Origin of the sequence: Vibrio sp. ArtGut-C1, assembly GCF_002105475.1 — a bacterium.
Classification (GTDB): Bacteria; Pseudomonadota; Gammaproteobacteria; order Enterobacterales; family Vibrionaceae; genus Vibrio; species Vibrio diabolicus.
On record NZ_NCTH01000026.1, the window covers coordinates 1 to 57,671 of the forward strand.

General features: G+C 44.7%; 52 protein-coding genes. 36 read left to right on the top strand and 16 right to left on the bottom strand.

What is annotated here, in order from left to right; translation table 11 throughout:
- From B7360_RS18845 to B7360_RS18860, 4 genes are all read left to right on the top strand, one after another.
- The coding region (locus B7360_RS18845) for an EF-Tu/IF-2/RF-3 family GTPase (protein ID WP_254048137.1) at positions 1–534 on the top strand (534 nt) is incomplete at its 5' end.
- A 331-nt stretch (positions 535–865) separates the two neighbouring features.
- Positions 866–1,054 (top strand): (2Fe-2S)-binding protein, encoded by a 189-nt coding sequence (locus B7360_RS18850; RefSeq protein ID WP_031780493.1) that lies wholly within the window; start codon positions 866–868, stop codon positions 1,052–1,054.
- 101 nt (positions 1,055–1,155) lie between these two features.
- The gene (gene bfr / locus B7360_RS18855; RefSeq protein ID WP_005395745.1) at positions 1,156–1,632 is read left to right on the top strand and encodes a bacterioferritin; all 477 of its coding nucleotides are present in this window, start codon (positions 1,156–1,158) and stop codon (positions 1,630–1,632) included.
- 203 nt (positions 1,633–1,835) lie between these two features.
- Positions 1,836–3,113 carry a malic enzyme-like NAD(P)-binding protein gene (locus tag B7360_RS18860; protein ID WP_006742766.1) on the top strand — a complete coding sequence of 426 codons (1,278 nt, stop codon included), beginning with the start codon at positions 1,836–1,838 and terminating at the stop codon, positions 3,111–3,113.
- 113 nt (positions 3,114–3,226) lie between these two features.
- On the opposite strand, the gene metJ is transcribed toward B7360_RS18860, so the two are convergent.
- Complete coding sequence (gene metJ, locus B7360_RS18865) at positions 3,227–3,547, bottom strand: met regulon transcriptional regulator MetJ (protein ID WP_005381353.1); 321 nt, start codon at positions 3,545–3,547, stop codon at positions 3,227–3,229.
- A gap of 225 nt (positions 3,548–3,772) precedes the next feature.
- Here metJ and B7360_RS18870 point away from each other — a divergent pair, with 225 nt between their 5' ends.
- The 3 genes from B7360_RS18870 (at position 3,773) to metF (ending at position 8,521) form a co-directional block, all read left to right on the top strand.
- Positions 3,773–4,936: an O-succinylhomoserine (thiol)-lyase gene (locus B7360_RS18870; protein WP_005395740.1), complete on the top strand. Its 1,164-nt coding sequence runs from the start codon at positions 3,773–3,775 to the stop codon at positions 4,934–4,936.
- A 12-nt stretch (positions 4,937–4,948) separates the two neighbouring features.
- Positions 4,949–7,357 (top strand): bifunctional aspartate kinase/homoserine dehydrogenase II, encoded by a 2,409-nt coding sequence (locus tag B7360_RS18875; protein WP_085344351.1) that lies wholly within the window; start codon positions 4,949–4,951, stop codon positions 7,355–7,357.
- 261 nt (positions 7,358–7,618) lie between these two features.
- Positions 7,619–8,521 (top strand): methylenetetrahydrofolate reductase, encoded by a 903-nt coding sequence (gene metF, locus B7360_RS18880; RefSeq protein ID WP_005395737.1) that lies wholly within the window; start codon positions 7,619–7,621, stop codon positions 8,519–8,521.
- 70 nt (positions 8,522–8,591) lie between these two features.
- Here the strand turns inward: metF and B7360_RS18885 are convergent, their stop codons facing one another.
- From B7360_RS18885 to argE, 3 genes are all read right to left on the bottom strand, one after another.
- Positions 8,592–9,131, bottom strand: a complete 540-nt coding sequence (locus tag B7360_RS18885; RefSeq protein ID WP_005395734.1) for a PadR family transcriptional regulator — start codon at positions 9,129–9,131, stop codon at positions 8,592–8,594.
- A 424-nt stretch (positions 9,132–9,555) separates the two neighbouring features.
- Positions 9,556–12,189: a phosphoenolpyruvate carboxylase gene (gene ppc, locus B7360_RS18890; protein WP_074191330.1), complete on the bottom strand. Its 2,634-nt coding sequence runs from the start codon at positions 12,187–12,189 to the stop codon at positions 9,556–9,558.
- A 272-nt stretch (positions 12,190–12,461) separates the two neighbouring features.
- Entirely contained in the window at positions 12,462–13,598 is a 1,137-nt protein-coding gene (gene argE, locus B7360_RS18895) for an acetylornithine deacetylase (RefSeq protein WP_012841347.1), read from the bottom strand.
- 144 nt (positions 13,599–13,742) lie between these two features.
- Here argE and argC point away from each other — a divergent pair, with 144 nt between their 5' ends.
- From argC to argH, 4 genes are all read left to right on the top strand, one after another.
- Entirely contained in the window at positions 13,743–14,747 is a 1,005-nt protein-coding gene (argC, locus tag B7360_RS18900) for an N-acetyl-gamma-glutamyl-phosphate reductase (protein WP_006742772.1), read from the top strand.
- Positions 14,748–14,768: 21 nt separating this feature from the next.
- Entirely contained in the window at positions 14,769–15,560 is a 792-nt protein-coding gene (gene argB, locus B7360_RS18905; protein WP_046874627.1) for an acetylglutamate kinase, read from the top strand.
- Positions 15,561–15,644: 84 nt separating this feature from the next.
- Complete coding sequence (locus tag B7360_RS18910; protein WP_017821738.1) at positions 15,645–16,859, top strand: argininosuccinate synthase; 1,215 nt, start codon at positions 15,645–15,647, stop codon at positions 16,857–16,859.
- Between the two features lie 253 nt (positions 16,860–17,112).
- Positions 17,113–18,987 carry an argininosuccinate lyase gene (argH, locus tag B7360_RS18915; protein WP_085344352.1) on the top strand — a complete coding sequence of 625 codons (1,875 nt, stop codon included), beginning with the start codon at positions 17,113–17,115 and terminating at the stop codon, positions 18,985–18,987.
- A 206-nt stretch (positions 18,988–19,193) separates the two neighbouring features.
- Here the strand turns inward: argH and B7360_RS18920 are convergent, their stop codons facing one another.
- From B7360_RS18920 to B7360_RS18930, 3 genes are all read right to left on the bottom strand, one after another.
- Positions 19,194–19,463, bottom strand: a complete 270-nt coding sequence (locus B7360_RS18920) for a DUF3624 domain-containing protein (protein WP_085344353.1) — start codon at positions 19,461–19,463, stop codon at positions 19,194–19,196.
- 390 nt (positions 19,464–19,853) lie between these two features.
- The gene (locus B7360_RS18925; protein ID WP_085344354.1) at positions 19,854–21,326 is read right to left on the bottom strand and encodes a dihydrolipoyl dehydrogenase; all 1,473 of its coding nucleotides are present in this window, start codon (positions 21,324–21,326) and stop codon (positions 19,854–19,856) included.
- Between the two features lie 192 nt (positions 21,327–21,518).
- Complete coding sequence (locus tag B7360_RS18930) at positions 21,519–22,247, bottom strand: redoxin family protein (RefSeq protein WP_005395721.1); 729 nt, start codon at positions 22,245–22,247, stop codon at positions 21,519–21,521.
- 170 nt (positions 22,248–22,417) lie between these two features.
- On the opposite strand from B7360_RS18930, the gene oxyR reads away from it, so the two are divergent.
- Positions 22,418–23,329, top strand: a complete 912-nt coding sequence (gene oxyR / locus B7360_RS18940) for a DNA-binding transcriptional regulator OxyR (RefSeq protein WP_005395720.1) — start codon at positions 22,418–22,420, stop codon at positions 23,327–23,329.
- A gap of 51 nt (positions 23,330–23,380) precedes the next feature.
- Here oxyR and B7360_RS18945 read toward each other — a convergent pair whose 3' ends face one another.
- A complete protein-coding gene (locus tag B7360_RS18945) occupies positions 23,381–25,942 on the bottom strand; it encodes a penicillin-binding protein 1A (RefSeq protein ID WP_074191325.1) in 2,562 nt (853 codons plus the stop codon).
- 143 nt (positions 25,943–26,085) lie between these two features.
- On the opposite strand from B7360_RS18945, the gene pilM reads away from it, so the two are divergent.
- The 14 genes from pilM (at position 26,086) to rplI (ending at position 37,278) form a co-directional block, all read left to right on the top strand.
- The gene (pilM, locus tag B7360_RS18950) at positions 26,086–27,102 is read left to right on the top strand and encodes a type IV pilus biogenesis protein PilM (protein WP_005395718.1); all 1,017 of its coding nucleotides are present in this window, start codon (positions 26,086–26,088) and stop codon (positions 27,100–27,102) included.
- On the top strand, positions 27,086–27,661 hold the full coding sequence (locus B7360_RS18955; RefSeq protein WP_005395717.1) for a PilN domain-containing protein: 576 nt from the start codon (positions 27,086–27,088) through the stop codon (positions 27,659–27,661). The genes pilM and B7360_RS18955 overlap by 17 nt, the downstream gene beginning before the upstream one ends.
- Positions 27,654–28,247, top strand: a complete 594-nt coding sequence (locus B7360_RS18960; protein WP_012841351.1) for a type 4a pilus biogenesis protein PilO — start codon at positions 27,654–27,656, stop codon at positions 28,245–28,247. The genes B7360_RS18955 and B7360_RS18960 overlap by 8 nt, the downstream gene beginning before the upstream one ends.
- The gene (locus B7360_RS18965; protein ID WP_005395715.1) at positions 28,237–28,752 is read left to right on the top strand and encodes a pilus assembly protein PilP; all 516 of its coding nucleotides are present in this window, start codon (positions 28,237–28,239) and stop codon (positions 28,750–28,752) included. Before B7360_RS18960 ends, B7360_RS18965 begins: the two co-directional genes overlap by 11 nt.
- A 31-nt stretch (positions 28,753–28,783) precedes the next feature.
- Complete coding sequence (locus B7360_RS18970) at positions 28,784–30,526, top strand: type IV pilus secretin PilQ (protein ID WP_080955983.1); 1,743 nt, start codon at positions 28,784–28,786, stop codon at positions 30,524–30,526.
- Positions 30,527–30,713: 187 nt separating this feature from the next.
- Positions 30,714–31,232, top strand: coding sequence for a shikimate kinase AroK (gene aroK, locus B7360_RS18975; protein WP_005381319.1), 519 nt, complete (start codon positions 30,714–30,716; stop codon positions 31,230–31,232).
- A gap of 32 nt (positions 31,233–31,264) precedes the next feature.
- Positions 31,265–32,365, top strand: a complete 1,101-nt coding sequence (aroB, locus tag B7360_RS18980) for a 3-dehydroquinate synthase (RefSeq protein WP_046874636.1) — start codon at positions 31,265–31,267, stop codon at positions 32,363–32,365.
- 52 nt (positions 32,366–32,417) lie between these two features.
- Positions 32,418–33,932, top strand: coding sequence for an SPOR domain-containing protein (locus B7360_RS18985; RefSeq protein ID WP_085344355.1), 1,515 nt, complete (start codon positions 32,418–32,420; stop codon positions 33,930–33,932).
- A gap of 69 nt (positions 33,933–34,001) precedes the next feature.
- Entirely contained in the window at positions 34,002–34,841 is an 840-nt protein-coding gene (locus B7360_RS18990; protein WP_047009939.1) for a Dam family site-specific DNA-(adenine-N6)-methyltransferase, read from the top strand.
- 92 nt (positions 34,842–34,933) lie between these two features.
- On the top strand, positions 34,934–35,605 hold the full coding sequence (gene rpe / locus B7360_RS18995; protein ID WP_005395709.1) for a ribulose-phosphate 3-epimerase: 672 nt from the start codon (positions 34,934–34,936) through the stop codon (positions 35,603–35,605).
- A gap of 242 nt (positions 35,606–35,847) precedes the next feature.
- Positions 35,848–36,237, top strand: a complete 390-nt coding sequence (gene rpsF / locus B7360_RS19000; protein WP_005381299.1) for a 30S ribosomal protein S6 — start codon at positions 35,848–35,850, stop codon at positions 36,235–36,237.
- A gap of 8 nt (positions 36,238–36,245) precedes the next feature.
- Complete coding sequence (gene priB / locus B7360_RS19005) at positions 36,246–36,548, top strand: primosomal replication protein N (RefSeq protein ID WP_085344356.1); 303 nt, start codon at positions 36,246–36,248, stop codon at positions 36,546–36,548.
- 16 nt (positions 36,549–36,564) lie between these two features.
- Positions 36,565–36,792 carry a 30S ribosomal protein S18 gene (rpsR, locus tag B7360_RS19010; protein WP_000090472.1) on the top strand — a complete coding sequence of 76 codons (228 nt, stop codon included), beginning with the start codon at positions 36,565–36,567 and terminating at the stop codon, positions 36,790–36,792.
- 33 nt (positions 36,793–36,825) lie between these two features.
- Positions 36,826–37,278, top strand: a complete 453-nt coding sequence (rplI, locus tag B7360_RS19015; RefSeq protein ID WP_005381278.1) for a 50S ribosomal protein L9 — start codon at positions 36,826–36,828, stop codon at positions 37,276–37,278.
- 79 nt (positions 37,279–37,357) lie between these two features.
- Here rplI and B7360_RS19020 read toward each other — a convergent pair whose 3' ends face one another.
- Positions 37,358–38,122, bottom strand: coding sequence for a DUF481 domain-containing protein (locus tag B7360_RS19020; protein ID WP_006743223.1), 765 nt, complete (start codon positions 38,120–38,122; stop codon positions 37,358–37,360).
- A 221-nt stretch (positions 38,123–38,343) separates the two neighbouring features.
- Between B7360_RS19020 and B7360_RS19025 the strand changes: the two genes are divergently transcribed.
- Positions 38,344–39,744, top strand: coding sequence for a replicative DNA helicase (locus B7360_RS19025; protein WP_005395704.1), 1,401 nt, complete (start codon positions 38,344–38,346; stop codon positions 39,742–39,744).
- 13 nt (positions 39,745–39,757) lie between these two features.
- The gene (gene alr, locus B7360_RS19030; RefSeq protein WP_101911929.1) at positions 39,758–40,834 is read left to right on the top strand and encodes an alanine racemase; all 1,077 of its coding nucleotides are present in this window, start codon (positions 39,758–39,760) and stop codon (positions 40,832–40,834) included.
- 38 nt (positions 40,835–40,872) lie between these two features.
- On the opposite strand, the gene B7360_RS19035 is transcribed toward alr, so the two are convergent.
- A complete protein-coding gene (locus B7360_RS19035) occupies positions 40,873–41,292 on the bottom strand; it encodes a secondary thiamine-phosphate synthase enzyme YjbQ (protein ID WP_085344358.1) in 420 nt (139 codons plus the stop codon).
- Between the two features lie 306 nt (positions 41,293–41,598).
- On the opposite strand from B7360_RS19035, the gene pgi reads away from it, so the two are divergent.
- Positions 41,599–43,251, top strand: a complete 1,653-nt coding sequence (gene pgi, locus B7360_RS19040; protein WP_053807699.1) for a glucose-6-phosphate isomerase — start codon at positions 41,599–41,601, stop codon at positions 43,249–43,251.
- A 105-nt stretch (positions 43,252–43,356) separates the two neighbouring features.
- Here pgi and B7360_RS19045 read toward each other — a convergent pair whose 3' ends face one another.
- Positions 43,357–43,818 carry a chemotaxis protein CheX gene (locus tag B7360_RS19045; protein WP_005381269.1) on the bottom strand — a complete coding sequence of 154 codons (462 nt, stop codon included), beginning with the start codon at positions 43,816–43,818 and terminating at the stop codon, positions 43,357–43,359.
- 9 nt (positions 43,819–43,827) lie between these two features.
- Entirely contained in the window at positions 43,828–44,292 is a 465-nt protein-coding gene (zur, locus tag B7360_RS19050) for a zinc uptake transcriptional repressor Zur (protein WP_005381268.1), read from the bottom strand.
- Positions 44,293–45,081: 789 nt separating this feature from the next.
- Here zur and B7360_RS19055 point away from each other — a divergent pair.
- The 4 genes from B7360_RS19055 (at position 45,082) to B7360_RS19070 (ending at position 48,181) form a co-directional block, all read left to right on the top strand.
- A complete protein-coding gene (locus tag B7360_RS19055) occupies positions 45,082–45,369 on the top strand; it encodes a pyocin activator PrtN family protein (RefSeq protein WP_085344359.1) in 288 nt (95 codons plus the stop codon).
- 87 nt (positions 45,370–45,456) lie between these two features.
- Positions 45,457–46,245, top strand: coding sequence for a hypothetical protein (locus tag B7360_RS19060; RefSeq protein WP_085344360.1), 789 nt, complete (start codon positions 45,457–45,459; stop codon positions 46,243–46,245).
- A gap of 224 nt (positions 46,246–46,469) precedes the next feature.
- Complete coding sequence (locus B7360_RS19065) at positions 46,470–46,814, top strand: MobC family plasmid mobilization relaxosome protein (RefSeq protein WP_085344361.1); 345 nt, start codon at positions 46,470–46,472, stop codon at positions 46,812–46,814.
- Entirely contained in the window at positions 46,811–48,181 is a 1,371-nt protein-coding gene (locus B7360_RS19070; RefSeq protein WP_085344362.1) for a relaxase/mobilization nuclease domain-containing protein, read from the top strand. Before B7360_RS19065 ends, B7360_RS19070 begins: the two co-directional genes overlap by 4 nt.
- Here B7360_RS19070 and B7360_RS19075 read toward each other — a convergent pair.
- From B7360_RS19075 to B7360_RS19085, 3 genes are all read right to left on the bottom strand, one after another.
- The gene (locus tag B7360_RS19075; RefSeq protein ID WP_085344363.1) at positions 48,170–48,460 is read right to left on the bottom strand and encodes a hypothetical protein; all 291 of its coding nucleotides are present in this window, start codon (positions 48,458–48,460) and stop codon (positions 48,170–48,172) included. The two genes, B7360_RS19070 and B7360_RS19075, sit on opposite strands and share 12 nt — an antisense overlap.
- 164 nt (positions 48,461–48,624) lie before the next feature.
- Positions 48,625–48,981, bottom strand: coding sequence for a hypothetical protein (locus tag B7360_RS19080; protein ID WP_085344364.1), 357 nt, complete (start codon positions 48,979–48,981; stop codon positions 48,625–48,627).
- 140 nt (positions 48,982–49,121) lie between these two features.
- Entirely contained in the window at positions 49,122–50,048 is a 927-nt protein-coding gene (locus B7360_RS19085; protein WP_085344365.1) for a replication initiation protein, read from the bottom strand.
- A gap of 769 nt (positions 50,049–50,817) precedes the next feature.
- Here B7360_RS19085 and B7360_RS19090 point away from each other — a divergent pair.
- From B7360_RS19090 to B7360_RS19100, 3 genes are read left to right on the top strand one after another with little or no spacing between them, the layout of a single operon-like run.
- Entirely contained in the window at positions 50,818–52,362 is a 1,545-nt protein-coding gene (locus tag B7360_RS19090) for a type I restriction-modification system subunit M (RefSeq protein ID WP_085344366.1), read from the top strand.
- Positions 52,363–52,373: 11 nt separating this feature from the next.
- The gene (locus tag B7360_RS19095) at positions 52,374–53,642 is read left to right on the top strand and encodes a restriction endonuclease subunit S (RefSeq protein WP_085344367.1); all 1,269 of its coding nucleotides are present in this window, start codon (positions 52,374–52,376) and stop codon (positions 53,640–53,642) included.
- 36 nt (positions 53,643–53,678) lie between these two features.
- Positions 53,679–56,612, top strand: a complete 2,934-nt coding sequence (locus B7360_RS19100; protein ID WP_085344368.1) for a type I restriction endonuclease subunit R — start codon at positions 53,679–53,681, stop codon at positions 56,610–56,612.
- A gap of 276 nt (positions 56,613–56,888) precedes the next feature.
- On the opposite strand, the gene B7360_RS19105 is transcribed toward B7360_RS19100, so the two are convergent.
- The gene (locus B7360_RS19105) at positions 56,889–57,596 is read right to left on the bottom strand and encodes a hypothetical protein (protein ID WP_085344369.1); all 708 of its coding nucleotides are present in this window, start codon (positions 57,594–57,596) and stop codon (positions 56,889–56,891) included.
- Positions 57,597–57,671: the final 75 nt, after the last annotated feature.

Here is a 57,671-nt window from a genome sequence, read left to right on the forward strand (position 1 = left end):
GTATTCTCAATCCAAGGTCGTGGTACAGTAGTAACTGGTCGTATCGAGCGTGGTATCCTAACTGTAGGTGACGAAGTTGCTATCGTAGGTATCAAAGACACTACTACTACTACATGTACTGGTGTTGAGATGTTCCGTAAGCTTCTAGACGAAGGCCGTGCAGGTGAGAACGTTGGTGCACTTCTACGTGGTACTAAGCGTGACGAAGTTGAACGTGGTCAAGTACTAGCGAAGCCTGGTTCAATCACTCCACACACTAAGTTCGAATCAGAAGTATACGTACTGTCTAAAGATGAAGGTGGTCGTCACACTCCATTCTTCAAAGGCTACCGTCCACAGTTCTACTTCCGTACAACTGACGTAACTGGTGACATCCAGCTACCAGAAGGCGTAGAAATGGTAATGCCAGGTGACAACGTACAGATGACTGTTGAGCTAATCGCACCAATCGCAATGGACGAAGGTCTACGTTTCGCGATCCGTGAAGGTGGCCGTACAGTAGGTGCTGGTGTTGTTGCTAAGATCTTCGACTAATTCATAACGAATTAAACGAAATCTTGCACTCTTCTTCTTTATGAAGAAAGCGCATCGAGAAAGGGAAGCTTAGGCTTCCCTTTTTTATATCTAAATTATATTTGGTTATAAGTGTTCGTAGGAAATACGTTAATTTTTTAATTTAAAAACAGAATATTACCGGCTCTATTTTTCAACACTTTTGGTCGTAACACCTAACTCTCTGATCTTGGCCTATTGTCACCAAATCTATATAACAAAATATTCTGAACAGGCCCATCAATACGACTGGTAACAAGAACTATTCTTGTTTACATTGGTTGCCACAGGTTAATTTAATAGGTTTTTGAGTATGTACGTTTGTCTTTGCCATGGGGTCTCCGACAAGAAAATTAGGAAGTTGGCGATAGATGAAGGCGTAACGGATATTAAAGGAATCAAAAAATGCACAGCATTGGGTAGCCAATGTGGTAAGTGCATCAGACAGGCCAAGGATATTTTAGCGGAAACCAGTTACACGGTATTCAAACAAGCTAGCTAATTACTGTGAGCATGCAGTAATCAAGTAATTATTTGCCTAGCGTTTTGACACCTTCTCATTTGCTTCTACATTTAAATGAAGCTAAAGAGGAGGTTTTTGTCATGAAAGGCGATCCAATCATCATCCAACATCTCAATAAAGTGCTCGGAAATGAGCTCATCGCTATTAATCAGTATTTTCTTCATGCTCGAATGTATAAGGACTGGGGGTTAAAGCACCTAGCAGATAAGGAATATCACGAATCTATCGATGAGATGAAACATGCCGATCATCTGATTGAGCGTATTTTGTTTCTTGAGGGCTTACCGAATCTACAAGATTTAGGCAAGTTGATGATAGGTGAAGACACCAAAGAAATGCTCGAGTGTGACTTAAAGCTTGAAATGGCCGCCATTCCAGATTTAAAAGATGCGATTGCCTATGCTGAAGACATTCGAGACTATGTGTCTCGCGATCTGTTTCAAGATATTCTTGAAGATGAAGAAGAGCATGTTGACTGGCTAGAGACGCAACTTGGCTTGATTGAAATGTCTGGCATTGAGAACTACCTCCAAGCGCAATACGTAGACGAAGAGTAATAGCGTCCAGGATTTTGCGCACTTCAATTGTAAGAAGAAAAGAGCACCTGACTCGAAAATCAGGTGCTTATCCCCGCTATCTGGTCTAATCTCTTTTATTATCGGCTTTTTAAGGATATTGCTCGCAATCTTGCCTATGAAGTTTGATTTCTATCCGATAGAATTTATGCCCCCTTACCTAAAAATAAAAAAGAGAAACGTCCATGTCTGAAGACAATCGCCAAGCAGCCACTCCAGAAGAAGAACATCGCCAAAAAGCATTGGATTACCATGCTTATCCAACTCCAGGGAAGATTGCTGTCGAATTGACAAAGCCTGCGGAAACGGCGGGTGATCTTGCCCTTGCTTACAGCCCAGGTGTTGCAGAACCAGTGCGTGAAATCGCACAAAACCCTGATAACGTGTACAAGTACACAGCGAAAGGCAACATGGTTGCTGTTATTTCTAACGGTACCGCTATCCTGGGTCTAGGTAACCTAGGTCCACTTGCATCTAAGCCAGTGATGGAAGGTAAAGCGTTACTGTTTAAACGTTTTGCTGGCCTTGACTCGATTGATATTGAAGTTAAGCACCGCACGATCGATGAATTTGTTGATACTGTTGCAAGCATTGCAGACACTTTTGGTGGTATCAACCTTGAAGATATTAAAGCACCAGATTGCTTTGAGATTGAAAAGCGTTTAATTGAGCGTTGTGATGTACCAGTATTCCACGATGATCAGCACGGTACTGCGATTGTAACAGCGGCAGGCATGCTGAACGCGATCGAACTTCAAGGTAAGAAGCTTGAAGACTCAACGATCGTTTGTCTTGGCGCTGGCGCTGCAGCCGTTGCGTGTATGGAGCTGCTGATTAAATGTGGTGCAATGCGCGAAAAAATTTACATGCTGGATCGTAAAGGTGTAATCCACACTCGTCGTGATGATCTTAATGAATACAAGCAGCTATTCGCAAACAACACGGACAAACGCACATTAGAAGACGTGATTGAAGGCGCGGATCTGTTCCTAGGTGTATCTGGTCCAAACCTATTGCCAGCGGAAGCGTTGAAGCTGATGGCAGATAAGCCAATCGTATTTGCATGTTCGAATCCAGATCCTGAAATTAAGCCTGAACTTGCCCACGCTGTTCGTGATGATTTGATCATGGGTACTGGCCGTAGTGATTACCCGAACCAAGTAAATAACGTATTGTGTTTCCCATTCATCTTCCGTGGTGCTCTTGATGTGCGCGCAAGTGAAATCAATGATGAAATGAAACTTGCAGCCGTTGAGGCGATTCGTGAGCTAGCAAAAGAGCCTGTACCTGAAACTGTATTGAAGGCCGCAGGCGTCGATAAGCTTGAGTTTGGTGCAGACTACATCATTCCAAAACCAATGGACTCACGTTTACTACCACGTGTTGCAAAAGCTGTGGCTCAGGCGGCAGTTGATTCAGGTGTTGCTCGTATCGAGATGCCTGAAAACTACATGGCAGAGTAATATATCTATTAGATGTGATGTACAAAAAATGGGACGCAATCGCGTCCCATTTTTTATGTCATTCTTTTGGCTCGAGATAAGAATTGCTATCTGAAGCCTCAAGCCTCGCTTTTTTACTCTTCGTCAAACGACTCAAATTCGATGCCCATTTCCGTCATCAGTGCTTTTACTTCTGTTGGAATATCATCTGGACGGTCTTTACGAAGGTCTTCATCTGTTGGAAGTGGCTGACCTGTGTACGCGTGCAAAAATGCTTCGCATAGTAATTCACTATTGGTTGCATGGCGTAAGTTATTGATCTGACGGCGAGTACGCTCATCAGTTAGCACTTTTAAAACTTTTAGCGGGATAGAGACGGTAATTTTTTTTACTTGTTCGCTTTTTTTGCCGTGCTCTGCATATGGGCTAATGTATTCGCCATTCCAGTCAGCCATTGCACACCTTCATTTATGTAATCGGTTAAAAATAATTTAGGTGCTGATTTTAGCTGCATTTACCGCCATAAGCAAAGACATATAGACGTCTAGAAGTGTTGACGTCTTATTTTTTGACGAGTAAAGTGAACAGAACAGCAAAGGAAGCGTGTTGATCACTTTATTTTACTCATTAGATATAGCGCATTCCTATTTAGAAGTCATTACCCGTGAAAGGATACACCCATGAGCTCTCGCAAACCTGCGACCATTGCAGTACGCACTGGTATTGAATCAGACAGCCAATATCACGCTGTCGTTCCACCTATTTATCTTTCCACTAACTATGGTTTTCCTGCTTTTGGTGAAGTACCTAAGTATGATTACACGCGATCTGGAAATCCAAACCGCGGACTGTTGGAAAGTGCGTTATCTGAACTCGAGTCTGGAAAAGGAGCGGTTGTCACGAACTGCGGTACGTCGGCATTAAATTTATGGGTGTCCGCTTTTCTTGGCCCTGATGATCTCATTATTGCTCCTCACGATTGTTATGGCGGCACCTATCGTCTTTTTAATACCCGAGCCAACAAAGGCGATTTTAAGGTTCAGTTTGTCGATCAATCAGACGAGCAAGCTTTGGATGCAGCATTAGCACAAAAACCAAAACTCATTTTGCTAGAAACTCCGTCAAACCCTCTGGTTCGCGTAGTGGATATTGCAGCTACCTGTGAAAAAGCGAAACAAGTCGGCGCGTTAGTTGCGGTGGACAATACCTTTTTGACACCCGTGTACCAAAAACCTTTAGAGCTAGGTGCGGATTTTGTTATCCACTCCACAACGAAGTACATCAACGGTCATTCAGACGTGATTGGTGGCGTGATCATCACCAAAACAGAAGCGCATGCAGAAGAGCTTGCATGGTGGGGCAATTGCATTGGTGCGACTGGCACACCTTTCGATAGTTATATGACGTTGCGAGGCATTCGTACACTTGGTGCTCGCATGCGAGTGCATGAAGAGAGTTCACAGCAGGTACTGGCTTATCTCCAGAAGCAAGCGTTAGTTAAAACCATTTATCATCCAAGCCTGCCGGAGCACCCGGGTCATGACATTGCTAAAAAGCAGCAAACGGGCTTTGGCTCTATGCTGAGCTTTGAGTTTGCCGGTTCGTTTGAGCAGTTAAAAGTGTTCGTTAAAGAGCTCCAACTGTTTTCATTGGCTGAGTCATTAGGTGGAGTAGAAAGCTTGATTTGTCATCCGGCATCCATGACGCATCGCGCTATGGGAGAGGAAGCACTGGCAGATGCGGGGGTGTCGCATCAACTATTGCGTTTGTCTGTCGGCTTGGAAGATGCACAAGATCTCATCACAGATTTAGAGCAAGCATTCGCTAAAGCTGCCCAACAATAGGAGACGATAATAATGACTTTACAACGTCAGCTGCATAAGTTTGGTGGCAGTAGCTTAGCAAACCCAGAATGCTATTTACGCGTTGTGGATATTCTTAAGGAGTATTCGACGGAAAATGATCTTGTGGTCGTCTCGGCGGCAGGAAAAACCACTAACCGCTTGATTGAGTTCCTGGAAGGGTTAGACAAAGATGGCCGAATCGCGCATGAAGCACTTCAAAGCCTAAGGCAGTTCCAAACGGAGCTAATAGAAAATTTGTTGGAAAATGAAGTACAAGAAGAGCTATTAGCGTTACTGCATGATGAGTTCAGTACCTTATCTGAGCTGACAGCACCACTCACTGGCGCGCAAAAAGCCGCGGTACTAGGACACGGAGAAGTTTGGTCTGCTCGCCTATTGGCCGCGTTATTATCTCAACGTTCTATCCCCGCTGTTGCACAAGATGCACGAGCGTTTTTACGTGCGGAAGCTGGGACTCAACCTGAAGTTGATCGCGCTCGTTCATATCCTTTGATAAAAGAAGTTCTCGCGCAACACAATCATAAACGTGTGGTAATTACTGGCTTTATGGCTCAGAACGAGGCGGGCGAAACCATTTTACTTGGTCGTAATGGCTCTGACTATTCTGCAACTGTCATTGGTGCTCTGGCTGAAGTGAGCACAGTCACCATTTGGAGTGACGTTGCCGGTGTCTATAGTGCCGATCCGCGTTTGGTGGCAGACGCGTGTCTGTTACCGTTACTTCGATTGGATGAAGCCAGCGAACTCGCCCGTTTAGCCGCCCCAGTCCTACACAGTCGTACACTTCAGCCTGTGGCGCAAAGTACTATGGATCTCAACCTCAAGTGTAGCTATCTGCCGGAATCGGGCTCTACTCGTATTGAGCGTGTCTTAGCGTCTGGCCGTGGCGCTAAAATTATTACCTCGCTGGATGATGTTTTATTGGTGCAGCTGTCTTTCATGCATGGGCACGACTTCGAAAAAACACAGAATGATGTATTACAAGCGTTGCAGCGAGCGCAATTGGAGCCATTGGCATTTGAGGCACAGCCCGATCAACACACGTTGCGCTTGGCGTATACCGCAGAAATTGCCGGTGGCGCACTGAAACACTTACAAGATCTTGCGGTTGAAGCGGAGATTAAGCTCAAAGAAGGCTACTCTCTCTTAGCGGCGGTAGGCGCTGGCGTTACGAAAAACGCCAACCATTGTTTTGGTTTTTATCAGAAGTTAAAACACTCTCCGGTTGAATTTATTTCTGAAACTGAGTCGGGGCTGAGTTTAGTCGCCGTTTTGCGTCGTACTGATACCGAAGTGTTGGTTCAAACGATTCATAGCCAGTTGTTCCAAGCGCAAAAGCGCGTGGCGGTGGCTTTATGTGGCAAGGGCAACATTGGCTCTAGTTGGTTAAATTTATTTGCAACTCAAAAAGGTGAGCTCGAAAAACGTCATGGCATGAGCTTCGACCTTGTCGCGGTCGTGGATAGTCAAACCTACTGGTTCGATGAGCAAGGTATTGATGCAGCAAGTGTTGCTGAACGATTTGATGATGAAAGCCTAGCAAACGATGGGTCTTGGTTGACTCAATTAGGAGCGCTAAAAAATTACGATGAAGCCGTAGTGCTTGATGTGACAGCGAGTAAAGACTTAGCTCAGCGCTATGTAGAAATTGCGCAGCAGGGCATTCATTTGATTTCTGCTAACAAAGTGGCGGGTTCGGCAGATAGCCAGTACTACCATCAGGTTCAAGATGCATTCGCTAAAATTGGTCGTTATTGGCTGTACAACGCGACGGTTGGTGCGGGGTTACCAATAAACCATACCGTGCGAGATCTACGTGAAAGTGGGGATGAGATCGTTGCTCTATCGGGTATTTTCTCAGGGACGTTATCATGGTTATTCCAACAATTTGACGGCTCAGTACCATTTAATGATTTAGTCGACCTCGCTTGGCAGCAAGGTTTAACAGAGCCTGATCCTCGTTCTGATTTAGATGGTTCAGATGTGATGCGTAAGCTGGTTATCTTGGCTCGAGAGTCTGGTCTCGATATTGAGCCGGGCAGCGTTAAGGTTGAATCTCTGGTACCAGAAGAATTAAGAGAACTTAGCATCGATGACTTCTTCGATAACGGAGGGCTGTTGAGTGAAATACTGCAAGAGCGCCTGACAAAAGCACAGAGAAACGACCAAGTGCTTCGCTACGTTGCTCGTTTAGAAAAAAATGGTAAAGCGACGGTGGGAGTAGAAGCGTTATCTCGTGAACATGCACTCGCCAACCTACTGCCGTGCGACAACATTTTTGCCATTGAAAGTAAGTGGTACAAAGATAACCCACTCGTTATTCGAGGGCCTGGCGCAGGAAGAGAAGTGACAGCCGGCGCGATTCAATCCGACCTCAACCGATTAGCCGGTTTATTCTAAAGTTGCGAGATACCTAAAACCCTGGAACCCGACCAGGGTTTTTTATTTTGCCTTCAGTGCCATACTGAAGTATCGGCTTGTGATAAGTGGTGAAATAACGTTCAAGTAATAACTTGAACTATCCTCATTATTAACTTGAGAAAAATTCATAATTACAAGGTTGACATTAAATCGTATTCAATACATTCTGTAGACATATAGACGTCTAAACGTCGATTTAAGGAATTTGTTTTCGTGGCGGAGTGCCACAGGGAGAGTAAGATGGGATACACGCACGCAGGCCATATTGACGCCTTGAACCAGAATATTGCTGAGTTGTCAGACAACATCAATGTATCATTTGAGTTTTTTCCACCAAGCAGCGCGAAGATGGAAGAGACACTCTGGAATTCAGTGCACCGTCTTAAAACGCTCCAACCTAAATTTGTTTCTGTGACTTACGGCGCTAACTCTGGCGAGCGTGACAGAACGCACTCCATCATTAAAGAAATCAAAGCAACAACCGGATTGGTTGCTGCTCCTCACCTCACTTGTATTGATGCTACTCGCGAAGAGTTAATTAATATTGCCGATGATTATTGGAATAATGGCATTGAAAATATCGTTGCTCTGCGTGGTGATATTCCTCCTGGTGGCGGTGCGCCTGACATGTATGCCTCGGATCTGGTTGAGCTGCTGAAATCACGTCACGATTTTGATATCTCAGTAGCCGCGTTTCCTGAGGTTCACCCTGAAGCTAAAAGTGCGCAGTCTGACTTATTGAACCTAAAACGTAAGGTTGATGCTGGCGCAAACCGTGCAATTACTCAGTTCTTTTTTGATGTTGAGTCTTATCTTCGATTCCGTGACCGTTGTGTAGCGGCAGGAATTGACGTGGAAATTGTGCCAGGAATTTTGCCTGTATCGAACTTTAAGCAAGCCTCTCGCTTTGCTGCGCAGAACAATGTGAAAGTACCAGGCTGGATGAGTAAACAGTTCGAAGGCTTGGATGATGATCCGGTGACTCGTCAGCTTGTGGGAGCAAGCCAAGCTATTGATATGGTGCGCGTACTGAGTCGTGAAGGCGTTAAGGATTTCCACTTCTACACCCTAAACCGTGCAGAGATGACTTACGCTTTATGTCATACGCTAGGCGTTCGTCCTCGCGCTGTAGTAGGTGCATAAATCGGGTTTCAAAAAGACAAAAGGCTTGCCGAGTGGCAAGCCTTTTTCGTTGTATCAAAGTAAAAGGAAATTAACCAATCACTTCAAGTTCTGTTAGGACTTCTTCAGCCCACGTGATCCACGTTTCACGTAACAGTAGGTTACGACGAAGCGTTAAACGCTCTAGGCGAGCTTGTTTGTCTAAAGTTGACGGCGTTGCGTAGTAAGCCGCTTCAATTTCTTTGTAGTGAGAAACCAGTTTGCGAGACTCTTCAACCAGTTCGGCGAGTTGATCACGGAAAGGTGTTGATGGTTGAACGGCACATGCCATCAATTTCGCTGAAAATTCATCACGAACAGTCGGGTGTGCAGTTGGTTGATCAAACCATTCTCCTAAAGCGCTGCGACCAGCATCTGTGATGGAGTAAACCTTACGGTCTGGTTTGCCTTCTTGGGGTTCTAATACGCAAGTAACCAGCTCTTTCTCGGCCATTTTATTGAGTTCACGGTACACTTGTTGGTGGCTTGCTTTCCAGAAGTAACCGATGCTAGCAGAGAATTCTTTAGTGATATCGTAACCGGTTGCGTCGCGAGTGCTAAGAACAGTTAAGATTACGTGTGGTAATGACATGTCTTCAATCCAAATGGTCAATAAACTTGTAAACAAGCTACTTATACTTTCAGCTGTGCTCTTTCTGGCACTTGAGTTTTTTAATGTATAAGTAGCACCAACAATGTTGGTCCTGTCACCTTAAAGCCGTTTATCACCTAGAGAGATGGGGAGTCCCATCATGGCTGGAGCAGGTATGATTGGATTTATGAGCTCTCAGCAGGCAAGTAGTATATAAATAATAAGCATGAAGTGGAATAGTAGGACAAAATTACCCTAAAAAACTAACATAATAATCAATAGTGTTAACTTGTGGTTTTTTATTCTTTTTGTGTGGTAGTTTTTGGGTTATTTATAGTTTATTAAACTGCCTTTTGGTTGCGCAATTATCCAGCGCCAAAAAAAGCTGAGCACTTGCTCAGCTTTTTTATTACAAATGAAGCGATTAGCCTGTGTTGCGCATGCCAGCTGCAATACCAGCAATTGTCACCATTAGTGCTTCTTCTAGGTTTGCAGATGCTTCTTCGGTTTGGCGTGTACGGTATAGCAACTCGGCTTGTAGCATGTTCAATGGCTCAACGTAGATGTTGCGCAAGCGAATTGATTCGAGTCCCCAAGGGTCATGCTGCATCAAGTTTTCGTTGTTCTCTACATTCAGTACTGCTTTGATATCTTCTTGAAGCTGAGCGCGAAGCTTTTCACCGAGTGGACGGAGTGATTCATCCACCAATCGCTCATCGTAATAGCGAGAAATATCGATATTACACTTCGAGTACACCATTTCTAACATGCCAAGGCGAGTCGAGAAGAACGGCCATTCACGACACATCTCTTCGAGCAGCGCTTGGTGACCTTTATCGATCGAGTATTGAATTGCTTCACCCGCACCTAACCATGCTGGAAGTACCAAACGATTTTGGCTCCATGAGAAGATCCACGGGATTGCACGTAAGCTTTCCACTCCGCCCTTCGGATTACGTTTTGCAGGACGAGAGCCAAGTGGCAACTTACCGAGCTCGAGCTCTGGTGTCGCTTGACGGAAGTAAGGCACAAAGTCAGGCTCGCCGCGAACTACGTTGCGATAAGACTCGCAGCTAACTTCTGATAGCACTTCCATTAAGTCGCGCCATTCTTGTTTTGGCTCTGGTGGTGGCAATAGGTTGGCTTCTAGAATCGCGCTCGCGTAAAGGTTAAAACTGTTTACAGCGACATCTGGAAGGCCCAGTTTAAAGCGGATCATCTCGCCTTGTTCTGTTACGCGCAAACCACCTTTCAAGCTTTTTGGTGGTTGAGACAGAAGTGCTGCGTGTGCTGGCGCGCCGCCGCGGCCTACTGTACCGCCACGACCGTGGAATAGAGTCAGTTCAACACCTTCTTCTTCCGCCACTTTTACTAACGACTCCATTGCATGGTACTGAGCCCAGCCTGCAGACATGACACCCGCATCTTTCGCTGAGTCAGAGTAACCAATCATGACCATTTGGTGGTTTTGGATAAAGCCACGGTATAGGTCGATACCCATCAGCTGTTTGATGACCGATTCTGCATTGTTCAAGTCGTCTAGCGTCTCGAATAATGGGCAAACATCCATACGATATGGGCAGCCTGCTTCTTGCAGAAGTAGGTGGACTGCTAACACATCCGATGCAGTGCGTGCCATAGAAATAACGTAGGCACCGAATGCTTCACGCGGTTGTGCTGCAATAATCTTACAGGTGTCCAAAACCTCTTTGACAGGTTCTGATGGTTCCCAATCACGAGGCAGAAGAGGACGCTTAGATGCGAGTTCGTTGGTTAGGAAAGCAATCTTATCTTGCTCGCTCCATTGTTCGTAATCACCAATGCCTAAGTAGCGGGTTAATTCAGACAATACGTCTGAATGACGCGTGCTCTCTTGGCGGATATCAAGGCGAACAAGATGAATACCAAATGCTTTTACGCGGCGCAATGTATCTAGTAGAGAGCCATTTGCGATCACACCCATGCCACATTCATTTAGCGACTGGTAACAGGCATACAGAGGTTCCCAAAGTTGCTCGACTTTTTGCAACGGAGCTTTAACGGCCAGTTTTTGACCATGGATTTTAGCATCGAGAATATCTTTGGTTTCGTTCAATAGTGAGCGAAGTTGTTTCAGGATCGCACGATATGGTTCGTGCTGATCTTCGCCAGCAAGTTCACGAACTTGATCGTTTGAAACCGTCATAGACAGTTCACTGATCAACTCGTTGATGTCATTGAGATAAAGATCTGCGGCTTTCCAACGAGACAGAAGCAATACTTCACGTGTCACGCTATGAGTGACAAACGGGTTACCGTCGCGGTCACCCCCCATCCAAGAAGAGAAGTGCACAGGGCGAGCATCAATTGGTAAACCTTCACCCAAGTAAGATTTCAAGCGATCGTGCATTTCACGTAAGAAGTCTGGCACTGCTTCCCACAGTGAGTTTTCTACTACGGCAAAACCCCATTTCGCTTCATCCAATGGAGTAGGGCGTTGTTGACGAATTACGTCAGAATGCCAGCTTTGTGCGATAAGTTGCTCTAAGCGACGCTCGGTTTTCTTGCGCTCTTTAGAAGAAAGATCACTCAGTTCCAACTTTGATAAGCACTCGTTGATCTTGACCAATTTGTTGATCATCGTGCGACGCGTGATTTCCGTTGGGTGAGCCGTCAATACCAATTCAATATTCAGATCACGAACCGCTTGCGCAGTGTCCAGTTTGCTCACATCGTTTTGTACCAGTTTAGAAAACAGCGAGTTAATCGCGTCTGGTTCACAAATGTGCTCTTCACAATGGCGTGAAATCGTGTGGTATTGCTCAGCAATATTGGTGAGATTTAGAAATTGGTTAAACGCACGGGTAACGGGCGTTAGCTGCTCATCGGGTAGGTGTTTGATTTCTTCTATCAAGCTTTCCCTGTCTGCTTGATTACCTGCTTGAGCCGATTTGGATAATTTACGAATGGTTTCCACTTTCTCGAAGATTTCTTCGCCATGGGCATCGCGAATGGTGTTACCCAATAAGTGGCCTAACATGCGCACATTACTTTTGAGTGCGGCGTATTTCTCGTTCATTGTCGTCCTGCCTCGTAAAAAAACTACATCCATTGTCCTTGTTAAGACTCCAATCTAGCGAAAAGCACCAGTTATAGTCAAATAAAGCAGACTAAGTTTGCAATTATTCCGCTGTCTCCTGATTTAGAGCAAATTTACGGCAGCTGTAGAATAAGAAGTGAAAATTAATTACAAAATAACAAGTTAAAGAAGTGTTAAGGCTAGCGCTAAATTGTGAAGATAAAAAGATGCAGCTCAATCGAGCTGCACTGACTTTTGAGTTTATTCGCGTATTAACAGCAATACTTGACCATTGCCTTTGAAAGCACATCAATTGTGGGATCGATAAAATCAAATGAGAGAAACTCATCCGGTTGGTGCGCTTGGTCAATTGAACCCGGGCCAAGAACTAAGGTTGGACAGAGCTGTTGTAAGAAGGGCGCCTCAGTACAGTAGTTCACGGTTTCTGAACTGGTTTGGCAGATCTCTTCAACACCACCGATAAATGGGTGGTCATGTTGGCATTCGTAACCCGGAATTGGTTCATGTAACGGAATTATCTCCAAGCGTCCGGGCCACTTTGCTTCGACTTCTTTTAATGCTCCGCGCAGCATATTTTCTAGGCCATCCAGGCTGATCCCTGGTAGTGGGCGAACATCATAGTGCAGCTCACAGCAACCACAAATACGGTTAGCGCTGTCACCGCCGTGAATGTGTCCAAGGTTTAGGGTAGGGCTTGGAATGGCAAACCCCGGATGGTGGTATTCTTTCACCAATTTATCGCGCAGTTGCATCATGGCAAACATCACTTCATGCATGATCTCAATCGCGTTAACGCCTAAGGCAGGATCGGATGAATGGCCTGACTTACCCGTGACCCGAATTGCATTCGCCACATGACCTTTGTGGCCGCGAATAGGAACGAGGCTGGTAGGCTCACCAATAATGCAGTAATCCGGCTTAAAAGGGGCGTTTACGGTGAAATGTCGTGCACCCAACATGGTGGTTTCTTCGTCACAAGTGGCTAATACGTATAGCGGCTTGGTCTGCTTGCTCCAGTCGACTTTTTTGACGGCTTCGTAAATAAAGGCAAAAAAGCCTTTCATGTCTGCCGTGCCTAAACCGTAAAAGCGGTTGTCTTTTTCAGTCAGTTTATGTGGATCAAAATTCCATCGTCCTTGATCGAATGGCACGGTATCACTATGGCCCGCAAGTAAAAGGCCGCCTTCACCCTCTCCCATACGTGCGATCATATTGTGCTTGCCTGGCTCGACTTCGATCACTTCAACGCTAAAACCCAGATCTTTAAACCAAGATGCGAGTTTTTCGATGACTTTTGCATTGCCCTGATCCCAGCTCGGATCCGTGGAGCTGATAGAAGAGGTGCTGATGAGTCCTTCATAGACCTCTAGAAAAGTTGGTAATTGCATGGATTCTTCAAATCTCCTGTTGACAGACAGACCACAAAAATGTAAAACACATATTAAATCATATTTAATGAATAAAAAATCAAAATAAAGCAAAAATTAAATATGAATAGTCATTTGAGCCTTTAAGTATATGGATGTCACACAATGCTAAAAACCACGATTATTGGAGCCAGCGGTTACACCGGCGCAGAGTTAGCGTTAATGGTTAATAAACACCCACAACTCACGCTATCAGGTTTATATGTTTCCGCCAACAGTGTTGATGCAGGAAAGAATATTGCGCAGCTGCACGGTAAGTTAGCAGGCATCATTGATATGCCGGTCTCGCCACTAACGGATCCACTGCAAATCGCTCAAGAATCGGATGTGGTGTTTTTAGCAACGGCTCATGAGGTGAGCCACGATCTAGCCCCAACTTTCTTGGAGGCAGGCTGTCAGGTATTCGATTTATCGGGGGCATTCCGCGTCCAAAGTGAAGGTTTTTACAACACTTTTTATGGCTTCGAGCATCAACATAATAACTGGCTAGATAAAGCTGCATACGGCTTAGCAGAGTGGAACCAGGAATCAATTAAAACTGCTCCCTTAGTTGCTGTAGCAGGTTGCTACCCGACTGCTTCGCAGTTAGCCATCAAACCTCTACTCGAAAATGCATTAGTGGATACCAATCAATGGCCTGTCATTAACGCGACCAGCGGTGTGTCCGGAGCTGGGCGTAAAGCTTCTATGGTGAACAGTTTCTGTGAAGTGAGCTTGCAACCTTATGGTGTATTTACTCATCGTCACCAACCAGAAATTGCTCAGCACTTAGGTTGCGATGTGATTTTTACTCCGCACCTAGGCAACTTTAAACGCGGCATTCTTGCCACGATCACCATGAAGCTAGCATCAGGCGTTACAGAGCAACAAGTCGCTCAAGCATTTGAACAAGCTTATCTAGGAAAGCCAGCCGTGCGTTTAAAAGGCGATGGCATTCCACGTATTCAGGATGTCGAAAATACCCCTTTCTGCGATATCGGCTGGAAGGTACAAGGCGAACACATCATTGTGATTTCAGCCATCGACAATCTACTCAAAGGTGCATCAAGTCAAGCGATGCAATGTCTCAATATTCATTATGGTTACCCAGAACTGACAGCGTTGCTGTAGTCGTTGAAAGAGGGAAATGCGATGACGCAAACCAATCAAGCTCCTTTAGTCATTAAGCTAGGCGGTGCAGCTCTATCTTGCACTCAAACCTTAAGCCAACTTTTTGGTGCCATTGCGGCTTACCAAAAATCGGCACAGCGACAAATCGCCATCGTTCATGGCGGTGGCTACCTAGTTGATGAGTTGATGGCAAAGCTTCAGCTTGAAACCGTAAAGAAAAACGGTTTACGCGTAACGCCTTACGATCAAATTCCGGTGATTGCAGGCGCGCTTGCAGGTACCGCAAACAAGCTGCTTCAAGGTCAAGCGATTGCGGACGGTCTTAACGCTGTGGGTCTTAGCCTTGCGGATGGTGGTTTGTGTCTTGTTGAAGAACTTGACCCAGAACTCGGCGCGGTAGGTAAAGCATCACCGGGTGATTCAACGCTATTACAAGCGGTACTAAACACAGGCGCACTGCCGATCATCAGTTCAATTGGCTTAACCACAGATGGCCAGATGATGAATGTGAATGCTGACCAAGCCGCAGTCGCGGTGGCAGGTGCTCTCGATGCTGAATTAGTCCTGTTGTCAGATGTGAGTGGCGTACTCGATGGCAAAGGGCATTTGATCAAAACGCTATCTGAGCAAGAAGCCGATGCATTGATCAAAGGGCAAGTGATCACAGACGGCATGATCGTCAAAGTTAAAGCTGCTTTGGAGGCGGCCAATGATCTTGGTCGCCCTATCGAAGTCGCGACCTGGCGTTACCCAGAAAAATTAGTACAGCTATTCGCTGGTGAAAGTATTGGAACGCAATTTTTGCCTCAATAAGCATCAGCAAAAGAATTCAATATTAGGAAGTAGTAGTTGGCACTGACCGCCGAGCGCAGCGCCAGTTAAGTTTGGAGAAGAAAGATGAGCAAAGTGAACGTAAATAAAGTGGTAGTCGCATACTCAGGCGGTCTAGATACCTCAGTAATTATCCCGTGGCTAAAAGAGAACTACGATTGTGAAGTCGTTGCTTTCGTTGCCGATGTTGGTCAAGGCGCAGAAGAGCTAGAAGGTATTGAAGCGAAAGCAAAAGCTTCAGGTGCTTCTGAGTGTTACATCGCTGACTTGAAAGAAGAAATGGTCGCAGACTACATTTACCCAACGCTAAAAACCGGCGCGTACTATGAAGGTAAGTACCTGCTGGGTACATCAATGGCGCGTCCAATTATTGCTAAAGCACAGGTTGAAGTCGCACGTAAAGTGGGCGCGGACGCATTGTGTCACGGCTGTACAGGTAAAGGTAATGACCAAGTTCGTTTCGAAGGCGCATTCGCAGCACTAGCACCAGATCTACAAGTGATTGCCCCTTGGCGTGAATGGGACCTAGTGAGCCGTGAAGAATGTTTGGATTACCTAGCTGAGCGTAACATTCCTTGTTCAGCGTCTCTTACTAAGATCTACTCACGTGATGCAAACGCATGGCACATTTCTACTGAAGGTGGCGTCCTAGAAGATACGTGGAACGCACCAAACGAAGATTGCTGGGTATGGACTGTAGACCCAGAGCAAGCACCAAACGAAGCGGAATACGTCACGCTGAAAGTAGAAAAAGGTGAGGTGGTCGAAGTTGATGGCGAAGCGATGACACCATACAACGCGTTGGTTTATCTAAACGAAAAAGGTGCGAAGCACGGTGTTGGTCGTATCGATATCGTGGAAAACCGTCTAGTAGGAATGAAATCTCGTGGCTGCTACGAAACACCGGGAGGTACCATCATGATGGAAGCGCTGCGTGCCGTTGAACAGCTAGTGTTAGACAAATCATCATTCGAATTCCGTGAAGAGCTGGGTCTAAAAGCGTCTCACCTTGTGTACGATGGCCGTTGGTTTACGCCACTATGTAAGTCGATCCTTGCCGCTTCAGAAGAGCTAGCGCAAGACGTGAATGGCGAAGTGGTTGTTAAGCTCTACAAAGGCCAAGCCACGGTAACGCAAAAACGTTCTGACAACAGCTTGTACTCAGAAGAGTTCGCGACTTTTGGTGAAGATGAGGTTTACGACCAAAGCCATGCGGGTGGTTTCATCCGTCTTTACTCGCTATCAAGCCGTATCCGTGCGTTGAACAGCCAGAAGAAATAATCTCTCCACATCTCGGATTGAGTAAAGACCTGCTATTGGATAGCAGGTCTTTTTTGTTGGCTTATGTCTATGAGCACAAAGATGCAAATGCACTTCATTTGAATATATATGTAAAAATATTGAATTTATACTTTATTTTTTGTCGAAATTGCCGTAACGTTGACCCATAAGAAAAAGTGAGCAAATGACCATCAAATTGGTTACTACTCATTCGAGAACGTTAGAGTAAGCAATAGTCATCAGGAGAAACGCAATGGCATTATGGGGCGGAAGATTTACCCAAGCGGCAGACACTAGATTTAAAGAGTTTAACGATTCGTTGCGTTTTGACTACCGATTGGCAGAGCAAGACATCGTAGGTTCAATCGCATGGTCTAAAGCTCTGCTTTCTGTAGATGTTCTATCGGCAGAAGAACAGCAAAAGCTGGAACTTGCTTTAAACGAGCTGAAGTTAGAAGTGATGGAAGATCCTCATCAAATTCTTCGCTCAGATGCAGAAGATATCCACTCGTGGGTTGAACAGCAGCTGATTAGTAAAGTGGGAGATTTAGGTAAAAAACTCCACACTGGGCGTTCTCGTAATGACCAAGTAGCGACAGACCTAAAACTTTGGTGTCGTCAGCAAGGCCAGCAACTGTTGATTGCTTTAGATCGTCTGCAAGCACAAATGGTTCATGTTGCTAAGCAGCACCAAGGCACTGTATTGCCTGGCTATACTCATCTTCAGCGCGCTCAACCTGTCACCTTTGCTCACTGGTGTTTGGCTTATGTTGAAATGTTCGAGCGTGACTACTCTCGTCTGAATGATGCCTTACAGCGCCTCGACACTTGTCCACTTGGCTCGGGTGCTTTAGCTGGCACGGCTTATCCGATTGATCGTGAACAATTAGCTCATAACCTTGGTTTCCACCGCGCTACGCGTAATTCACTCGATTCGGTTTCGGATCGTGATCATGTGATGGAACTGATGTCGGTGGCCTCGATTTCTATGTTGCACCTTTCTCGTCTTGCAGAAGATATGATCTTCTACAACTCAGGGGAGTCTAACTTTATTGAGTTAGCGGATACGGTGACGTCTGGTTCGTCATTGATGCCACAGAAGAAAAATCCGGATGCACTTGAGTTGATCCGTGGTAAGACAGGGCGTGTCTATGGCGCATTATCGAGCATGATGATGACAGTGAAAGCCCTACCATTGGCGTACAACAAAGACATGCAAGAAGATAAAGAAGGGTTGTTTGATGCGTTAGATACATGGAATGATTGCATGGAAATGGCAGCGCTGTGTTTTGATGGCATTAAAGTAAATGGTGAGCGTACGCTTGAAGCTGCGAAGCAAGGGTATGCGAACGCGACTGAGTTAGCTGATTACTTAGTGGCGAAAGGCATCCCATTCCGTGAGGCGCACCATATTGTGGGCGTAGCGGTGGTAGGGGCAATTGACAAAGGTTGTGCGCTGGAAGAATTGTCTCTGCAAGAGCTAAAAGCCTTCTCTGAGGTGATTGAAGATGATGTGTATGACATTCTGACAATAGAGTCTTGTTTGGAAAAACGTTGTGCGCTGGGTGGCGTTTCGCCTCACCAAGTCGCTTATGCGGTAGAGCAAGCGGATAAACGTCTGAGCCAGCGTGACAGCTCGGCAGTGAAAGTGCGTCCTGCACGTTTGACGGACATTGAAACACTAGAGGGCATGGTGGCTTATTGGGCGAACCTCGGTGAGAATCTACCCCGCTCTCGTAATGAGCTCGTGAGAGATATTGGCTCCTTCGCGGTGGCTGAGCATCATGGTGAAGTGACAGGTTGCGCTTCTCTATATGTGTATGACTCTGGGTTGGCTGAAATACGCTCTCTTGGTATCGAAGCGGGCTGGCAAGGTCAAGGACAGGGCAGTGCAATCGTAAATCACTTGGTTGAGAAAGCACGTCAAATGGCGATAAAGAAGGTCTTTGTCCTCACTCGAACGCCAGAGTTCTTTATGAAGCAGAGCTTCTTACCAACATCGAAGTCGCTGTTGCCAGAAAAAGTCTTGAAAGATTGCGATCAGTGTCCACGTCAGCACGCGTGTGATGAAGTGGCGCTAGAGATCAATTTAATGGAGCAAGTGCTCCAAAAATCGCATGTGGCATGAGCTGAAATTTCGGAGTGATTTTATTAGCATTCAATGACATAGTTATTTTCTGATTCACTTACATCAGTATTTGCTAAAAAAATCGAAAAAATTTGGAACCTTTGAGAGGAAGCTCGGTCTATTAAAGTACCACTGCTTTTTCTTAGAAGAATCTAAGAGAGCCCCAGAACTGATATTGGTTTTGGGGCTTTTTTCTATCTGCCACTTTACTCTTTTTTATCCGTCTCTTTTGGTCCTCGCCGACGTTGCCACGGCAAGATGACAAAACGCATCCATAAGTGCAAAAACAATAAAATATTGAAAGCGAAACCAGCAAAGATCAAAGCGATCGACTCGATGCTTTGTGGATCATCTTTGAACGCAAACCACCACACAATCCAGCACAGTACCGAAAGCACCGTTAACTGATCCAAGCATCGTTGGCAACGCCCAAGCTTTTTCCAAAACCAATGTTCCTCGCAGCGGCGACAAGTCATAGTGTTTTCCAAGGCATCAGTGTTGCTTCAGATTATATACCCAACACAAAGAGAGAAAGCGTTTTTTGTCGCAGCTTAGAGCGCAGGAACACAACCAAAAATGGAAAGTTAGCTTTGTAGAGCTTATGTGGCACGTGATTGATGTATGGTTCGCTGTCAGTCTTTAATAGGAAAAATAATCATGTCGACAGAATTGAAATTTGCACTGAGTATCGCTGGTGGTTTTTTTACGATCGGTGTAGTCGCGATCATCATGGTAAGTCGTTACGCAATGATGGCAGTGTAGTACTTATGTAATCGCCTCAAAGTAGTCAACAGAAAGCCCCGTTTATCACGAGGCTTTCTGTTTTGCTTGGTATGTAAAGACTGGCTCGATTGAGCATGAAATCGTTAGCAACCAGGCCCACAGTCAAGGCAATGTTTCACCATTTCTGGCCCTAAGTGTAGTTTTGCATTCAAATCACGTAGAGCGGTGCGGACACCCTCTTCGATCACTGGATGATAGAAGGGCATATCTAGCATCTCAGAAACCGTCATTCTATTTTGGTGTGCCCAAGCCAAAAGATGCGCGAGGTGTTCTGCGTTCGGCCCCATCATCTCTGCACCTAAAAATCGTCCAGTACCTTGCTCGCCATAGACATGTAACATCCCTTTGTTTCGTAGCATGACACGTGAACGTCCTTGATTCTCAAACGAGACTTCGCCAGTAACAAAACAACCACAGCTTCCTAAGCGAGTTTCCAGTTGTTTGAAAGTTTCACCGACCATAGCTATTTGCGGATCGGAGAATACAGCTGAAATTGGCGAACGACGCAGACCTGCACGAATATCCGGGAAGCGACCAGCATTATCACCAGCAATGCGACCTTGGTCAGCGGCCTCGTGTAGCAATGGAACTTGGTTACTTGCATCACCCGCAATAAAAATACTCTCTACGGAGGTTTGCAATGTGTAGTGATCTGCGGTTGGTACACCGCGTTCATTTAATGCCACATTGGTGTTCTCGATCGCTAGCTTATCTACGTTTGGACGTCGTCCAGTGGCTGCTAAAACGTAATCAACAATAAAGGTTTCTAATTCATCGTCGTGGTTAATGAATTGGATCTCAACTTTGTCTGCGCCTGCTGCATTCGATGATGGTATGCGCTTCATGCTTTCTACTTTTACATCGGCATCAAGATAGAACTCTTCTTTAAAAGTTTTATCTGCGTAAGCCATCACCTCTGGATCTGTCAGTGGACCAACTTGACCACCAAGACCAAAGAGCTTCACTTTCACCCCTAGGCGGTGCAATGCTTGACCGAGTTCAAGTCCGATCACTCCGGGGCCAAATACCGCAACGGACTCAGGCAAATCATCCCAATCAAAGACATCATCATTAATTACGAGACGGTCACCCAACTCATTCCAAGCTGTTGGATAGGCAGGACGAGAGCCCGTCGCGATCACAATCCGTTTTGCGGCGACCTGAGTATGGTCATCTATGATAAGTGTATGATCATCGGCAAACTTCGCGTAACCTGACAACTTGTCTTCTGCGGGAATATCCTCGACGCTTTCAAGCACAAAGCCAACAAAACGATCACGTTCGCGTTTTACACGATCCATGACTTCTTGTCCGTTAATGCGTATTTCACCTTGCGGATGGATCCCAAATCCAGGCGCTTTTTCGATTTGGTGGACACTTTCTGCGGCCGCAATCAACAGCTTAGAGGGCATGCAACCGACGCGAGCACAGGTTGTTCCGTAAGGGCCGCCTTCAATCATTACTACGCTATTAGTATGAGCTTTTGCTGCTCGATAAGCGCCAAGACCAGCAGTACCACCACCAATAATCGCTACGTCGACATTAACTTGTTTCATCGTGAACTCTCGCTTTTTGTTTTTAAGCCAAGCTAGCTACATTGAGCTTGGAGAGTGAATTGGGTCGTTGAATCTGTATAAGGAGTCACCTTATCGGTAGACGACTACTTATCTAGACTAGTAGAAGAAGTGAGTTAGGGTTGGCCTCCGAGCCAAAGGCACCGGAGACCGAGGGTGTAGGCTATGGACAGCTTAGCCTAGATACGCTTCTAGCTCTTCGCTACCGCCGATGTGCTTGCCACCGATAAAGACTTGTGGAACAGTCGTGCGACCAGATATAGCTCGTAGACTAACTGTCGTTGCGTCTTTACCCAGAATCACTTCTTCATATTGAAGACCGTGGTCAATCAGGTTTTGTTTCGCTTTCATACAGAAAGGGCAGCCTGGTTTAGTGAACACCGTGATGGATTCTTGCGTTTTGTAGTCAGGCGCTATGTAATTCAGCATCGTATCTGCGTCTGACACCTTGAATGGGTCGCCAGGTTCGTTTGGCTCAATGAACATTTTTTCTACTACGCCATCTTTTACTAGCATGCTGTAACGCCATGAGCGTTTACCAAAGCCGATGTCGTTTTTATCCACTAACATGCCCATGCCATCGGTGAACTCACCATTACCGTCAGGAATGAAGGTGATGTTTTCTGCTTCTTGGTCTTGTTTCCATGCATTCATCACGAACGTATCATTGACTGAGACACAAATAATCTCATCCACTCCGTGCTCTTTAAATACAGGGAACAATTCGTTGTAACGAGGTAGATGGCTTGATGAACAGGTTGGAGTAAATGCACCCGGTAAGCTAAATACGATAACGGTCTTACCTTTAAATAGCTCATCAGTCGTTACATTCATCCAAGAGTCACCTTGACGAACTGGAAAAGTAACTTGAGGGACTTGTTGACCTTCTTTAGATACAAACATAATGATTTCCTTTAACTATTTTAAATTATGCGTATAGAGCTTAGCGTTTTTCTTTGCTCTGTTTCGTTCTGTTGAGCCCATTATTGTAAAAATCCTTTGATAGCTCTAATCGTTTGGTGTTATGGTTTTGATAGGTATTAGCTATTGTTAAAAGAAGCGAATTGTGAGTTATGAATATTCGAGATTTTGAGTACTTAGTTGCACTTGCGGAACATAAGCACTTTCGCAAAGCGGCAGAAGCATGTTTTGTTAGCCAACCAACATTGAGTGGACAAATTCGTAAGCTAGAGGATGAACTCGGTACCACGCTTTTAGAGCGAAGCAGCCGTCGCGTTTTGTTTACCGATTCAGGGTTGCAGTTGGTGGAGCAAGCTAAGCGTATCTTAAGTGAAGTGAAAACTTTTAAAGATATGGCGAGTGGTCAGAGCGGAGCAATGACTGGGCCGATGCATATCGGTTTCATCCCGACGGTAGGTCCGTATCTACTACCCAAAATTCTGCCGCAGATAAAAGAAGCATTTCCTGAACTGGAGCTGTTCCTGCACGAAGCTCAAACACATCAGTTGGTGCGTCAATTAGAAGAAGGTAAATTGGACTGCTTGGTCTTGGCTTCGGTTGATGAAACGGCACCTTTTAAAGAAATCGAAGTGTATAACGAGCCGTTAAGCGTAGCGGTGCCATGTGATCATGAGTGGGCTTCTCTCGACCATGTTGATATGTTGGAGTTGAATGGTAAAACCGTTTTAGCGCTAGGAGACGGTCACTGTCTGCGTGATCAAGCGTTAGGTTTCTGTTTTGCTGCCGGAGCGAAAGACGATGAACGCTTTAAGGCAACCAGTTTGGAGACACTGCGGAATATGGTCGCTGCTGGTGCTGGGATTACGTTATTGCCTCAGCTTTCTATCCCCAATGAGAAGCAAAAAGATGGCGTGTGCTATGTACCAGCCGTTAACCCTACGCCTTCGCGCAATATAGTCCTTGTATATCGCCCGGGCTCACCACTGCGTGCAAGGTTTGAAGCTTTGGCGGCGAAGATTAAAGAAGTATTGGCTTCTTATCCTTCATTGAACGCCGCGGCGTAAAAGCCGACATAAAAAAGGGAGAGCGAATGCTCTCCCTTTTGCTTTAGTGATTTAGAACAGCTCTTCTGCGCCAGAGCCGGAAGAATAAATACTGTCTTCCAAACGGTCTCCAGCGTATTCGGTAGGCTCAGTGCCTTTTTCAAAGTATTCGAACATCGATGTGCTGTCTACTTTGTGCGTTAGCATGCCAGTGTTGCGATCAATACGAACACGAATGATGTTATCTGGAATATTTTTACCTTGCTCAGGTGTTTCTTCTAGTGCAACGCGCATAAAGTCAATCCAAGCGGGTTCTGCGGTTTTCGCACCCGATTCAGCACCAGAAATTTGGCCTTTGCCTAGGTTGCTATTAACCGTTGTGCGACCAAGGGCGCGTGAGTGATCATCAAAACCAACCCAAGCAATGGCAACAACACCAGGACCATAGCCGTTGTACCAAGCATCTTTGGAGTCATTCGTTGTACCCGTTTTACCACCGATATCACGACGCCCCAGTTTTTGTGCACGCCAGCCAGTACCGTTCCACCCCGTACCTTCACGCCAGTTACCACCACCCCAAATGTTGCTGTACATCATCTCACGCATCAAGAATGCGTTTTGCTCAGAGATAACTTGTGGAGCATATTGAGGTTCATCATTTTCCAGTGCGTTGTCTGTTGCCAAACCATCAATCGCGACGTCTTGTTCGCCAAACTCATCGGCATAGCGATTGTCTGGCTCATCGCTCATTTGTGGGCAATCCTTATGACAAACGCTCTTTGGATTCGCTTTAAACAGCACTTCACCGAATGCATCTTCCACGCGTTCTACGTAGAACGGTTCGACGTAATAACCTCCGTTTGCAAATACAGAGTAGCCTTGTGCCACTTTCATTGGTGTTAAGCTACCAGCACCGAGCGCGATGGTCTCTGAACGTGGTACTTGGTTAATATCAAAACCAAAACGAGTAAGGTACTGACGAGTCTCATCAAGGCCTACTTCACGCAGCGTACGCACTGCCATCACGTTCTTTGACTGAGCTAAGCCGAGGCGAAGGCGAGTTGGACCGCCATAGGTTGGTGGTGAGTTTTTAGGTCGCCAAGCCGAACCAGAACCTGCGTCCCATTTGTTAATCGGCGCATCGTTGATCAGAGTGGCTAAGGTAAGTCCCTTGTCAATTGCAGCTGAGTAGATAAATGGTTTGATACTTGAGCCAACCTGACGCACTGACATAGTGGCACGGTTAAACTTACTATGAACAAAGTTAAAACCACCCACTAACGATAATATCGCACCATTTTCCGGGTTCATCGCGACAAACGCGGTGTTCGCTGTTGGCACTTGGCTCAGTTTCCAGCTTTGTGTCGTGTTGTCATCTTCATTGGTTTCGCTCACTTCGCGAACCCAAACTTGTTGACCCGTCGCTAGCACATCATGCGCTGATTTTGGTGTTGAACCTTGGCGGTTTTCGGTGATGTATTTACGTGCCCAATGCATTCCAGTCCAAGGAATGGTCTGCTCTTCATGGTTTTTAACCCAAACTTGCGCAGTTTTATCATCGACTTTTGTCACGACGGCAGGGTAAAGGTCACCATAAGTTGGTTGCTTCTTAAGGTGCTTTTCTATTTGCTCGCTGTTCCAAGCGGTTTCACCTTCTTTCCAAAGCACTTTCTCCGCACCGCGGTAGCCGTGACGTTCATCGTATGACAGCAGATTATTTACCACGGATGTATTCGCGGCATCTTGCAGTTTAGAGTCCACCGTCATGTAGATATTCAAGCCAGAGGTATAGGCTTCTTCTTCACCGTACTCTTTCACGGCCCATGCACGAGCTAGTTCCGCCACATAAGGAGCGGAAAGTTCAATTTCAGCACTGTGGTAACGTGCCACGATAGGTTCGTTGCGTGCTTCGTCATACTGTTCTTGCGTGATGTATTTTTCATCAAGCATTCGCATTAACACGACGTTACGGCGTTTTGTCGCACGCTCAAGAGAGTAAATTGGGTTCATCGTTGATGGCGCTTTTGGCATCCCTGCGAGTGTCGCAAGTTCGCTTAACGTCAATTCATCAAGGCTCTTACCAAAGTAAACTTGAGCGGCCGCACCAAAACCATATGAGCGGTAACCAAGGAAGATTTTATTGACATAAAGTTCCATGATTTCTTGCTTACTCAGAAGCTGCTCAATGTGGATAGCAATGAAAATCTCTTTAATCTTACGCATGATCTTCTTCTCATTAGATAAGAAGAAGTTACGAGCTAACTGTTGCGTAATGGTACTTGCGCCCTGCTTGGCTGAACCTGAGATCGCAACTACAACGGCTGCACGAGTGATGCCGATAGGATCGATACCTGGGTGTTCGTAAAAACGGCTATCTTCGGTTGCGATTAGCGCATGAATTAAGTCTTGAGGAATTTCATCATAAGTAACAGGAATACGACGCTTTTCACCGAACTGTGCGATCAGCTTCCCGTCTTGACTAAACACCTGCATAGGTGTTTGTAATTCAACGTCTTTTAGAGTTGCAACATCTGGCAATTCAGGCTTCACGTACTGATAGAAGCCAAATATTGTGGTGACTCCAAGAATTATGCAAATCAATGTTAAAAATAATAAACGCTTTATGAACTTCACCGGAGAATCCCTGATTGGTTGAGGCTGTGTAACGGCAAACCCTTGTACTCTTAGGTCAAAAATTTAGCACATAGAGATATTAACTCTTATTTGGGTGCTAATAACAACCTTTGCACGAAGAAATTTCGGAGCGAGAGTAAGAGATGGATAAGCTAATCGTTACCGGCATCGATATAGGCCATAACAGCCTCAAAGCCGTAGTACTTAAACCCACAGGCAACAATTACGCTCTGTTGGGTTACAAAGAAATATTACTAAAGGAAGGTATTGTCGCTGAAAATAACACTATAAATCATCAAGAAATTGTAAAGACCCTAAAGCTGATTAAAAAAGAACTGCCTTTTGGGGCTAAAAAGGTCGCAATTTCAGTGCCTGATAATTCGGTGATCAGTAAAAAACTGCAAATAGAACAAAACCTTGAAGATAGCGAAGTTGAGTTTGCTGTGATTCAGGCATTTTCTCATCAATCGCCATTCCCTGTCGAAGAGCTGAGTTTAGACTTCGTCCGTCTTCGTGCAGAAGATGGGTTGCGTGGGACTGATAACTATCAAGTGTTTGCGACAAGAAAAGATGTGGTCGATAGTCGCGTGGATGCATTACAAAAATCCGGACTAAAACCCGTTTTAGTGGACGTGCATTCACAAAGTCTTGGTCATATCTGGAAGCTCACCGCCGATCGCTTTCCTGACAAAAATAAGTACTGCTTACTCGATATTGGCACCTCATCGAGCTCCTTTACCATGTTTACCGAACAAGGTGAGCTGTTTCACAAAGAGTTTGCTTGCGGCACACGCGGAGCAAACAGCCCTGTTCAAGATGATTTGATGTCCGATGATGCTCAGGAGAAAACAGAGCTGTTTAATCGCCAAATCGTGGAACGGGTGAAACGTCAGATGCAGCTCTACACTTCAATTAATGGCTCGCAAAATATCAAAGGTATCTGGTTATCAGGGGAAGGAGCTTCGACACCAATGCTCGCGGAAGAGTTATCTCAGCAACTGTCACTAGAGTGTGAATTGCTAAACCCGCTAGGGCTATTTGAGATGAAGGTGTCCAAACGTAAACGTCGTGCCGCAGATTGGCAGCATTTCTCTACAGCCGCAGGACTCGCGATTCGTGGCATTCATTGGCTAGGAGGTGCGCGTGCTTTATCGCATTAATTTACTTCCTTGGCGAGAGAACCAAAGAGAAGAGCACCGACGTCGTTTCATTAGCTTGGTCGCGTTAGGCATGTTGGTCGCCATTGGTATTCAATGGGGTATTGGAAAGTTTTTTGAGTACCAACAAGATCAGCAGCAGGAGCGGCTTGATTACCTTACTCACTACATTGCTGAGCTCGACCAGCGTATTGAAGCAATGAAAATCGCCGAGCAAGAGCACAGCAAAATCCTCGAACGTTTAAAAGTGGTTGAAGGGTTACAAAACGGTAGAAACAAAACGACCGAGTTTATGAACTTGATGCCAGCCGTCATTCCTGAAGGTGTATATGTCGACAAGATCAAAATGAATGATCTGGAAATTGAGATCTCAGGGATCTCTGATAGCACTCCAAAACTTGCCACGATGCTGGACAACATGGAGCGTTCGGCCAAGTTGAATGATGTAGAAATGCACTCCATCGTTCACGGAAAAGCGCGTTTTGGAAAAGAGTTCCAAACGTTCAAAGTGTCTTTCATGTTCAAAGTGCCGGAGAAGAAAGCGGAGGCCCAGCATGGTTGATTGGCAGGATCTCGAAATAGATGAAATGGCAGAGTGGCCATTGTTGCCTCAGCTTGTGGTTATCGCGCTGCTGATTTTCCTCATTCAAGGTTTTGGCTATTGGTTTTACCTTAAGCCAAAAGAAGAGCAATTGAATAACTTGGTCCAGCAGGAGCAGACGCTCAAGGTAGCACTGAAGATCAAAGCGAACAAAGTAGCTGCATTGCCTCAGCTTCAATCTCAATTGGATGAACTCACCACGCGTTACGAATTATTGCTACAACAACTGCCCGCGCAAAAAGAGTTGGCTACGATGCTCGCTTCGGTGAATGAACTCGGTATCGACAATAAGTTGACCTTTACCCGTATCGACTGGGGTGAAAAGCAATCAGAGCATTTCCTCTATCGTCTTCCTTTAAACATTGAGTTAACGGGTGATTTTCATGACATCGGACATTTTTCTCAGGCGATAGCAACGCTACCTCGAATCATCACGTTTAAAGATGTGACTTGGCAGCGTGTCAGCCAAGAAAGTGAAACTCTGCACTTTAGGGTACGAGCCAATACCTATCAGTTTAAGCCAGAGGAGACGAACAATGACAAGTAAGCATTTGTTACTGGTACTGATGGGGTCTCTGCTACTTGGATGTCAGGCGAATGATGAGTCATTAACGGATTTTATTCGAGGGGTTGAGAGTCAGGCGCGTCGAGATGTCGAGAAACTTAAGCCTGCAGATAAGTATGTTGCCGTCACGTACGCACCTGAAGTACAGCGTGCGCCCTTTGAGTTACCAAAAGAAGCCACGATCGCCACTCAGCCCGTTGCAAGAAAAGATTGCTGGCAACCGCCTTCAAGAAGGCGCACTGGCAAATTAGAAAAATTCCCATTAAGCCAATTACGTTTGAAAGGAGTTATGGGCATGGGTAATACGGTTTCTGGTCTCGTTCAGGCACCCAATGGAACCGTTTATAAAGTGAAGCCGGGGCAATACCTCGGACGCAACAATGGCAAAGTGACCCACGTCAGCCATTCCTATTTGTTAATTAATGAAACATTGCCCGACGGCTTAGGGTGTTGGCAGAAGCGTAAAGTTAAGTTGGCTTTGAGATAGCCCCATTTATTTTTGATATTGAGTAATGAAAATGAGACAAGGATTAACACGTACAACAAGGATACTAACTGGGCTCTTCTCCTTATGGTTGTTTGTATTTTTAGCCCCTTTAGTGGCAGCAGAAGAAGTATCGTCTAATGCCTTAAAGAGTATCGACTTTCGCACTAATAAAGATAAAGACGCCGTTATAGTCGTTGAACTGGCGTCACCTGCCGCGATTGTCGATGTCAAACGCGTACAGGAAGGGTTAAGTATCGATTTGCTTAATACTTCGGTAAAAGACGAGCAACTGTATCTCCTAGACGTAAAAGATTTCTCGACTGTGGTTGAAAGCGTAGAGGTATTTCGCGATACCTCAACTACGCGCTTGGTTGCGCACATTAATGAAGAATATACGCATGATTACCGTTTAACGGGACGATTCTTGGAAATCAAAGTGGCTAAGATCAAACCCAATGAGAAAGCCCCGGATAAAAGCATTCTAGAAAAAGAAGGCAAGCTCATTTCGATTAACTTCCAAGATATTCCTGTACGTAATGTGTTACAGCTGATTGCTGACTACAACCAGTTCAACTTGGTTGTTTCAGACTCCGTAGAAGGTAACCTTACACTTCGTCTTGATGGTGTTCCGTGGCAGCAAGTGTTGGATATTATTTTGCAAGTTAAGGGGTTAGATAAGCGTGTTGATGGCAACGTGATTCTGGTTGCTCCAACAGATGAGCTTGATCTGCGCGAAAAACAGCAACTCGAAAAGCAGCAGCTAGAACAAACGATGGGAGAGCTTTCGTCTGAAATCATCAAGGTAAACTTCGCTAAAGCATCAGATATTGCAGAGATGATCAACGGAGAAGGGAACATCAGTATGTTGTCTGAGCGAGGCAGTATGACCATTGATGAGCGGACTAACTCGTTATTGATTCGTGAGCTACCTGAAAACATTGAAGTGATTCGAGAAATTATTGAATCTTTGGATATCCCGGTGAAGCAGGTTCAAATTGAAGCGCGTATTGTGACCATCAATGAAGGCAACATGGACGAGTTGGGAATTCGCTGGGGCTTTACCTCTATTAATGGCAATAACACGGTTGGTGGCTCTATCGAAAACAACCTTGCCACGATCGGTTTATATAACGGTGGTGGTGAAGGAGAAGACGGTGGTGACGGTGATGGAGTAGGTATCGATGACTTCCTAAACGTAAACTTAGCTGCAACCAGTCCAAACGCGACCAGCATTGCTTTTCAGGTTGCAAAATTAGGCTCAGACACCTTGTTAGACCTCGAGCTTTCTGCGCTGCAACAAGAGTCTAAAGCTGAGATTATCTCAAGTCCACGTTTGATCACTACCAATAAGAAGCCTGCCTATATCGAACAAGGTACCGAGATTCCTTATCTAGAGTCCTCATCGAGTGGTGCCACGACGGTAACGTTCAAAAAAGCAGTATTGAGTTTGAAGGTGACGCCACAAATTACACCGGATAACCGCCTTGTGTTGGACTTAAGCGTTACGCAAGATAGACCTGGACAAGTCGTGAAAACAGGTACTGGTGAAGCCGTTGCGATTGATACTCAACGTATCGGGACGCAAGTGTTAGTAAATAACGGTGAAACCGTCGTTCTTGGTGGTATTTTCCAGCACAGCATTACTAACTCGGTGGACAAAGTGCCTTTGTTAGGCGATCTGCCGCTATTAGGTGCGCTTTTCCGTCGAAGTTATGAAAATGTTGGCAAAAGTGAGCTGTTAATTTTCGTCACCCCTAAGGTGGTGATTCAGTAGTTCTACCTCGTGAAAAACTGATTAAATCAAAAATAAAGTTGCAATAGTGGCACCATGCTTGGATAATTTCGGGTCTTATCACGAATTATCTGTGAGGAACTGGTGCCACAAGCCTTGTAGAACAGCGATTTAGCTGTGTTTTCTTGTGGCGATCTTATTGAATCAATGTTGTAAATTACTGCTAAACATGGCTGAGAAACGTAATATTTTCCTTGTTGGCCCAATGGGCGCCGGCAAAAGTACAATTGGTAGACATCTAGCACAGCAACTGCATATGGAGTTTGTTGACTCCGATACAGTGATCGAAGAACGCACTGGTGCAGACATCTCTTGGGTTTTTGATGTAGAAGGTGAAGAAGGCTTCCGCAAGCGTGAAGAAGCGGTACTTGAAGACCTAACACAAGAGCAAGGCATCGTGCTTGCGACTGGCGGTGGCTCTGTTAAGAGCAAAGAAAACCGTAATCGTCTTTCGGCACGTGGTGTTGTTGTTTACTTAGAAACGACGATTGAAAAGCAACTTGCGCGCACAAACCGTGACAAGAAGCGTCCTCTACTTCAAACGGACAACCCTCGCGAAGTATTGGAGCAATTAGCTGAAGAACGTAATCCTCTGTATGAAGAAGTAGCGGATTACACTGTTCGCACTGACGATCAGAGTGCAAAAGTGGTAGCCAACCAGATCGTAAAAATGCTAGAAGAGAGATAAGTTTTTATCTTTTTTTTAATTGGAGCAAACCGATGGAACGGATTACGGTCAACCTAGCTGAGCGTAGCTACCCAATCTCTATTGGCGCCGGGTTATTTGAGGACCCGGCGTACCTCTCTCAAGTTCTCTCAAACAAAAATGCAAAACAAAAAGTTGTTGTGATCAGTAATGTCACAGTGGCGCCTTTGTATGCTGACAAAATTTTAAAGCAACTCGAGCAGCTCGGTTGTAGTGCATCCTTGTTAGAATTGCCTGACGGCGAACAGTACAAAAACTTGGATGTGTTTAACCAAGTGATGAACTTCCTCCTCGAGGGGAATTACGCTCGTGATGTTGTGATCATCGCGTTAGGTGGTGGCGTTATTGGTGACCTTGTGGGTTTTGCTTCTGCCTGTTACCAGCGTGGGGTCGACTTTATTCAAATACCAACGACATTACTATCTCAAGTGGACTCTTCGGTGGGGGGAAAAACCGCGGTTAACCATCCGTTGGGTAAGAACATGATAGGTGCGTTTTACCAACCTAAAGCCGTGATCATCGATACCAACTGTTTATCGACGTTGCCTGAGCGTGAATTCGCAGCAGGTATCGCAGAAGTCATTAAGTACGGCATCATTTACGATGCAGACTTTTTTGTATGGTTGGAAGAAAACCTTGAACGCTTGTACGCGTTGGATGAAGAAGCGCTAACTTATGCCATTGCACGTTGCTGTGAAATAAAAGCGGAAGTGGTGGCTCAGGATGAGAAAGAATCGGGCATCCGCGCTCTGCTCAACTTAGGTCACACCTTTGGTCATGCGATTGAAGCTGAGCTTGGCTACGGCAATTGGCTGCATGGTGAAGCGGTTTCTGCTGGCACGGTTATGGCGGCCAAAACTTCGCATCTGCGCGGTCTTATCTCAGCAGAGCAATTTGAGCGTATTGTTGCGATTTTGCGTCGTGCCAAACTGCCTGTTCATACTCCAGAAAGTATGAGCTTCGATGACTTCCTCAAACATATGATGCGAGATAAAAAAGTCCTCTCTGGTCAATTAAGATTAGTTCTACCTACAGGCATTGGTAGTGCCGAGGTCATTGCTGATACGACACAAGACGTACTCAAACAGGCGATAGACTTCGGTCGCGATATTTAACCTTGTAATGGCGCCTTTGGGCGTCATTCTTGTAGTGTATTAAGGTTATTAGATGAGTGTTGCTCACGTTCTGGAATTAGATTCTCAAATCGAGTTGCTTGATAGGTTAGGATTGCTGACTAATTTTGGTTCCAATTTCATTGCGATTAATGGTCATGATGGTTATGGAAAATCTTGGTTAGCGCAGCGATACCTTGAAGTGGGTGCCAGTAACAAGAATCAATGTTTGTTACTTTGTCATTCTAATCAAGATGATGTGCAGCGCCGCATCCTTATTTTGAGTCAACTGGTTTCGGACGCATTGTTTAATCAGCAAGAGCCTTTACTTGATAGTCTCGAAAGACTATTGGGTGATGAGCCTTGTGATATCGCGATTGTGGTTGATGATGCGCATTTATTAAGTGAGACGCTCGTTTCTGAGCTTTGGATGCTGGTTTTAGAGGCGCATCATAAGCCGAATTGGACCATCAATGTCTTATTATTTACGCAGTCTGGGCGCTTAGAAGGATTGCTGTCACGTCTCAGTTACGGACAAGAGATAAAGCCTGTTGAGCTTGATATTGATATGTTGTCCGAAGTGGAAGCCCGTCGTTTCTTTGAATCACTTGTTGCGCGCTATGTTGATGATGAGGCGGAGAAGCGGGTTCGAGATGCATTTAAAAAAGTTGACCCAGTACCGGGTGACATCATGGCGTTAGGAGAGATGAAAGTGGAAAAAAGGATCATTATCCGCTCGATTGTCGGTTCACCGCTGAATATTGCGTTAGTGGTATTAGCATTACTGTTGCTTGCTGCTGGTGGCTATTGGTGGATGTATAATCAACCAAGCCCTGATGATAAAGCGCAGCAAATTGCTGGTAGTTTAGAGCAAACGGCTATTCCAACTTTTGAAGAGTCAGGAATCAGTGCTGCGCAGTCTTCACTACAATCTGTGACTGATGACACTAGCAGTGGCCTTGATGGCTCTGGCGCGATTGATGATTCTGATTCATTACCGCCAGCAGTAACGGAAGAAGTGGCGAGCGTTGGCAGTGATGACAATCAACAGAGAGTGGTGATTGAGTCTAATGTGGTCGATGCATTGCTTGAAGGTAAAGCTGATTCAGCAGACACAAAAGCGATTGATGATGTCGTGGGCGTTGAGAAGCAAGACGCCACTGATGAAACCAGCTCACCCTTAATAAAAGTCGTAAAACCAAATCAAGGTATGACGCAAACTTCTGCTCAGCCAGAAGAAGACGGTGCGAAGCAGTCTGTGGTTAAGTTTTCATTTGCTCGCGAAGAATTAAAAGCACTATCACCAAGAGCCTATACACTGCAGCTTGCTGCTATGACGTCAATGGACGATGTACAAGCCTTCCTCGATGAGCATCAGCTGAAAAATCAAGTACGAATTTATCCTACCGTTCGCAATGACACCGAGTGGTATATCATCACATACCAAGATTATCCGACAATTCAAATGGCTCGCGATGCCGTTGCAAGCTTGCCTGATTCGGTTAAGTCGGTGAGTCCTTGGGCAAAATCACTCCGTCAGGTTCATCGCGAAATTGATCGAGTGAAATAAACCTGAGCTTCGCTGAAAAATATGTTACATTCCGCAGCCTTAATTTTTGGTCGATAGATAGAGCAGTAGATGAAAAAGCAACGAGCCTTTCTTAAATGGGCAGGAGGAAAATACGGACTGGTTGAAGACATCCAACGTCATTTACCGCCGGCTCGAAAGCTAGTTGAACCTTTTGTTGGCGCGGGCTCAGTGTTTCTGAATACCGACTATGACCATTACCTACTGGCAGATATCAATCCAGATCTGATCAATCTGTACAACCTACTAAAAGAGCGCCCTGAAGAGTATATCTCTGAAGCGAAGCGTTGGTTTGTCGCCGAGAATAACCGTAAAGAAGCTTACTTACACATTCGCGCTGAGTTTAATAAAACCGATGACGTGATGTACCGCTCTTTAGCGTTTTTGTACATGAACCGCTTTGGTTTTAATGGTCTATGCCGTTACAACAAAAAAGGCGGTTTTAACGTTCCGTTCGGTTCATATAAAAAGCCTTACTTCCCAGAGGCGGAATTGGAGTTTTTTGCCGAAAAAGCCAAGAAAGCCACGTTCGTTTGTGAAGGTTATCCAGAAACTTTTCGCCGAGCACGTAAGGGGAGTGTGGTGTATTGCGATCCTCCTTATGCACCGCTTTCAAACACGGCAAATTTCACCTCATACGCAGGTAATGGTTTCACGTTGGATGACCAGGCTGCATTAGCCGACATTGCTGAAAGAACGGCGACTGAGCGTGGTATTCCGGTTCTGATTTCTAACCACGACACTACGTTGACGCGTCGGTTGTATCACGGTGCAGATCTCAATGTAGTAAAAGTAAAGCGCACCATTAGCCGCAATGGCAGTGGTCGTAATAAAGTCGATGAGCTGCTTGCGCTTTTTCATGCCCCTGAGATGGATAAACCAAGCTCTTAGTTCTCACACTATTAAATCTAAATAGTGGATCTCCCCACTGGCTTCGGTAGAATTGCGCGCAGATTGTTTGCTCATTACTACTGAGGTCAGGTATGAAAGATTTTCTTATTGCTCCATCCATTTTATCGGCAGATTTTGCTCGTCTCGGTGAAGATGTCGAGAAAGTACTCGCAGCGGGTGCGGATGTGGTGCATTTCGACGTTATGGATAACCACTATGTACCAAACCTGACTTTTGGTGCACCTGTGTGTAAAGCACTACGCGATTACGGCATCACCGCACCAATCGATGTTCACCTAATGGTGAAACCGGTTGACCGCATTATTCCTGATTTCGCAAAAGCGGGTGCGTCGATGATTACATTCCATGTGGAAGCTTCTGATCATGTAGACCGTACACTGCAGTTAATTAAAGAGCACGGCTGTCAGGCTGGTGTGGTACTAAACCCAGCAACGCCACTTGCGAGCCTTGAGTTCATCATGGACAAAGTCGACATGATTCTACTGATGTCGGTTAACCCTGGCTTTGGTGGTCAATCATTCATTCCTCACACGCTAGATAAACTGCGTGCAGTTCGTAAGATGATCGATGAGTCTGGTCGAGATATCCGTTTAGAAATTGATGGCGGTGTGAAGGTTGACAACATTCGTGAAATCGCAGAAGCGGGCGCAGACATGTTCGTTGCAGGCTCGGCAATTTTCGGTCAGCCAGATTACAAACAAGTGATCGACCAAATGCGCACGGAGCTGGCTGAAGTAAAATAAGCCCCGATATACGCGCGATAATACCCTGATTTTAAAGGCTGTCACTTTATTGGTAGCCTTTGTTATTTCTAACGTTGGATGAAATAAAATATCCCCTGCGTTGAGCAAATAATCACTTGCCTATTTTGCGCCCTTTCTGTACTATTCGTGCTCCTTAAACTCAGTCAATTATCTTTAGTTCCTTGCTTCCTCTGGACGACTGAGCCATTTGTGGAAGCTGAATAATCCGTAAGGAGCAACCAATGCGTCATTACGAAATCGTATTCATGGTGCACCCAGATCAAAGCGAGCAAGTTGCTGGCATGATCGAGCGTTACACTGGTTCAATCACTGAAGCTGGCGGTAAAATCCACCGTCTAGAAGACTGGGGCCGTCGTCAACTGGCTTACCCAATCAACAAGCTTCACAAAGCTCACTACGTTCTAATGAACGTTGAAGCTGACCAAGCTGTAATTGATGAGCTAGAAACTGCTTTCCGTTTCAACGATGCAGTTCTACGTAACATGATCATGCGTACTAAAGCAGCGATCACTGAGCAATCTATCATGCTTAAGCAAAAAGAAGAGCGTGCTCCACGTCGTGAAGAGCGTTCTGAAGCTAAGCCTGAAGCTAAGTCAGAAGCTGCTGAGTAAGTTTTCTTATGGCCAATCGAATGGAGCTGAGCGGCACCATTGCCAAACCGCCCATTCGTAGTAAAAGCCCTGGTGGCATTGAACACTGTCGGTTTTGGCTGGAGCATCGCTCTACTATTATCGAAGCTGACTTACCTCGACAAGTTTATTGTCGTATGCCGGTAGTCGTCAGCGGGCTTGAGTCACAAGCACTAACTCAGAATTTAGTTCAAGGCAGTAACATTAAGGTAAGTGGTTTTGTCACTTATCAAACCGGCCGAAATGGCGTGGGAAAATTAGTGTTACACGCCGACAACATTACTCAAATTTAAGATCAGGAGATAGCCCATGGCTCGTTTCTTCCGTCGTCGTAAATTCTGCCGTTTCACTGCAGAAGGCGTACAAGAGATTGATTACAAAGACGTAGCAACTCTTAAAAACTACATCACTGAAGCTGGTAAAATCGTACCTAGCCGTATCACTGGTACAAGCGCTAAGTACCAGCGTCAACTAGCACGTGCTATCAAGCGTTCACGCTACCTAGCTCTACTACCGTACACTGACAAGCATCAGTAATCGGTTCATTTTATTAAGAAAGAGGATTAAGCAATGCAAGTTATTCTACTTGATAAAATTGGTAACCTAGGTGGTCTTGGCGATACTGCAAACGTTAAATCTGGCTACGCTCGTAACTTCCTTATCCCACAAGGTAAAGCAGTTATGGCAACTAAAGCTAACGTTGAAATGTTTGAAGCTCGTCGTGCTGAACTAGAAGCTAAAGTTGCTGAGCAACTAGCTGCTGCAGAAGCTCGCGCAGAGAAAGTTAACGCTCTAGAAGCTGTAGTTATCGCTTCTAAAGCTGGTGACGAAGGCAAACTATTCGGTTCTATCGGTACTCGTGACATCGCTGACGCTATCACAGCTGCAGGCGTTGAAGTTGCTAAGAGCGAAGTTCGCCTTCCTGAAGGTGCTCTACGTACAACTGGTGAGTTCGAGATCAGCGTTCAACTTCACTCTGAAGTTTTCGCAACTGTGAACCTACAAGTTGTTGCTGCTGAGTAATTCAGTATCAAGACGAAATACTAAAAAGCACCTCTTCGGAGGTGCTTTTTTTATTTCTAAAACTGGGAGAAAAAACAGGTTAAAAAGCGAAGAGTAAATTAACGGAAAATACGCTATCCGCTTTGCTTAAGCCTTCAGGCACTTTATCGTGATACTGACGAGAGTGTGCCAGTTTCAGTGCAATATCTTCAGTAATATCATTGGTCACGCTGAGCTCACTATCGGCCCGTGTATTACTTTTACCTGTTACCAACGTAATATCAGCCGCGAAACTCAGATTATCTAGTGCGTGCCAAGTCGTATTGATATTCCCTCGAAAAATGCCTTCTCGAACGATATCGGGAAAGACAATGTCGTCATCATCTATCTCATCTAAATTTGGTTCTTGATAACGAAAACCAGGACCGACTTCTACCTCTAAAATGAAGTTTTCAGTGTAGGAAAACTGGTAACCCAAACCACCTGATAAGGTGTAGTCTTTAAAATAGGCACTGTAACGAGAATCCACCCCTTTAAAGCTGCCATACAAATACGTTTTAGGACCTAACTTGTAGTCACTCTGTAGGGCGTAGGTGGATGAGCGTTTGTCTTCTTCACCGTCTTTGTACAAGTTGTAGTACTTCCATTCACCATTAGAACGGTGTCGACCTGACGTATATTCAGCACTCAAACGAGCATTCAGGGAACGAGAGTCCGTGTTACCTGTGTGAGCTTGATAGCCGAACTCCACCTCGGTTTTTAATGGGTCGGGCACATCAATATTTTGCTCTGGCTGTACTGATTCGTCAGCATACGATGCACTAGCGCATAGTAAGCTAAAGCTAAGTAACCAGTATCGGGACACATCAACCTCGAACGTAATTAAAAAGGAGGGGCATGATACTGATACAGATATTTTGTTGGGTCAATGGTAGGTTAATTTTTATTAGAGCTGGGCGGAAGAACCAGGCTATTACTTGTGCGGTTCACATGTGGATTTCTTAACAAGTAATTGTCGCTTCGGGGAAGCATCTCAGTTAGGTTAAGGTTATAATCGTGGGTCAATAGTAGTTATCGAGCAAAGTCATGGCGGAAAACAGAAATCGCAAACCTTCAGACAGTCAGGTCGACGCAATCAAAGTGCCACCTCACTCACTAGAAGCCGAGCAATCAGTAATTGGTGGTCTCTTACTGGACAATGAACGTTGGGACACCGTTGCCGAACGTGTTGTAAGCAGTGATTTCTATAGTCGTCCGCATCGCCTAATTTTTGAAGGTGTAAAAACCATTCTTGAAGCGGGCAAGCCTCTCGATCTTATTACTTTATCGGAATACCTGGAGCGTCACGAGCAATTAGAAGATGTGGGCGGTTTTGCTTACCTTGCAGATTTGGCGAAAAACACGCCAAGCGCCGCTAACATTAATGCGTACGCTGATATTGTTGCCGAACGAGCGATCGTCCGTGGTTTGATCGGTGTCGCGAATGAGATTGCGGATGCGGGTTACGATCCTCAAGGTCGAAGTTCGGAAGATCTGATTGATATGGCGGAGAGTAAAGTTTTCGCCATCGCTGAGTCACGAACCAGTGAAAACGAAGGGCCACAAAATGTTGATAACATCCTCGAAAAGACGTTAGAACGTATCGAATTGTTATATAAAACGCCGCAAGATGGTGTAACGGGTGTCGACACAGGTTTCACTGACCTCAATAAGAAAACCGCAGGTTTGCAAGGTTCTGATTTGGTGATTGTCGCGGCGCGTCCATCGATGGGTAAAACGACCTTTGCGATGAACTTGTGTGAAAATGCGGCCATGCAACAAGAGAAGCCTGTGCTTATTTTCTCGCTAGAGATGCCAGCCGAGCAGTTGATGATGCGTATGTTGGCCTCTTTGTCTCGCGTTGACCAAACCAAGATCCGTACGGGTCAGCTGGATGACGAAGACTGGGCGCGTATTTCTTCTACTATGGGTATCTTGATGCAGAAGAAAAACATGTACATTGATGACAGCTCCGGTCTAACTCCGACCGAAGTGCGTTCACGCGCTCGCCGTATCGCACGTGAACATGGCGGTCTGTCGATGATCATGGTCGACTACCTTCAGCTTATGCGCGTGCCTGCACTCTCTGATAACCGTACGCTGGAAATCGCGGAGATTTCGCGCTCTCTGAAAGCGCTGGCAAAAGAGCTGAATGTGCCCGTCGTGGCGCTGTCTCAGCTTAACCGTTCCCTAGAGCAACGTTCAGATAAACGCCCAGTAAACTCGGACTTGCGTGAGTCGGGCTCTATCGAGCAGGATGCCGACTTGATCATGTTCATCTACCGTGACGAGGTATATCACCCAGATAGCCCATACAAAGGTACGGCAGAAATCATCATTGGTAAGCAACGTAACGGCCCTATCGGCTCTGTACGTCTCACCTTCCAAGGTCAACACTCGCGCTTTGACAACTACGCGGGTCCTGCATTCGATATTGATGATGAGTAACCCCATGAGCTATATGAAAGCGGCCAAGGCGTGCATTGATTTGTCTGCGTTGCAGCACAACTTACAGCGCGTGAAAGCGCAAGCGCCCCAAAGTAAAGTGATGGCTGTAGTGAAGGCCAATGGCTATGGTCACGGATTACGTCACGTTGCAAAACATGCCAACCATGCGGATGCCTTTGGTGTTGCGCGCATTGAAGAAGCGTTGCAACTGCGCGCTTGTGGCGTGGTAAAGCCGATTCTATTGCTAGAAGGTTTTTACTCTCCAGGTGACTTACCTGTTCTTGTGACGAACAACATCCAAACGGTGGTTCATTGTGAAGAGCAGCTTATCGCCTTGGAGCAAGCCGACCTTGAAACTCCGGTTGTCGTGTGGCTTAAGATTGACAGTGGGATGCACCGTCTTGGCGTTCGCCCTGAGCAATATGATGAGTTTGTCACGCGGTTGAAAGAGTGTCCAAACGTAGCCAAGCCGTTACGTTACATGAGTCACTTTGGCTGTGCAGATGAGCTGGATAGCCATATCACTCCCCAACAGATTGAGCTGTTTAAGTCGTTGACCTCTGGTTGTCAGGGGGAGTGTTCACTTGCGGCCTCTGCGGGGTTGTTGGCATGGCCTCAAAGCCATTTGGATTGGGTTCGTCCGGGCATCATCATGTATGGTGTATCGCCATTTGATGACAAGACCGCACAAGATCTGGGGTATCAACCCGTGATGACACTTAAATCCCATCTTATTGCGGTACGTGAAGTTAAGAAGGGCGAAAGTGTTGGCTACGGCGGTATGTGGACCAGTCAGCGAGATACAAAAGTCGGTGTCATCGCAGTAGGGTATGGCGACGGTTACCCAAGAAGTGCCCCGAATGGCACTCCGGTTTGGGTAAATGGTCGTAAAGTACCTATCGCAGGTCGAGTTTCCATGGATATGCTGACGGTCGATTTGGGACCAGATGCAACGGATAAAGTCAGCGACGAAGCGATTCTTTGGGGGAAAGAGCTCCCAGTAGAAGAAGTGGCGGGTCACATTGGTACCATTGCGTATGAACTCGTGACTAAGCTAACGCCTCGCGTCGAGATGGAGTACTCAAAATAAACAGCGAAAGGCTAACCTAAGGTTAGCCTTTGTTTTATCTACTCACCGTTAATCGTAGCAATAACGCGGCGGCCGCCGCCATAGTCTCGGTGCTCACCTAAGTAAATGCCCTGCCATGTTCCTAAAGCTAATCGACCATTTTGGATTGGTATCGTCACACTACTGCCAAGTAGGGATGCTTTAATGTGTGCTGGCATGTCGTCATCCCCCTCATAGGTGTGCTGATAATAAGGAGCACGCTCTGGCACAAACTTATTGAAGTGCGCTTCCATATCCATACGCACGGTTGGATCAGCATTCTCATTTAAGGTCAAACTGGCGGAGGTATGTTGAATAAATAGGTGTAATAAACCTACCGAAAGCTCGTTTATTTGTGGTAATTGTTGTTCAATTTCATCAGTTATTAGGTGAAAACCGCGGCTTCTCGCTTTTAATTGCAGTGTTTTTTGTGCCCACATACGTGTTCCTTTGGAAATTTATAAATTGGCGTCTATCCTATTCCAATTAGAGCCTGTCATTAGTAAGTGATATGATTCTTGTCATCGTAAATGAATTGTTCATTTTCAGGGCAGGGAACGTGACCTAACTCAATGTGAGTGTAAATACTCTCAGTCATAATTGGCACCTGAAAAAAAATTACAAAGACTTGTTTTGTGGCAATTCGCCCAAACATCTAATTAATATTCTATTTGCTAAATCGGGGATTCCACAGTTTTCGCTAGACTGTAAGGAATGGAACCTACTGTAACATCGGGATAAAGACCATGTTGAAAAATATCAATCCAACGCAAACACAAGCTTGGAAAGCGCTAACTGCGCATTTCGAATCTGCACAAGATATGGATCTTAAAGAGTTATTTGCTCAAGACGCAGCGCGTTTCGACAAATACTCTGCACGTTTCGGCTCAGACATCCTAGTCGATTACTCAAAGAACCTCATCAATGAGGAAACTCTGAAGCACCTGTTCGCTCTTGCGAACGAGACTGAGCTGAAATCTGCAATTGAAGCGATGTTCAGTGGCGAAGCGATCAACCAAACAGAAGGTCGCGCTGTTCTTCACACTGCACTACGTAACCGCGCGAATACACCAGTAATGGTAGACGGCGAAGACGTAATGCCAGCAGTGAACGCGGTTCTAGAAAAAATGAAATCATTCACTGAACGCGTTATCGGCGGTGAGTGGAAAGGTTACACAGGTAAAGCAATTACAGATATCGTGAACATCGGTATCGGTGGTTCTGACCTTGGTCCTTACATGGTGACGGAAGCTCTAGCACCATACAAAAATCATCTAAACCTTCACTTCGTATCTAACGTTGATGGTACTCACATCGTTGAAACGTTGAAGAAAGTTAACCCAGAAACGACGCTATTCTTGATCGCGTCTAAGACGTTCACAACGCAAGAAACCATGACTAACGCGCACACTGCTCGTGATTGGTTCCTAGAGTCTGCGGGTGATCAAGCTCACGTGGCTAAGCACTTTGCTGCGCTTTCAACGAACGCGACAGCCGTGTCTGAATTCGGTATCGATACCGCGAACATGTTCGAATTCTGGGACTGGGTTGGTGGCCGTTACTCACTATGGTCTGCAATCGGTTTATCAATCGCATTAGCGGTAGGTTACGACAACTTCGTTGAGCTGCTTGAAGGTGCTCACGAGATGGACAAGCACTTCGTATCAACAGACCTAGAAAGCAACATCCCTGTGATCCTTGCGCTTATCGGTATTTGGTACAACAACTTCCACGGTGCGGAATCAGAAGCTATCTTACCTTACGATCAGTACATGCACCGTTTCGCGGCATACTTCCAGCAAGGTAACATGGAATCAAACGGTAAATACGTTGACCGTGAAGGCAATGCTGTGACTTACCAAACGGGCCCTATTATTTGGGGTGAACCAGGTACCAACGGTCAGCACGCGTTCTACCAACTGATTCACCAAGGCACTAAGCTGATCCCATGTGACTTCATTGCACCTGCAATCAGCCACAACCCAGCTAGCGATCATCACCAAAAACTGATGTCCAACTTCTTTGCGCAAACTGAAGCACTAGCGTTTGGTAAGAGTGAAGAAACCGTGAAAGAAGAGTTGGTGAAAGCAGGTAAGAACGCTGAAGAAGTGGCCGCGATTGCGCCATTCAAAGTGTTTGAAGGTAACCGTCCAACAAACTCTATCCTAGTGAAGCAAATCACACCTCGTACGCTAGGTAACTTGATCGCAATGTACGAACACAAAATTTTCGTACAAGGTGTTATCTGGAATATCTTCAGCTTTGACCAATGGGGCGTGGAGCTAGGTAAACAACTGGCTAACCAAATCCTACCTGAGCTTGCAGACGAGTCTCAAATCAGCTCGCATGACAGCTCAACAAACGGCCTAATCAACGCATTTAAAGCGTTCAAAGCTTAATGTTTGGTTTGAATAGATAAAGAAAAGGTCAGCAAATGCTGACCTTTTTTATTGCCTGAGGCAAAAACAAAATAGGTTGGCCAGTGCCAACCTATTTTTTCTCTTTTATTCGAAGCAAATTTCGATAAAGGCATTTCCCCATTGGGAAGAGAAAGGCATGATGATGATTGAGCCCTCACACTTGTGGCGAATCGTATGGCCTCGGCCAGAAACCACTACCGGTGTTGCCATATCAAAATCAAAACCACTTTCCGCCAGAATGCGTTTCGCACCACCAGTAACCATGTTGGTGATCTCACCCACCATATCGGTGACCTCTTCATTGAGTCCATTTGGACGCTCACCAAGCATGTTCTGCATGATTTCTAGAGCTAGCGCTTCATCAAAGGTAATCGACATTGAACCACGAGTTTGTGGACCTACCATGCCAATCAGACCAGAAACGTCACCTCGTGCGATCTCATCTTTTTTGATTCGCGGTTTTTGTGGCTTCAGCTCAAGAGAAGCCATGGTTTTTAGCACGTTCATTAAAGAAGCTAAAAACGGGTTTACAAATTCAGCGCGCATAACGTTCTTCTATACTTTTTCTTTCGTCTCGGAGGAACAGGCCTGGCATTCACCATGAGTTTCAATAACTTGGTTGGTCAGTTTGAATCCATGCTTCTCGGCGTTTTCGGCTAACAAGGATATCAGCGTCTCATCTTCGAGTTCAACGACATCACCACATTTATCGCAAATTAGTAATTGGAAAAAGTGCTGCTGAGTATTGAAAGAACAACAAGTAATAAAGCTATTTGTCGATTCCACTCGGTGGATGAAGCCTTGCTCTAGGAGAAAATCTAATGCTCGATAAACAGTGGGAGGCTTAGCCTGAGGCTCACTCTCTTTTAGTTGCTCCAATAGCTCATACGCACTTGAGGCGCGGCGATTAGAACAAATGAGTTCAAATACGCGTCGGCGTTGCGGAGTCAATCGTACTCCACGCTCTGCGCAGATACTTTCAATTTGTTCAATGATTGTTGGGTTCAAACCTTTCACCATAACTATCGGACGTGCTCTATGATAAATCATTTCTATACGAAGTTCGTTTAGAAATGCTTCATTTTACCCACTATCAGAACGAAAATCATGAATTAAAGCAAGTCGGTGGTGGTGTGAAGTCGGAATAGTCATCACAGAATGAATCAACGAGTGACGAATTCGTATTACTGCTGCATACTCCTAAGCATTTGGCTAGCCAGCCAACCAAATCATTCTCGCTGAAACTAGCACCTAGAGGTGCTTGGGTATACAATACCCGACTTATTTTTTGAGCGTACTGCTGCGCTCGACCTTGGCAACATAAAAACGGGTGTTTATATCATGACTCATTCTTGCAGGCTCTCCGTAGCACCAATGCTCGATTGGACTGACAATAGTCTTTAATCTTTTAAAATCAGCAAGTTGAGTCTGCGTGTGAAAAAGAAGGGGAAAATAGGGGTAGAAAGTTATCGCCTTGCATTCGTCTTTGCCTTCAGATCTCCATTGTATTCCCCATCAATAAATTTGCAATTATCAGCACTCTGTTTTTAGCCTCAACGTCTTAAATCGTAACATCATCTTCGTTCTGGAAAGCATTGCTTTCTAATTATTAGCCATAACAAGAATAATGGTGATTTTAGTCACATTTATTGAGTGTTTTGAAAAAAAAATTATCCTCGAAAATTAACATTATTCTTATTTAACAGTTGCTTAACTGATGTGTGTTAGTGTTTTGCCATACTTCTATTCCTTTCTAATCCTTGTAACATTATGGCTTAAGTATTCGTTAGCCGTTAATAGCAGAGAGCAATGACATCACGTTCTGAACCGACCACAAGATCGCTTTTAGCTCAACAGTTCAATCATCAACCCTTTATCCCTGTAGTAGACGTCGCCGAGCCATTATTTGGCATTGCACCAACAACTATCAAGCGCAGAGCTGCGCAGCAAGACCTACCGTTTCCAGTAGTTCGTTTAGGCAGCTCACAGAAGTCGCCTTGGTTTGTTAGCTTTGACGACTTGGTTAAATTTATCGAACGCCAACGTCTAGAGAGCGAGAAAATATGGAAAAGAACCAATGGCTCGAGGAGACATTAAATGCTCGGGTATTAAATAGGGTTTAACCGTGCTGTACTCGTGAAGTGCGAGAGCCGATAAAATATATGAACTTAAACGGAACCGATCATGAAAGAACAAATTACTAATCAAGACATAGTAATCGAAATAGGCGGCATCAGCGCAGAGGAAGTAACGCAAGAGATCATCGAAACGCTTGTTGTCCATGGTGCAGATTCAGAGGAGCATGGTCAGCTTGAGACTCAAATCTCTATCCTTGGGAAAGATCACACAATCTACGTGACTATGAATGATGAAAGTCAATGTGAGATTGATAGCGATGATGATTACGGCTCCGATCTACGTGATGCAATTGACGTGTATGCGTCAAAAAGAGGCGGTGGCGAGTTAGACGCTGGTGACGTTGCAAATGATGTTCTTTATGATATTCAAAAACGCATTGTGTACTTTATTAAAGCCACAGAATTTGATGACAGCCTAAAAGCGCTAGATATTAGTCAAGATGAATTTTGTGAGCGTATGGGTATCACCCAACAAGAGGCGATCAAGTGGAAGCGAACAGGCAAGTATCCAAGCAGGGTTAAGTATGCAATGAAAGGGATTTTAGCAATCAAGCGTGATGAAAAAACAATTGTTATCAACGGTGAAGATTACTTGTATGTAGAGGATGTTTTCAGCATAAGCATTAACGGTTTTTTTCTGTCAATTTTTGAAAATCAGGATTCGGGCGAGTATCTGGTCGCCTTAGTCGACACAAATCTGAATGTTGATGAGGATACTTTAGTTAGAAGCTTTGAGACGCTTGAAGCTATTTATGCTGTCACTAAAGATGTATTAGAAGAAAGCAACAACAATGAATTTACCGCCCATAGCTCGTTTATGAAGCTGTTAGTATGAGCATTAGTAAGACCCTTCAAAGTCTTATGGTTTTCCTCCCTTTGCCTTTCAATTTGCACTTACTAGATTGAAGTATTATGTTTTTAAAGAGGTGATTCTCTAGCCAGCATAGATTTGTCATGACGTTCCTTACACTCTCAAATCGCTGGCAAAGAGGTGCGTTCCTACCCCTTTAATCCCCTCCCTAAAGCTGCCTCGCAGCATCAAAAACAAAACCCAACGTGATGAACCACAGCGGAAAAATAAGACGAACTGAGTGCATTCAGTTACGAGTTTCCAAAGAAGAAAAATTTCAAATTTTTGCTCATGCCAATGGTAATGTTTCGGATTGGCTGCGCACCATCGCTCTTGAACCCGACACCAATCCTCACCGAACCGTCTATAAAGAATTGAAACAAGATCCGGCACTAGTGCGACAGGTGGCGCGAATTGGCAACAACCTCAATCAAATCGCACGTTATATGAACAGCGCAAAAAAATCTGGCTCGTTGGTTGATTTGGTGGCAGTGCAGGCACAGCTTGTGCAGATGAATGCCCTGTTAAGCGCCTTAACCAAATCAGTAGCATGATAGTAAAATTTTTTAAAGGCGATCACTCAGCAGTGACGAACGGCTTAAAGTATTTAGAAGGTGGCACCAAGCGCCGCAAAGTAAAACCTGTATTGCTGTCAGGAAATCCCGATATCACAAGAGAATGGCTTAAACAGGCTAGCCGATTCTCAAAAGCCTTCACGTATGGCTGTTTGAGCTTTGAAGAAGCCGATATCCCTGCTCACCAAAAGCAGCAATTGATGGCGTCATTTGAACAAACCTTGATGACCGGACTCAAGCCAGAGCAATACGATATTGTTTGGATTGAGCATCGTGATAAAGGGCGATTGGAACTGAACTTCCATATCGTGAATATGGAGCTGACTACAGGAAAGGCATTAACGCCTTATGTACATAGGCGAGATATGGCGCGTATTGATACGTGGAAAAGCATCGCTAACGACACCTTTGGCTTTACCGATCCCAATGACCCAGCTAAGGCTCGAACCTTTACATGGGGGGATAATTCGAGGCCAAGGCGTGAGCTGATGGCACAAATAGATAATTATCTATTTGATCTTGCAGTAGGTGGAACCTTAAACAACCAACAAGATGTCATTGGTGCACTGAATGACATCGAGGGTGTCACCGTAACACGTACTACTAAATCATCCGTCTCTTTTACAGCAGACGGATACCAAAAACCGATACGCCTCAAAGGCGAACTCTATGGCAAATCTTACTCAGGCATTGGAAACAGCGCGGCACAGCAGGCAGAAAGAACTGCAAGCTTTGCACGCCAGCGTCATGAACGAATTAAAGAAAACAAACAACGACTTCAACAGCGAAATCGGCACCTCGCTCGCCAACGTCGAAAAATCTATCAACTTGCACCTAGCAAGGCAGCGCCGCCAGCATTGGCTGTTCCCCATGCTATTGAGTCTGATGGTATTACTATCAGGAGTGATATTGGGACGATATCTGACACTAGAATACGAAATCAATCCATTTCAGCCTTGCCAACAAGTAGTCAGGTCGCAAGACAACCCGACTCAGTTGTACTGCCAGATAACAAAGCCATTGAAGAAAATAATAAAAAATCAATAAACCAATATGCTAACGACCATACTGACCAATCTAAAAGCCCTTCAACATGGGTATCTGAAGTCCTCACAAAGCTTAGAGATGCAATTAAATCTCTTGCAGGATGCATTAACCGACGAGAAGCAGAGGCGCGAGAGCTTGGAGATGTCTATCGAGCAACTCAACGGCACTGTGATCAGCTTAATAGATTGCTTAAAGACAACGGAAGAGGGGATAAATTAAAAGAGCATCCATTACGCTTATCTAAGCACATTCCCTCAACTGTTAAAGATAGGGAAGGCACTAACTCACTAGCAATTTAGCGTCTTTAAGTAGCGTTCAAATGAACGGCGTTGCTCTGATGAGAAAATCACCCCCGTGCTTAATAGCTTTTCAATGTCTTTGGTTGATGGCTGCAAGCTAGCCAAAGCTTTATCGGTGCGCCACTCAACCAGCCAAACAGTGAAAAACAGGGCAGAAATACAGAACGCAGCCACACCTGAAAGCAAGCCTGTGATCACTCTTGACCACCAAAATTCATTCAAAAAAGGAAATATCGAATACGACAACGTTGCGGAAAACGCACTGATAAACATGATCATGTACCCCTGTCCTTTAACTCGCTCTGCCTTTATTAATATCGTAAGTAGCTCTTTAGAGGCAACATCGCCCATTGCATCTTCTCATCATTGTGTACGTTGCACGAACGTTAGAGTCAAAATAAAACGTCATGCAACGCATAGGGTTGTAATAAGTTAACTAATTTCTAGCGCCGGAAGTTAGGTAAACCAGCCAGTAACTTATCCGATATTACCTTTATGACACGCCGTTTTAGCTTCTTTTTGTACTCGATACAAGCGTCAAGGTTGTCTATAGTGATATTCGTGTCATCGAAGTCATCAACCAATTTGAATGCATTAAGAGTCGTTTCTATAGCCTCTTTGAGAACTAAGAACTTCCTTGTCTTGGTAGTGACGTCAGTTGATGTAATGAAGCCTGTTTCGATGCAGTGTTCAATCACCAAATCCTCAACTCTCAGATTGTGGTATTTTTCTTTAGCTTCATTATCAAGAGCTTCATATGAGAAAGGATTATTTTTTCTAGAGAAAGGAATTTTTTCCATAAGTGTTTTTTATAAGGATAACAACTTTGATGGGAATTTAAACTGAATGGCAGCAAGCCGTTTTCTTTATCTGTTTCATCGTTGCCGCCGCTTCATCATCGGCAACTTTAGTTGGTTTGAACTAAAAGTGACTAATTCGATTAAATACCCTCAGGTAGTCGAGTTACGTTAAAGGTGGCAACCTCAATCCTTGCTCGACGTTTTGTTTTGCTTGCTCGCTGCAATTCTTCTATGTATATCTCAAGATCTGTATTCGCCATCACGTCATCAATGGGCTTTTGAATCAATCGGGAGTCAAAGTGATGTCGAAACTCGTCATCAGCAATCTTGAAACGCTTTCGGATTTCACTAACAGAAACAGAGAACCTTCCAGATGCTCCTTTTTTGAGTTCATAAAGGCACCAGTGGTAGTAACGCATCGCATAAGAGTTACTTAAGTTTGTTATGGTATCGAATGAAACAGTCGTAAAAGCAGAGCAAGCAATCACTAAAGGCATGAACTTGATACTAAAAGTCAGCTTGACAAAAATTTTCTTACTGATTCCAACTTCGTGTAATCTAAACATCTCAACTTTGTCAAAAATTGGAATCGTTTTTGGTGTCGGCCTACCGTGTTTTTTCGAGTTCAGTGTTAATTCGGCTGAGTTCAGTTCGAGGATGGCATCATTCAATGGTTTGTAATTATTCGATTTACCATCACGCTTACTACCTCGGATCACTTTCATCAGAACGGTCGCTGGAATTAAAATGGTTCGCGAATCACGTTCTTCATAAATCTCCCAATGGACTTCTTTGCTAATTTTGCTTTTTGGTTTGACTCCGAACACGTTTTCGTCAGCATAAAACAATTCATCATCAAAGTGCGCTGCTGAAAAGTAGAGCAACCTCAGTGCTGAGGCAGATAAGTCATAATCAGCAAAAACCCACTCATTTTTGAGTTTGAAATTTGTTGGTGAGATGACCTTGTTAGATTCATACTTCTGAGTCGCTCTCAATTCAAATGAGTCTACTTCTTGCAATTCCACTTTCGTTGCCACTGTTTGATTATTGTTTTTTTTGATTGCCATTACTGCCAATATGTCCTTTTTAAAAAATCCCAAAAGATGTCATTAAATTCCCCAAACTGTGTCGTAAAAAGCCCATTTTCTGTCAATGGCATCAGGATAAGTTCCCATACACTGTCAATGTACATGCTTGAAAGCCTTTACAGACAAGGCTTCAGATACCCTCTATAGGATCTTTTATTTCTTACGATCAATTAGGATCCAGTGTACATACTGAAACTTTCGGTTTCAGGAGGTGTTCCCACCGAAGCTTTAATGTTGAACTTACGTTCTATTAACGGTTCATTTAATTGTTTTTGAGATTGGTTATCGGCTATTGCCGATGTGTGCCTGTTCTTAAATTTTATATTACTCATTTTAATTTAAACGTCAAAGTTAATTTGCTGTAACTTGTTGATTATAAAATACTTTCTTTCATGTTAGTGCATGCGAGAGTGAATGCTTGTTTTGAACTTAAAATCGAAAATGGAACATCAACCGATGTAGGTAGCAACTTGGGTTTTGAAATGGCAAAAAGCACAAACATCAGAAAGCCCTCATTTTCACCCACTCAATGAGTAACCTAGGCGGTAAACATGCAAAACGGTAGATTGATAGCGAAAATGGGGCTAAAAATGCGTTGTATGGTGATTATTGGCTGCATTCACTGAGGCGAGTTGAGTGTTGGTAACTCTCTGAGCAAGAAATTATACGCAATACGTGGGGTATAACGCTTACTTCACGGTGTTTTTTGTTAGAATAGCCGCACTATTTTTAGAGACTTATCAAAACCATGGTTGAACAACACCAACGCGCATTAAAAACCCAGCTTTGGAACATTGCCAATACACTCCGTGGCAACATGTCTGCGGACGATTTTCGTGACTACATTCTTGGGCTTATCTTTTACAAGTACCTATCTGACAAGTTAAACCGCTACTGTGATGAGCTTCTTGCTGAAGATGGCATTACCTTTGTTGGTGCTGCTGATGATAAAGAGCTGCTCAATGATCTACGTGAAGAGTGTGTCGAGAACCTTGGTTACTTTATTGCGCCTAAGCAGCTTTTCTCTAGCCTAGCAGGGCGTGGTAAGAAACAAGAGTTTATTATCGATGAGCTTGATCGCACTCTTGCGGATATTGAGCAATCCACCACAGCAGCGGATAGTGCCGATGACTTTAACGGTTTGTTTGAAGAGTTAGACCTTAACTCAAGTAAGTTAGGTAAAAACCCTGACGCACGCAACAAGCTAATCAGTCAGGTTTTGGTTCACCTAGATAACATCGACTTCCACCTAGAAAACACCGAGATTGACTTGCTGGGTGATGCCTACGAATACCTTATCGGTCAATTTGCCTCTGGTGCGGGCAAAAAGGCGGGTGAGTTCTATACGCCACAACAGGTCAGTAAGATTCTAGCCAAGCTTGTGAGCATTGATGGCAATGTGAAATCGGTATACGACCCGACCTGTGGTTCTGGCTCATTGCTACTGCGTGTTGCGCGTGAAGTTGGCAGCCATAACTTAGAATTTTGTGGTCAGGAGCAAAACCCAAGCACTTACAACCTCGCGCGTATGAACATGTTGATGCACGGTGTGCGTTACGATAAGTTCGACATCAAAAACGATGACACTCTAGAGCACCCAATGCACCTAGATCTACGTTTTGATGCGGTAGTAGCAAACCCTCCGTTTTCAGCGAACTGGAGTGCTAACGAACTTCACCTAAATAGTGAACGCTTTGCGGATTACGGCAAGCTTGCCCCTAAATCGAAAGCAGACTTTGCTTTTGTACTGCACATGATCCATCAACTGAATGAAACGGGCACGTTAGCGGTGGTTGTTCCTCACGGCATCCTTTTCCGTGGTGCGGCAGAAGGTCACATCCGTAAGCACCTTATCGAGAAAAAGAACTACCTAGATGCAGTGATTGGTTTACCTGCGGGTATTTTCTTCGGTACAGGTATCCCGACTTGTATTTTAGTGTTCAAGAAGACTAGAAAACACGCTGACAATGTGTTGTTTATCGATGCTTCTAACCACTTCGAAAAAGGCAAAGCGCAAAACTACCTTCGTGATGAAGACGTTGAGCGTATTATTAAAGCCTACAGTAAGCGAGAGTCGGTGGATAAATTTGCCCACGTTGCCAAGCTTACCGAGATTGAAGATAACGATTACAACCTCAATATTCCGCGTTACGTGGACACATTTGAAGAAGAAGAGCCTGTCGATTTGGATGCAGTGGCTTCTGACCTTGCGAATCTAGAAACGAAAATGCTTTCAGTGGACGCTGATCTTGCTGACTTTTGCTCGCAGCTAAATATTAAAGCGCCGTTCTGAGAGGAGATATTATGAGTTCATTACCTAAACTTCGCCTTTCTGAATTTAGCGATAGTAATACATATTGCCTGCATAAATTTGATGATATGTTCTCGTTTTCTTCTGGGAAGAACATCAAACAAAATGAATCATCACCTGAGTTCTCAACTCCCTGCGTCCGCTACGGGGAGCTGTATCACATGTATGGTGAAGTGATAACTAAAACAATTAACAAAACTAATTTAGAGCACTCTGAGTTAACGTTTAGTGTTGGTAATGAAATACTACTCCCTTCAGCAGGAGAAGATCCTCTCGATATAGGTTCTGCGTCAGCATTAACACTAGAAGGGGTTGCAATCGGTCGAACTATCAATGTTCTCAGACCTAAAGGAACTATTGATTACTCTCATATTTATGTGTCGTATTACATAAATGAAAAGTTGAGGAAAAGAATCTCTCAGCTAGCAAGAGGCGCAAGTATCAGCAATGTTTACAACTCAGACTTAAAGACTCTTAAAGCTTATCTACCGCCCTTTCCAGAGCAACAAAAAATCGCCTCGTTCTTATCAAAGGTCGATGAAAAGGTCGCACTACTCACCGAGAAAAAGGACAAGCTCACCGAGTACAAAAAAGGTGTGATGCAGCAGTTGTTTAATGGTAAGTGGGAGAGTAAAAACGGGCAGAAAATTTTTATCCCGCCGACACTGCGCTTTAAAGCGGATGATGGTAATGAGTTTCCTGATTGGAAAGAGGTATCTTTAGGTGACGTATTAATACCTACTTTTCGAGAGGTAGATAAACCTTCAGAGAACTACTTGGCAATTGGTGTCAGAAGTCATTGCAAAGGGACATTTCAGAAGCCTGACAGTGAACCAGATAAAGTTGCTATGGATAAGCTATATGTAGTTAAAGCTGGTGATTTAATAGTAAATATCACATTTGCATGGGAAGGTGCAATTGCCATTGTTAAAGACGAAGATGATGGTGGTTATGTGTCTCACCGCTTTCCAACCTATCTTTTCAATGAAGATAGGTTGCTTGGTAGTTTCTTTGAATCTCTGTTTAAGCAAAAGCGTTTTCGATTTGACCTTGACTTAATATCTCCCGGAGGAGCAGGACGTAACCGAGTGTTGAGCAAAAAGGAGTTCCTTAAATTAACGGTCTCTGTTCCTTCGATTAATGAACAGAAGAAAATTTCTGAAGGTTTAACTCTGCTACAACAAAAACTCGATCTAGCCAACTCAGAGCTTGAAAAAGCCAAAGAGTGGAAGAAAGGTTTATTACAGCAGATGTTCGTGTAGTTAAAACCGTTAGTTGGATTTATAAATAGAAGAATTATGAGTACACAATCAGAAGCACAACTTGAAAAAGAGCTAATCGATCAGCTTGTTGCTGCCGATTTCAAACCTGTCGATATTGGCAATGCTGATGTGCTAAAAGCAAACCTCAAGACTCAACTTGAGAAAGCCAATGGCATAACGCTCACCGAGCGTGAGTTTGAAAGTGTGCTCATCAAGCTTGAAAAGGGCAACATCTTCGATAAATCCAAGCGTTTGAAAGGCAAGGTGGATGTTACTCGTGAAGATGGTACGACCGATTATCTGACGCTGCTATTTGATGATGCCAGTAAGAACCGCTTCCAAGTGACCAACCAGATCACCATTCAAGGCACGTACGAGAACCGTTATGACGTGACTATCTTGGTGAATGGTTTACCGCTGATTCAAATTGAACTCAAACGCCGAGGCATTGAGCTGGCGGAAGCCTTTAACCAGATCAAACGTTACGACAAGCACACCTATAGTGCTCAAGGCGGGCTATTCAACTACGTACAATTGTTTGTTATCTCTAATGGCGTCAACACCAAATACTTCTCTAACAACCGTGAGCTTTCGTTTAAGCAGACCTTCCACTGGACGGACGTTGATAATAACAAGATTAACTCGCTGCCCCAGTTTGCCGATGCTTTCCTAAATCAACCACACCTGACTAAGATGCTCAGCCGCTACATCGTACAGAACGAATCAGGAAAGTTTTTGATGGTGCTTCGTCCGTACCAGTTCTATGCGGTAGAAGCGATCGTTAATCAGGTTAAAACAAACAATAATCACGGTTACATTTGGCACACCACAGGCAGTGGCAAGACGCTGACTAGCTTCAAAACGGCTCAGATCCTCTCTACGTTGGAAGAGGTCGACAGAGTGGTATTTGTGGTTGACCGTAAAGACCTCGATTATCAAACCGCCAAAGAATTTGATGCGTTTTTAAGAGGCAGTGTCGACAGTACAGGCGACACCAAAAGTCTTCTGAATCAGTTCCTCGGCTCACGACCTGTACCTAAAAAAGCCCTAAATTCCCAAGATAGTAGTGCCAACGATAGTGAAGAGCTGCCACAAGTCGCAGAGTATGCGCCTATCTACAGTACTAAAGTCAATCGGATCAACAAGCTCACCATCACTACGATTCAAAAGCTTAATAACCTGATCACTAAGCCTCGCTTCAAACGGCAGGTTGAACACCTTCGCCAAGAACGTGTGGTCTTTATTTTTGATGAATGCCACCGCAGCCAGTTTGGTGAAACACACCAAAACATAGTCGACTTCTTCGAGAAAGCGCAGTTGTTTGGTTTTACGGGCACACCTATCTTTGCCGACAATGCGACCGCTAAAAAAGTGGAAGGAAAGGGAACACAGAAGCGAACCACAAAGGATTTGTTTGGGGAACGTCTCCATAGCTATGTGATTGTTGATGCCATCAAAGATGACAACGTGCTGCCATTTGCCATTGAGTATTATGGCAAGCTGAAGCATAAAAATGACGGTATGGATGTCGATGTGAGCAGTATCGATGTCGCGGAGTTCTTTAGCTCTCCTAAACGTATTAAACAAGTGTGTGAGCACATCATTGGCATTCACGCTCATAAGACTAAACGCAAGTTTAACGCTATGCTGTGTGTGGCAAGCGTGCCTGATCTCATCACTTACTACGATACTTTCAAAGCCCTCAAAGAAGAGGGCAAACATAAGCTCAATATCGGTACCATCTTCAGCTACGGTGTCAATGAGGAAGAAGAATTTGAAGGCGAGGTTAATGTCAAAGGCTTGGCTGAAGCAAACGCCAAAGTGCATAGCCGTGATAAGCTCGATGCTTACATCGAAGACTATAACCAGCAGTTTGGCACGAGCTATTCAACCAAAGATACCGACAGCTTCTACAACTACTACAAAGATCTCTCTAACCGCACTAAGAACGGCGAAGTAGATATCCTTCTAGTAGTGAATATGTTCCTTACGGGTTTTGATGCTCCCGGATTGAATACCATCTATGTCGACAAAAACCTTAAGTACCACGGCTTAGTACAAGCGTTTTCCCGTACTAACCGCTTAAATGGCACGGTGAAGTCGCATGGCAACGTTATGTGTTACCGCAACCTCAAACCGCAAGCAGACGAGGCGTTTACGCTATTTTCGAATAAGAAGCCTACAGAGCATATAGAAGTTCCAGACCTTAACGGTTTGACTGAGGACTTCACGAAAGCACTTGAAGCGTTGAAAGCAATTACTCCTGATGTGCAAAGTGTCGATGACCTGCCTGACGAAGACATGCAAGCAGGTTTTATCAAGCAGTTCCGCATCTTGATGCGCTTAAAGAACCAACTAGAGACATTCAGCGACTTCGACATTGAAACGCTTGGCATTTCTGAGCAAGAGTTCGTCGACTACGCCTCTAAGTACAGCGATTTAGCCCGAGATCTAAAGAAAGGCCCTGCGGATAAAGAATCTATCCTAGCGGACATCGACTTTGAGCTTGAACTGCTCCAACGAGATGAAGTCAACGTTGGTTACATTCGTCATTTGCTGATGACGATGCTTGAAGAGTCTTGTGAAGAAGCAAAAGACAAAAAGCGTCAAGTCATCGCTAACTTGCTAGCTACTGAGCCAACTCTGTACAGTAAGCGTTCTCTCATCGAAGGTTTTATCGAGAAGAGCATGCAAGGCTTAGTGCAAGGTGCTGAATTTGATGAGTACATCGAAGAGCAGAAGCAAAAAGAAATGCGTCAACTCGCAGAGGAAGAAAAGCTTGATGGCAATAAGTTTAAAGAAATTATTCTTGATATAGAGCAGGGCTTGAAAGTCGACGACCTCAAATCGGATGATATTGCCAAGCTGACCACAGAGAAAATGACGTTCCGATCCCGCCGGACTATTATTCCTCGTATTGCCGAGCGGTTAAAACGCTTCGCAGAAACTTTTGTTGAAGGGTTCCACTAACCATCGTCGCAGTGCTTTCTTATTTTCAGCTTTAAATCAAAAATAAAACTACCAGAAAAGATGACAAGGATTGTTGAGGGGACAGGCAATAATTACCTTATCTAAAACGTTATTGCCTGACCAGAACAAAACAATTTGCGCGGGTTATCTTCTATATGTTGAGTGGGGTGAAGTAATCGTAAACGAGGTACCCGTTATCAAGATGTTTCTTAGGGTATTTATCTAGGATAGCAGGAAAGGCTTCGTTTATTTAAGGGACGAAGCCTTTTTCTAGGGTTAAGCTAATTGCCTTTTGCGTTCTTCGTCGAAGAAGTTGTATACAGTATCTACATGTGTATATAGAGAGTGTTTTAGAACAAACTGCCTAAACCGACCTTCAGACCAAGTCGCCATCTCTTCATAGTCGGGAGTGGGGTCTAGGATTAGTTCATTTTCTTCAGCATGTACTTCGCTCCAGTATTCACTAGCTTGTTGCTGAATATCATCATCTAAATCCAAATTATCTTCTAAGTTGCTCACAAAACTGACCCACTCCTCATTGCTAAGCCAAGCCCCATTAACCATATCGATTTGCAAATGACAAATCTCAGAGCCAGCAATGTACGGAGTAGGATTACTTAGATAAGGTGTTTCAAGGACTAAACCATCATTAGTGATTGCGACACAAAGGCCTCCGCTCAAAGGCGGGCAAAGCACATCGCATTTTAGTAGCCTTTCAAACCTTGCTGTATTAGTGGTTTTTGACACAGGTAAGCCACAAGCGATCAATGCGTTAATAAATTCGCTGACTTTAATAAGAATAATCGACTGACTCTTCATCGATTCAAGGCTATTGCACTGTGCGTGCTTTGCTAAGGTTTGGTAGCCTTGATTAAGAGACAACGTGCGATTGTCTTTATCGATGGTTCTATACTCATCTTTAAAGACTGAAAGTAACTGTACTGGAGTGAGTTCTGAAAATTGAGAATAAGCATTAATGTTCATACTGCCTCGATATCATGCTGGATTTTTGACACACCGCGTTTGATTTTGTTGGTTTGCCAATGACCAGCATCTAGT

What these genes read in the sequence shown, in the direction of transcription:
- B7360_RS18850 (WP_031780493.1), top strand. Translation starts at nt 866, where the DNA reads ATGTACGTTTGTCTTTGCCATGGGGTCTCCGACAAGAAAATTAGGAAG.
- bfr (WP_005395745.1), top strand. Translation starts at nt 1,156, where the DNA reads ATGAAAGGCGATCCAATCATCATCCAACATCTCAATAAAGTGCTCGGA.
- B7360_RS18860 (WP_006742766.1), top strand. Translation starts at nt 1,836, where the DNA reads ATGTCTGAAGACAATCGCCAAGCAGCCACTCCAGAAGAAGAACATCGC.
- metJ (WP_005381353.1), bottom strand. Translation starts at nt 3,547, where the DNA reads ATGGCTGACTGGAATGGCGAATACATTAGCCCATATGCAGAGCACGGC.
- B7360_RS18870 (WP_005395740.1), top strand. Translation starts at nt 3,773, where the DNA reads ATGAGCTCTCGCAAACCTGCGACCATTGCAGTACGCACTGGTATTGAA.
- B7360_RS18875 (WP_085344351.1), top strand. Translation starts at nt 4,949, where the DNA reads ATGACTTTACAACGTCAGCTGCATAAGTTTGGTGGCAGTAGCTTAGCA.
- metF (WP_005395737.1), top strand. Translation starts at nt 7,619, where the DNA reads ATGGGATACACGCACGCAGGCCATATTGACGCCTTGAACCAGAATATT.
- B7360_RS18885 (WP_005395734.1), bottom strand. Translation starts at nt 9,131, where the DNA reads ATGTCATTACCACACGTAATCTTAACTGTTCTTAGCACTCGCGACGCA.
- ppc (WP_074191330.1), bottom strand. Translation starts at nt 12,189, where the DNA reads ATGAACGAGAAATACGCCGCACTCAAAAGTAATGTGCGCATGTTAGGC.
- argE (WP_012841347.1), bottom strand. Translation starts at nt 13,598, where the DNA reads ATGCAATTACCAACTTTTCTAGAGGTCTATGAAGGACTCATCAGCACC.
- argC (WP_006742772.1), top strand. Translation starts at nt 13,743, where the DNA reads ATGCTAAAAACCACGATTATTGGAGCCAGCGGTTACACCGGCGCAGAG.
- argB (WP_046874627.1), top strand. Translation starts at nt 14,769, where the DNA reads ATGACGCAAACCAATCAAGCTCCTTTAGTCATTAAGCTAGGCGGTGCA.
- B7360_RS18910 (WP_017821738.1), top strand. Translation starts at nt 15,645, where the DNA reads ATGAGCAAAGTGAACGTAAATAAAGTGGTAGTCGCATACTCAGGCGGT.
- argH (WP_085344352.1), top strand. Translation starts at nt 17,113, where the DNA reads ATGGCATTATGGGGCGGAAGATTTACCCAAGCGGCAGACACTAGATTT.
- B7360_RS18920 (WP_085344353.1), bottom strand. Translation starts at nt 19,463, where the DNA reads ATGACTTGTCGCCGCTGCGAGGAACATTGGTTTTGGAAAAAGCTTGGG.
- B7360_RS18925 (WP_085344354.1), bottom strand. Translation starts at nt 21,326, where the DNA reads ATGAAACAAGTTAATGTCGACGTAGCGATTATTGGTGGTGGTACTGCT.
- B7360_RS18930 (WP_005395721.1), bottom strand. Translation starts at nt 22,247, where the DNA reads ATGTTTGTATCTAAAGAAGGTCAACAAGTCCCTCAAGTTACTTTTCCA.
- oxyR (WP_005395720.1), top strand. Translation starts at nt 22,418, where the DNA reads ATGAATATTCGAGATTTTGAGTACTTAGTTGCACTTGCGGAACATAAG.
- pilM (WP_005395718.1), top strand. Translation starts at nt 26,086, where the DNA reads ATGGATAAGCTAATCGTTACCGGCATCGATATAGGCCATAACAGCCTC.
- B7360_RS18960 (WP_012841351.1), top strand. Translation starts at nt 27,654, where the DNA reads ATGGTTGATTGGCAGGATCTCGAAATAGATGAAATGGCAGAGTGGCCA.
- B7360_RS18965 (WP_005395715.1), top strand. Translation starts at nt 28,237, where the DNA reads ATGACAAGTAAGCATTTGTTACTGGTACTGATGGGGTCTCTGCTACTT.
- B7360_RS18970 (WP_080955983.1), top strand. Translation starts at nt 28,784, where the DNA reads ATGAGACAAGGATTAACACGTACAACAAGGATACTAACTGGGCTCTTC.
- aroK (WP_005381319.1), top strand. Translation starts at nt 30,714, where the DNA reads ATGGCTGAGAAACGTAATATTTTCCTTGTTGGCCCAATGGGCGCCGGC.
- aroB (WP_046874636.1), top strand. Translation starts at nt 31,265, where the DNA reads ATGGAACGGATTACGGTCAACCTAGCTGAGCGTAGCTACCCAATCTCT.
- B7360_RS18985 (WP_085344355.1), top strand. Translation starts at nt 32,418, where the DNA reads ATGAGTGTTGCTCACGTTCTGGAATTAGATTCTCAAATCGAGTTGCTT.
- B7360_RS18990 (WP_047009939.1), top strand. Translation starts at nt 34,002, where the DNA reads ATGAAAAAGCAACGAGCCTTTCTTAAATGGGCAGGAGGAAAATACGGA.
- rpe (WP_005395709.1), top strand. Translation starts at nt 34,934, where the DNA reads ATGAAAGATTTTCTTATTGCTCCATCCATTTTATCGGCAGATTTTGCT.
- rpsF (WP_005381299.1), top strand. Translation starts at nt 35,848, where the DNA reads ATGCGTCATTACGAAATCGTATTCATGGTGCACCCAGATCAAAGCGAG.
- priB (WP_085344356.1), top strand. Translation starts at nt 36,246, where the DNA reads ATGGCCAATCGAATGGAGCTGAGCGGCACCATTGCCAAACCGCCCATT.
- rpsR (WP_000090472.1), top strand. Translation starts at nt 36,565, where the DNA reads ATGGCTCGTTTCTTCCGTCGTCGTAAATTCTGCCGTTTCACTGCAGAA.
- rplI (WP_005381278.1), top strand. Translation starts at nt 36,826, where the DNA reads ATGCAAGTTATTCTACTTGATAAAATTGGTAACCTAGGTGGTCTTGGC.
- B7360_RS19025 (WP_005395704.1), top strand. Translation starts at nt 38,344, where the DNA reads ATGGCGGAAAACAGAAATCGCAAACCTTCAGACAGTCAGGTCGACGCA.
- alr (WP_101911929.1), top strand. Translation starts at nt 39,758, where the DNA reads ATGAAAGCGGCCAAGGCGTGCATTGATTTGTCTGCGTTGCAGCACAAC.
- B7360_RS19035 (WP_085344358.1), bottom strand. Translation starts at nt 41,292, where the DNA reads ATGTGGGCACAAAAAACACTGCAATTAAAAGCGAGAAGCCGCGGTTTT.
- pgi (WP_053807699.1), top strand. Translation starts at nt 41,599, where the DNA reads ATGTTGAAAAATATCAATCCAACGCAAACACAAGCTTGGAAAGCGCTA.
- B7360_RS19045 (WP_005381269.1), bottom strand. Translation starts at nt 43,818, where the DNA reads ATGCGCGCTGAATTTGTAAACCCGTTTTTAGCTTCTTTAATGAACGTG.
- zur (WP_005381268.1), bottom strand. Translation starts at nt 44,292, where the DNA reads ATGGTGAAAGGTTTGAACCCAACAATCATTGAACAAATTGAAAGTATC.
- B7360_RS19055 (WP_085344359.1), top strand. Translation starts at nt 45,082, where the DNA reads ATGACATCACGTTCTGAACCGACCACAAGATCGCTTTTAGCTCAACAG.
- B7360_RS19060 (WP_085344360.1), top strand. Translation starts at nt 45,457, where the DNA reads ATGAAAGAACAAATTACTAATCAAGACATAGTAATCGAAATAGGCGGC.
- B7360_RS19065 (WP_085344361.1), top strand. Translation starts at nt 46,470, where the DNA reads ATGAACCACAGCGGAAAAATAAGACGAACTGAGTGCATTCAGTTACGA.
- B7360_RS19070 (WP_085344362.1), top strand. Translation starts at nt 46,811, where the DNA reads ATGATAGTAAAATTTTTTAAAGGCGATCACTCAGCAGTGACGAACGGC.
- B7360_RS19075 (WP_085344363.1), bottom strand. Translation starts at nt 48,460, where the DNA reads ATGATCATGTTTATCAGTGCGTTTTCCGCAACGTTGTCGTATTCGATA.
- B7360_RS19080 (WP_085344364.1), bottom strand. Translation starts at nt 48,981, where the DNA reads ATGGAAAAAATTCCTTTCTCTAGAAAAAATAATCCTTTCTCATATGAA.
- B7360_RS19085 (WP_085344365.1), bottom strand. Translation starts at nt 50,048, where the DNA reads ATGGCAATCAAAAAAAACAATAATCAAACAGTGGCAACGAAAGTGGAA.
- B7360_RS19090 (WP_085344366.1), top strand. Translation starts at nt 50,818, where the DNA reads ATGGTTGAACAACACCAACGCGCATTAAAAACCCAGCTTTGGAACATT.
- B7360_RS19095 (WP_085344367.1), top strand. Translation starts at nt 52,374, where the DNA reads ATGAGTTCATTACCTAAACTTCGCCTTTCTGAATTTAGCGATAGTAAT.
- B7360_RS19100 (WP_085344368.1), top strand. Translation starts at nt 53,679, where the DNA reads ATGAGTACACAATCAGAAGCACAACTTGAAAAAGAGCTAATCGATCAG.
- B7360_RS19105 (WP_085344369.1), bottom strand. Translation starts at nt 57,596, where the DNA reads ATGAACATTAATGCTTATTCTCAATTTTCAGAACTCACTCCAGTACAG.